A 55,901-nucleotide genomic window follows, 5' to 3' on the forward strand; every position below is an offset into this window, starting at 1 on the left:
CGACCGTGACCGTCACAGACCTTTCCGATGGCGGCGTCCCTCCGAAGGCCGGCGTGCCCGGAGAGCTGATCGTCGGCACCGACGGCAACGACAGCCTGCCCGGCACGGCGCGCGACGACACCATCGGCGGGGGCGCCGGCAACGATACGCTCGATGCCGGCGGCGGTGACGACAGGCTCTCGGGCTCGCTCGGAAACGACAGCATCCTCGCCGGCGACGGATCCGACGGGATCGGCGGCGGCCCGGGGGCCGACACGATTTCCGGCGGCGGCGATGCGGACACGATCGGCGCGGGTGCCGGGAACGACATCGCCGACGGCGGCGGCGGTGACGACATCGTCAACGGCGGCCCCGGCATGGACCGGCTGCTGGGCGGAGACGGAGACGACACGTCGGGCGCCAGCTTCGGAGACGACACGGTGTTCGGCGGCACAGGCGACGACAGCCTCGGCGGCGGGCCGGGGCGGGACCTCCTGTCGGGAGAGGACGGCGGCGACGCGATCGGCGGCGGCGAGGGCGACGACAGGATCTTTGGCGACGCTGGCGACGACTTTCTCGCGGGCGGCGGGCGCCACGACACGATCGACGGCGGCGCGGGAAACGACACGGTGAACGGCAGCGCCGGCTTCGACGTGATGGCCGGCGGCACAGGTGCGGACGTCTTCGCCTTCAACGATTTCGCCTCGGGCGACGTCGACCGGATCACCGATTTCGAGGACGGCCTGGACCGGCTGCGCCTTGTCGGTGTCGACAATGCACCGGGCAGCGGACTGGCCGGCAAGCTCGAGGCCCTGAATCCGACCGACGCCCGTGTGGACGGCGCCGACTCGGTCCTGCTCGTCTACGAGGGACACCGGATCGAGGTCGTCGGGCTGAGCGTGGCGACGCTCGACATCGGCGACGTCATCTTCATCTGAGGCCCGGCGATCCGGCGTGCGGCGTGCGGCGACCGCCTCTAACGCTGGGCGCACATGCGCATGAGCTCGCCCGCGCACCGGTGCCGCTGTGGCGCGCGCGCCGCCGTCGCCGACAGGCGAGTCGTGGGGACGTTCCCCCGCGCGGGCCGATATGGCATGACGCGTCGGGCGAGCGGACCAGGAGTGCAGACCGTGAAAATTCTCGTGATCCATCAGAACTTTCCGGGGCAGTACAAACACCTGGCCCCCGCCCTCGTGGAGCGCGGTCACGACGTGGTCTCGCTCACCCCGAAAGTCGAGAAGCCGACGACGTGGAATGGCGTTCGGCTCGTGCCCTACACGATCAAGGGCAGATCGACCGAGGGCATCCATCCGTGGCTGCAGGATTTCGAAACGAAGATCCTGCGCGGCGCATCGTGCTTTGCCGCCGCCCGCGAGATGAAGGAGAAGGGTTACAATCCGGACGTCATCCTCGCCCACCACGGCTGGGGCGAGAGCCTGTTCCTGAAGGACGTGTGGCCGGACGCGCGGCTCGGCCTGTACTGCGAACTCTACCATCTCGCGACCGACGAATTCACCCGGTTCGATGCCGAGTTCGACCGCGGCAATCCCAGCCTGACCGGCATGCGCATCCGGCTCAAGAACCTCAACAACCGCCTGCACGAAGAGGTCATGGACGCCGGGATCAGCCCGACGCGGTTCCAGGCGTCGACATTCCCGGAGCGGTGGCAGGAGCGGATCACCATTGCCCATGACGGCGTGTTCACCGACGAGGTGAAGCCCGATCCGGCCGCCACGCTCGAGGTCGGCGACGGGCAGATCCTCACCCGCGACGACGAGGTCGTGACCTTCATCAACCGCAACCTCGAACCCTACCGCGGCTACCACGTCTTCATGCGGGCCCTGCCCGAGATCCTGCGCCGCCGGCCGAACGCCCAGATCGTGATGATCGGGGGCGACGAAACGAGCTACGGCGCCAAGCCTCCCGCCGGAAAGACGTGGAAGCAGATCTTCATCGACGAGGTGCGGGATCAGATTTCGGACGCGGACTGGGCGCGCGTGCATTTCCTCGGACGGGTGCCCTATTCGCGCTTCCTGGCGATGCTGCAGGTCAGCCGCGTGCACGTCTATCTGACGTATCCCTTCGTGCTGTCGTGGTCGCTGATCGAAGCGATGAGCGCCGAATGCGCGATCCTCGCCTCGGACACGCGTCCGGTGCGCGAGGTGCTGACCGAAGACGAGACCGGACGGATGGTGGATTTCTTCGATCGCGAGGCGCTGGTCGACGGCCTGTGCGCGCTGCTCGACGATCCCGAGGCCCGCGCCCGGCTGGGTCGCGCCGCGCGCGCCCATGTGGTCGAGACCTACGACCTGCGGACCGTCTGCCTGCCCAGGCACGTCGACTGGGTCGAGCGCCTGGCAACGCTCGACCCACGTCCGATCATCGATTGACGCCGATCAGAACCGGTCGTCGGCAGCGCGCAGCTGCCGTGCGCGCGACAGGATCGCGTCCTCTACCGCGCGGACGGTCGCGGGCGACACCGGACCGCCGCGCGTGGCGAGCGCGACGTTGAGCGATCGCGCATCGAGCGCCGGGTCGCTGACGTAGATCGTCGCGCGATAGGCCTGCCCGCCGCCGGGCGGCACGCCGTAGCCGGTGGTGATCACCCCGGTGAACGGATCGACGGATTCGACCGGCAGGAAGCTGAGCGTCTCGAGAGAGGCGTTCCAGATGTAGCGGTTGACCGCACCGACCGTGCCGGGCTCGCCGCGCGGGCGGAAGAAGTCCCAGATGGTCGATCGTGGCGGGCCCTGCTCGCCGTAGATCTCCTGATCCGCGATGTCCTGTGCAGGCCGGGTTTCGACCGGCTGCCGCGGCGTGTCGCCCCTGAACGCGCCACACCCGGCCAGAAGGCCAAGGGCCGCGATGGGCACCAGAACCCGATACATGCGCATGATGGTCATCGTCCCCGCTCCCGGCCGTTTGCCGCGGCCCGTCCTTGCCGTTTCGCTTGTCCTTACAAGGCGCGGCGGCGTCCGACAAGTCGGCTCCGCCGCTGGGTCGACGAGCGCTTTGCCAGCCGGTCCAGACCTTTGTGGCAATTGTGCACCATCAAAAAGGTTGTTCCGCAACGCTCCGGGCTCCGCCTTGCGTGGCGCGGGGTCACCGGCGCATAGACAGTCCCATCAAGGCCGGGCATCCGGATTGGTACGTGCCTTAAGACACATGAGGGAACACATGAAAAAGATTCTTCTTGCATCCACGGCGCTGGTTGCAACGGCAGGCGTCGCATCGGCCCAGGACTTCGGCGTGGCTCTGTCCGGCCAGGCGGAGATGGGTATCTTCGACAACGGCAACGATGACTCGCAGTTCTTCACGGACCTCGACGTCACCTTCACCATGACCGGCGAGTCCGACAACGGCATCTCGTTCGGTGCAACGATCGACCTCGACGAGGCGACCGACCAGCCCGACTTCGAGAGCCCCTCGGTGCAGGGCGGCGAGAACATGTTCATCTCGTTCGGCGGCGCAACCCTGACCATGGGTGACACCGACGGCGCAATGGACGCAGCGATGCCGGAAATGGCGCTCGCAGGCGGCTCGCTCGCAGACGACGAAACCGGCCACGGCGGCTACGACGACCAGGACGGCCACGTTCTGCTCGGCACCGACTCCGGCCTGTCCTTCGACGGCACCGGCGACGGCCAGATCGCGCGCTTCGACTACGCGTTCAACGCCTTCACCTTCTCGTTCTCGGCTGAGCAGCTGGCGAACGGCGACGACGATGTCACCCTCCTCGGCGAAGACATCGGCAACTCCGTCTACGGCCTCGGCGTGTCCTACGCCGGCGACTTCGGCGGCGTCTCCGTCGAAGCCGGTCTCGGCTACCAGACCATCGAAGACCTCGGCGACACGTACGGCATCGCGGCCACCGCGGGCCTCGCCAGCGGCATCTCCTTCGGTGCAACCTACTCGCAGACCTCGCTCGAGGATGACCTCGCAGACGCGGCCGGCCTGACGGACGACTCGATCGACCACTACGGCGTCGGCATCGGCTACGAGATCAACGCCTTCGAAGTTGGCGTGAACTACGGCAAGTACGAGTCGGACGACTACGAAGTGTCCGGCTACGGCCTCGCAGCCATCTACGACTTCGGCGGCGGCCTCTCGATGCGTGCCGGCTACGGCAACACCGAGACCGACGACGATCTCTTCGACGACGACGGTTTCGACACCTACTCGATCGGTATCCGCATGAGCTTCTGATCTCTCACGAGATCGGAGTTACGGAAAGAGCGGGCCTTGCGCCCGCTCTTTTCTTTTGTGCGGGCGCTGCCTAGACCGGGATCCGGAAAGGAGCCCGCGCATGACCCGCACGGCCGAGAGCCCCGCCGCCCGCTACAAGGCCGCCCTCGCCGAGATCGAGGCGGGCCGCTTCGACAGCGCGCGCGCCGCGCTCACGCGGCTGGGGATGGAACAGCCCCGCGCGCCAGAGATCCCGCTGCAGCTTTCCCTGATCGCCGGGTATCGCGGCGACCTCGCGACGCGGCTGCGCCAGATCGACCGCGCCCTTGCGCTGAAACCCGACGACCCTGCGCTGCTCGATGCGGCGCTTGCGGCGTTCGGCGTCGCCGGTGACGAGGCCCGCGTCATGGCGCTTCTTGACCGACGTGTCGCCGTCGCGAAAACTCCGCTTCATGCCCAGACCGACAAGGCGATCTGGCTTCAGCATGCTGGCCGCTTCGCCGACGCGGAGGAGCTTCTGCGCGGCCTGATCGCGCGCCATCCCGACGAGGGCGTGCTCTATCGCACGCTTTTCGCGACGCTGACCGTCCCGGCGGACGATCCACTGATGCCGGGGCTCGAGAGGCTCCTGACGAAACCGAAGATCCCCGATGCCGCGCGCCTGCACGGCCATTTCGCCATGGCCAAGGCGCGCGAGGACCAGGGCGCATGGGAGGAGGTGTTTCCGCATCTCGACGCCGCCAACCGGCTTCAGCGTATCGCGGCGCCCTACGACCGCGCGGCGCACATGCGCGAGCAGACCGCGTTTCGCGCCGCGCAGGACGACGCGACATTCGCGCCGCCCGCGGCGACGACAGACGCGCCCAGCCCTGTTTTCGTGATCGGGCCCCCGCGGTCCGGCACGACGCTGGCCGAGCGCATCCTCGCCGGCCACGCAGGCGTGACTGCCGGTGGCGAACTCGCCCGCGCGCTCAGGCTTGTCTGGACACGCACGGTGTCGGGCGATCGCGTCAAGCGCCTCTCGGCGATGTCCGGCGCGGAACTCGCGGCACTGGGGGCGCGCTATCGCGACTTCCTGCGGCTCGACACCGGCGCGGTGGACGGGGTCGTCACCGACAAGTCGATCCAGTCTCACATGGTGCTCGGCTACCTGGCGCGAGCGTTGCCCGACGCGCGGTTCGTCGCCATCCGCCGAGACCCGCGCGACACCGCGCTGTCGATCTACAAGAACCACTTCAGGACCGGCACGCATCGCTACGCCACCGACCTCGGCGATATCGCTCACGCGCTCAAATCCTATCGCGACAGCATCGCGTACTGGCGCGCGCGCCTGCCCGACCGCGTGACCGAAATCGCCTACGAGGATCTTGTCGGCGATCCGAACCCGACCGCGCGGCGCCTCGCCGCGGCTGCGGGCCTGGACTTCGCGCCGGAAAGCCTCGATCTGGCGGGTGGCGGCACTGTGCGCACCTTGTCGGTGGCGCAGGCGCGCCAGCCGATCCATGCCGGACGCCGCGCCGCCTGGCGGCGCTTCGAGACCGAGTTGCAACCCTTTTTCGACGCCTGGGGAGACGCGCCGTGGGACTGACCGATATCCGCACCCGCATCGAGGACGCCTGCACCCGCGCTGGCCGCAAACCCGCCGACGTGGCGCTGATCGCGATCTCCAAGGTTCAGCCGAACGAACGGGTGAAGGCGGTCCTCGACGAGGGCCATCGGCTTTTCGGTGAGAACACGGTGCAGGAGGCCGAGGGCAAGTGGCCGGACTTCCGCGCCCGCTACGACGGCGTAGAGGTGCATCTCGTCGGTCCGTTGCAGAGCAACAAGGCCCGCCGCGCGGTGGAGATTTTCGACGCGATCCATTCGGTCGACCGCCCGAAGATCGCGCGGACGATCGCCCGGCTTGCGCAGGAGATCGGGCACTGCCCCGACCTCTTCCTTCAGGTCAACACGGGCGAGGAACCGCAGAAGGCCGGCGTTCTCCCAGATGAAACCGACGCCTTCGTCGCCGAGTGCCGCGCGCTCGACCTTCCGGTGCGCGGCCTGATGTGCATCCCGCCGGTCGAGGAGACGCCGTCGCTCCACTTCGCCCTGCTCGCCAAGCTCGCCGCGCGCAACGACCTTTCGGGACTGTCGATGGGCATGTCCGGAGACTTCGAGGAGGCGATCGCGCAAGGCGCCACGCATGTGCGCGTCGGCTCCGCGATCTTCGGCGAACGGGTCTATTGACCTGAGCCGGCCGCGCCGCCCGCTTGCGGGTGACAACGCGCGCGGCCCCACCTATAAGCGCGGCGAAAATCCGTCACGGACACGAGGATCCAATGACCATCCAGGTATTCGGCCACAAATCTCCCGACACCGACTCCACCGGCAGCCCTCTCATCTGGGCTTGGTACCTGAACGAGGTGCGCGGCGAGGACGCCCGCGCCGTCCTCCTCGGCGAGCCGAACACCGAGGCCGCGTTCATGCTGGACCGCTGGGGCTTCGACAAGCCCGAGATCATCGGCGACGTGGACGAAGGGGCGCCGGTCGCCATCGTCGACACGAACAATCCCGCCGAACTCCCCGCGTCGATCAACAAGGCCGACATCCGGTCGATCATCGATCACCACAAGCTCGTCGGCGGGATCGAGACCAAGGGGCCGATCCAGATCCGGGTGGAGCCGCTCGCCTGCACTGCCACCATCCTCTACAAGATGATCGGCAAGGACATGGCCCGCGCGCCGAAGTCGATCAAGGGCGCCATGCTGACCTGCATCCTGTCGGACACGCTGGCCTTCCGCTCGCCCACGACGACCCAGGAGGACAAGGCGATCGCCCATGCCCTGGCCGAGGAACTGGGCGTGGATGTCGAGGGCTACGCCGAAGAGATGTTCGCGGCAAAGTCCGATGTCTCGGCCTTCTCCGACGCCGAGCTTCTGCGCATGGATTCCAAGGAGTACGAGGTCGACGGCACCAAGCTTCGCGTCTCCGTTCTGGAAACCACGGCACCCGATCAGATCCTGTCGCGCAAGGACGATCTGAAATCCTCGATGGTCGATGTCGCCAAGGAAGACGGCGCCGACGAGGTACTGCTCTTCGTCATCGACATCCTGAAGGAAGAGGCGACGCTCTTGGTGCCGAACGACCGCGTGAAGGGGATCGCAGAGGCAAGCTTCGACACGCAGGTGTCCGGCGACACTGTCGTCCTGCCTGGCGTGATGAGCCGCAAGAAGCAGATCATGCCGGTCCTGAAGGCCGGCTGATCCCGCCCTCGCGCACGGCCGCACCCGCATTCGGGGCGGCCTGCGCCACGGCCCGAGGAGCCCGCCCGATCGCCCGCATCGTCTTCGATCTCGACGGCACGCTGATCCACAGCGCGCCGGATATACGCGCAGCGGCCAACGCCATTCTCGCGGACGAGGGTGCGGCGCCGCTGTCGCTGGCGGAAACGGTGTCCTTCATCGGGTCCGGTGCGCCGGTCTTCGTCGCGCGCATGCGGGCCGCACGCGCCCTGCCCGAGGACGACCAGCAGCGGCTGCTGCGCGCCTTCCTCGACCGCTACGAGACGGCGCATGCGCTGACCGAACCCTATCCCGACGTGGTGCGGACGCTGACGGCGCTTCGCTCGGACGGGCACCGGCTCGGCATTTGCACGAACAAGCCCGAGCGCCCGGCGCGCCACGTGCTCGACCATCTGGGGCTCTCCGCGCTGTTCGAGACCGTGGTCGGAGGCGATACGCTGAGCGTGCGCAAACCGGATCCCGCGCCGCTACACGCCGCGGCGGAGGCGCTCGGGGCGGGGCCGCTGCTTTACGTCGGCGACAGCGAGACCGATGCGGAGACTGCCGCCGCGGCGGACGTACGCTTTCTCCTCTTTACCGAGGGATACCGGCGGAGCGCCGTCGAGACGATCGCGCACGCGGCGCGGTTCGACCGCTTTGGCGACCTGCCCGGCCTGATCGCCGGCGCGCTCGACGGGGCGGCGCTTGCTGCGCCTCGACCCCCGGCATAGGGTCCGCCGCGACGTCCCGTCCAATCACCGAAGGCCCTCTCCATGACCCAGATCGTCGACTCCCTCGCGGAGGTGTCCGACCGCTACAGCGCGCTTCTCGTCGATCTCTGGGGATGCGTGCACAACGGCATCACGGCTTATCCGGCCGCCGTCGCGGCGCTGCAGGACTACCGCAAGACCGGCGGTCGCGTTGTTCTGCTGACCAACGCGCCGCGCCCGCGCGCGGACGTGGAGCGGCAGATTGCGCGCATGGGCGTGCCCGAGGACGCCTGGGACACGATCGCCACGTCGGGCGACAGCGCGCGCGCGGCCATGTTCCGTGGCGCGGTCGGCCGCATGGTGTGGTTCGTGGGGGAGGATCACGATGCGGGCTTCTTCTCGCCGCTGAAGGTCGTGGATGATCCGCTCGACGTTCAGAAGGTACCGCTCGAGGAAGCCGAGGGCATCGTCTGCTGCGGCCCGTTCGACCCGCATGCCGAGCCCTCCGTGCTGCGCCCGGAGCTGCTTCTGGCCAAGCAGAAGGGGCTGAAGCTCCTCTGCGCCAACCCAGATATCGTGGTCGATCGCGGCGACCGGAGGGAATGGTGCGCCGGCGCGATCGCGCGCCTCTACACGGAGATGGGGGGCGAAAGCCTCTACTTCGGCAAGCCGCACCCGCCGATCTACGACCTCGCGCGGATGCGCCTGTCGGAACTGGGCGAGGTCCCCGCCACGTCGGACATCCTCGCGATCGGCGACGGAGCGCATACCGATATCGACGGCGCGATGGGCGAGGACATCGATTCGCTGTTCATCACGGGCGGGCTCGCTGCCGCGGAGACGCGGACCGACCGGCAACCCGACCGTGCGGCGCTCGAGGACTATCTCTCGCGCGAGCAGATCTCGCCCAGCTACGCCATCGGCTACTTGCGCTGAGCGTTGCTGCACAGCCCCGCGACCGCCCTCGCGACCAAGGCAGCGCTTGATCTTTGGCGCCTGTAGCGCAATAAAGTTGCGAGATTGCGCCCAGACGGCGCCAAATATTTCCGGGCGATCCATCGATGGGGGCTGACATGTTCGACAACCTGCCGCGTGGGACCATCTGCATCGAGGATATCGAGATGGGCATGACCCGCTCGATCGAAAAGGAGATCACCGACCGCGACATCGAGTTGTTCGCCGAGGTCTCGACCGACCGCAATCCGGTCCATCTCGACGAGGACTACGCGCGCGACACGATCTTCGAAGGGCGCATCGCGCACGGAATGCTGACTGCCGGGCTGATCTCTGCCGTGATCGGCGAACAGCTTCCGGGTCATGGGACCGTCTACATGGGCCAAACTCTGAAATTCCTCGCGCCGGTCCGCCCGGGCGACCGGGTTCATGCCGAGGTGAAGGTCGTCGACATCGACGTGGCCAAGCGACGGGTGACGCTCGACTGCCATTGCTCGGTCGACGGCAAGAAGGTTCTCATCGGCGAAGCCAAGGTTCTGGCGCCATCAAGAAAGTTCGACTGAACTTTTTGACCTCCAACGCGCCGCGCGGCGCGGTCAGAACAGCGGTGCGTATTTCCAGTTGTCGGCGTCGGGCGTGACCTCGTCGAGATCGTAGCCGGCCGAGCGCAGTCGTTCGGCCGCGTCCACGCCGGCTTCCGCCGCCTGGTCGACGAGCGCGCGGCCGGCTTCGACGTCCTGTGCGACGCCGTGCCCGCGGATCAGGTTGATGCCGTGGTTGAGGGCCCCGATCGGGTCGCCCGCTTCCGCCGCGCGCCGGTCCCACCGCGCGCTGGCATCGGGGTTGTACTCCCCGCCGAGCCCGTTGTTGTCGAGCTGGCTCATCCAGGTCATGGCGCCTGTGTAGCCGGCTTCGGCGCAGCGCTCGAACAGCGCGCGCGCGGCGCCGTGCTTGCCTGATTTCGTCAGCATGTAGCCCGAGGCGCAGGTGACCATGTCCGTGGCCCCGTTCTCGGAATTCTCCAGAACGCGGCCCCACGTCATCTCGTCGGGGTTGAGCGTGCCGTACTCGTCGGCCAGCGACGGACCGGCAGCGAGCGCGCAGCCCAGTATCGCCATGAAGCGGATGCGATGCATGATCGTGTCCTCACTGCCAGAACCATAGCACGGCGCGGCGGGCCGATCAGCCCGCCGGTTCGTTCAGTCGGTCGGACGGAACGCGGCACCCCACGGAAAGCGCCCGACCTTGATCGTCTTGATCGCCTCGCGCGCGGCCACGTCCACGACAGTCACGTCTCCCGAGACGCCGTTGGTGGTGAAGAGCCGCGAGCGATCCTCGTTGAACTCCATGTGCCAGACGCGGCGACCCACCAGCAGGTAGTCCTCGACCTCGTAGGTCTCCGCGTTGACGAAGGCGATGTGGTTCGACGGCCCGAGCGCGACCACCGCATGCGTGTCGTCCGCCGTCATCTCGAAGCCGACGGGCTGCACCCGGTCGGGATGGATGCGCGGAAGCTCGAACCCGATCTTCGCCTTCTCGGTCTGGGTCTCGACGTCGAAGACGGTGATCGTGCCGCCGATCTCGGAACTGACCCAGAGCTCGGTGCCGTCCTTGACGAACTCGGCATGACGCGGCCGCGAATCGACGAGCGTATTGGCGAAGAGCTCCTGTGTTTCGGTGTCGATCCAGTGCGCCATGTTCGTCGTTTCGGACGTGGTGATGGCGATCGTGCCATCAGGCGACACGGCCATGCCCTCGGGCTCGATGCCCACGTTGATCTGGGCCACGACCTCGCGCGTCTCGGTGTCGACGACCGTGGTGATCGCGTCGTCCTCGTTGGCGATGTAGAGATGCCGGTTGTCCGGAGCGAGCGCGAATTGTTCGGGATCTTCGCCCGACGGCAGGTCATGCAGGATCTCGCCCGAGTCGGGATCCATGACCTGGACCGCGTCGCTGTCCGAGGCGCAGATGTAGACGACCGAATGATCGCGCGCGAAGGTGATGCCGCGCGGGCGTTGCCCGGTCGAAATCGTGCGCGTGACCTCCAGCGTTTCGGTGTCGATCACGCTGATCGTGTCGTCCTTTTCGTTGGTCACCCAGATCTCGTCTGCCATCGCCGGCGCGGCAAGAATGGCGGTCGAGGCAAGAAGCGTGCGCAACATGGCAAAATCAATCCTCTGAAAGGCGGCGGACCGAGGCCGTGGCCGCGGCCGGCGAGGCGTGGGTCAGGAAGCGTCGAAGGCGGTGCAGCCGGCCTCGGGCGCGTCGAGGCCAAGCGAGTCGAGCGGGTTGAGCTGATGCAGGAAGCCCTCGAGCGGGGCCTGTGCCGCGAGCGCGCGCGCATGCACGAGAGGGATGGGCTGGCGCATCTGGCCGTTCCAGTCGCGGAAGGTCAGCGGGCTGCCCTTGAAGCCCGCGAGCTCGAAATCCGGACCGAGCAGAAAGGCGCGGAGCGTCGGGGCATCGGCGGCTTCGGTGCGGGTGACGGCCTCGCCGATGGACCGGATGGCGGCCCAGGCCCCGTAATCCGCCGGCCGCATGTCTCGGCCCGCCGCATCGGTGAAGCGCGATTGCAGCTGCGCCGCGCCCCATTGCTCGACCACCGGCGCCCACGTCGCGGGCACCAGCCCCTCCGACCCCGCGATCGGCCGCGGGATCCACGTGTTGTAGGGAATGTAGCGGGCGAAATCCCCGATCTCGTCCGCCACCAACAGGACGTCGTACTCGCCAAGGTCCTGAGTGAAGAGCGGCACTTCGGCAGCCGCGTTCCGGCGCATGTCGGCATCGAAGCGCCACTCGGCGCGCGAGCCGATCTCGAGGCCGAACTTCGTCGCCGAGGATTCCAGCGCCTCGGCAAAGGCCGCGTCCTCGGGCTGTGGGCCGGTCACGAGCGCGAGGTCGCGCCACCGCCGTTCGACCAGCATCTGCATGAGCGCGTCGGTGCGCATGGCGTAGGAGGCGGACGTGTGCAGGAGGTTGGCGCGGCACGCCGCGCCGCGGAGCGTCGTGTCCTCCTCGGTCGCGTTGAACAGGAGCGCGTCCTGTGCCTCCGGCAGGTCTGCGGCAGCGAGGATCGCGTCGCGCGGCGCATCGAGCACCAGCAGATCGGTCTGACCGAGGGCCTCGGCGGCCGCGGCGGCGAAGTCGCCATCCTCCGGCACCTCGGTCACGGTCATCCCCCACGTCTGGCCGAGAAATCCGCCGGTGGTACGGTTGTCCGCAAGCCCGACCTCGGCCCCCGCGCGCCCCAGATCCTCGGGCAGCGGATCGAGGTTCGACAGGGTCGGCGGCGTCGGCGTCACCTGCCGCAAGTAATGGATCTCGACGTTGACCTCGGCGGCGGTCGTAGCGACCGTGCCGCACCACATCACCGCCGCGACGCAAAGCGTGAACGACTTTCGCATGGTGTGTCCTCCCTTGCCGATCACGCTACGCAATCGCGCCGCGGCGCCTCTATCCGACCTAAGTCGTGCGGCGCCGCGCCGCTCGCGCCACGAAAGTCCAATTCCACGCAACCGGGGCCCCGGATTAGACCGATTGAAGAGGAGACACTCACCTTTTGCGTTCCACGGGAGGAGCCACCATGACCCATCCGCTGATCCGTCCCGCCGGGGCCGCGCTCGTGCTCGCCTGCGCGGCGAGCCTCGCGCTGGCGCACGGCGACGTCGCGCCTCAGCCCGTCGATACCGGCGCACTGCCCGAGATCGGCGAAGAATGGCTGACCGAAAACCCCTACCGCGCCGACGCCGTGGGCGAAGATGTCTGGGCCGAGGCCGTGCGCATCGGCGCGTCCGGCTACAACCAGAACTGCGCACGCTGCCACGGGCTGGAGGGCATCTCCGGCGGGCTCGCGCCCGACCTTCGCTTCCTCGAGGCGGAGGAATACGGCGACGAGTGGTATGTCGAGCGGTTCCGGCACGGCTATACCCAGAACGGTGTCACCAAGATGCCGGCGTTCGGCGAGCTTCTGGGGCAGGAAGCCGCATGGGCGATCCGGACATATGTCGAGACGCGGCCAGACGGCGCGACGATGGAGGCGCACAGCGCCGAGTTGAAGGAGATACGCGACTCGCTCGAAGCCGGGTCCGCCGACGCCGAGACCGCGCAGGCCCGCCTGTCCGAAATCGCTGCAGAAATCGAGACGATGTCGGGCGCCCCTGTCGCCGACAGCGTCGCCTTCCGTGCGGCCAATCAGCTCGCCAACGGCGCGGACCAGGCGCAGGCCGCCGAGACGCTGACGATCGGCCTGTCGGCCGCGAACTGAGCCCGCCGATGCGCTCTCTCCTCCGGTCCATTGGCCGGGCGGCGGGGATCCTCGTGATCCTCGCAGCGCCGGCGTTCGCGCAGGACCCCTGCGCCGACTACGTGCCGCAACCCAAGCCGCAGAACACCGCGCGCGACATCGTCGGGCAGGACATCGACACCATTCGCGAACGCGGCTTCATGACGTTTGCGGTGTACGAGGATTATCCGCCCTATTCGTGGGAGGACGGCGGCCAGCCCCGCGGAATCGACGTGGACCTCGCGCGCCTCATCGCCGAATACGTCGGCGTCGAGCCACGGTTCCGGTTCGTCGCCGCCGGCGAGAACCTCGATGCGGATCTGCGCAACCACGTCTGGAAAGGGCCGATTGTCGGCGGCGCGGTGTCGAACGTGATGATGCGCGTGCCCTACGACAGCGCATTTGCCTGCCGGGTCGAACAGGTCACCTTTACCGGGCTCTACCATCGCGAAAGCGTCGCCATCGCCTATTCGGAGAAAGACTATCCCGACGCGAAGCCGGTGCCGGCCTATTTCCGTTTCGATACGGTCGCGGTCGAGAACGACTCGATCTCGGATTTCTACCTGTCGAGCTTCGCCGGCGGGCAGACGGGGGCGGGCGTGCGCCGCTTCGCCGACATGGAAGAGGCGATGGACGCCCTAGCCGCGGGCGAGACGATGGCCGCGATGGGACCGCGGGCGCAGCTGGAATGGGGGCTCGAGGACGGGATCGGGGTGCACGCGCCCCCGCTTCCCGGCTTTGCCAAGGCGGAATGGAACCTCGGCGTCGCGGTCCACTTCGCCTACAAGCCGCTGTCCTACGAGGTCGACGATGCGATCCGCTACGCGATGGAGGACGGGCGCATCGCGGCGATCTTCGAGGGTTACGGGCTGACCTACGCACCGCCCGAATGGTGATGGTGCCGGGCCGCGTTTCGTGGGCCGTCGACCTACGGACACGTGGCCCGGCGCGTTACTCCGCCGCTTTCGATGCCTTGTCTGGCGACTCAGCGGCCTCCCGTTCGCGCTTTTCTGCCGCGCGGCGGCGCTTCGCGATGCGCTCGAGTTCAGGCACCTCGATCCCGCGCTTTTCCGCGCTCTTGCGCACGGCGGTCTGGATCGCCTTAGAGCGCCGCAACAGCCGGCGGAAACGCTCCTCGTCGAGCGCGAGAAGCGTCGATGGCGCGATTGCGCGCACCTCCGCGCGCCGCGCGCTCTTGGTCAGCATCGCGAGCTGCCCGAAAAGTTCGCCCCGCCCAAGACGCCAGCTCTGGTTGGAGGCGCGCAGCTCCACCGCGCCCGAAGCGATGAAGTAGACGGTATCGGGCACGGAGCCGCGCGTGACGATCACGTCACCCTCGTCGACGTAGCGGGTCACCAGCGCGCGCGACAGACGCTTGAGCGTCGGCTCGTCCAGTTCCGAAAACAGCGGGAACTGCTTGGCCAGTTCGGCCTTCTGCAACACGATGTCGAGCGCCGGGCGCCGGTCCTCGCGCGAGAACCGGCGATCGAGCCGGTGCAAGAGGTCGGTGTGAAGCTCGACACCGATCAGCCCCTCCTCGAACAGCAGATCGTATTCCCGCTTTTCCAGTCGCAGCGCCGTGCGCCGGATGAAGCGGCGCTCGAGTTCCTCCGCGTAGCCGGGGTATTGCAGCCGCAGGCCATCGAGTGCCTGTTCCACCGCCTCGCCCCGCTGTTCGAGGAGATCGTGCAGGATTTCGGCGACACGGCGGCCATGGATACGGCGGATGCGCGTGTCGATGAACGTATCGAGGTCGCGCAGCACAAGACCCTGAAGCAGGAGGATCTCGAACCGGTCGGCCGTCAGCCGCGCCAGTGGATACGAGATGCCGAGCCGGTTGTAGATCCGCACGGCGAGCTTGAACGACGGATCGATGCCGACCGCGCGCCGCGCCGCACGACGATACCCAAGCCGGCCCGATTGCCGCGCCTGCTCCAGCAGCCGGTCGACGTCCGACAGGATCCGTTCGGTCAGCCGTGGCGACACGGCGCGTTCGCGGAACCGGTCGAGGATCATGTCGCGCTCCGCCCCCGCAAGCGCGATGAGCCCGAGCGTCACGCGGTCGCGATCAAGGATCTCGGCCGAGTTCTCGGCCGCCTTCACCGCGCCTTCGAGCCGTTCGCCGAAGCTCTTGGCCTCCGACCGGACGATATCGCGCGACAGGCCGTAGTTTTCCGTCGCGCTCGAGACGTCCTCGCGCACGCTTTGCAGCGCTACGGCGACGACCTGCTTGGCGAGGGCTGCATCGAGCGGCGACAGCGCGTCGAGACGGAGCCGGGAGATCACCAGCCGCAGCGTCGAGCCCTGGATCACGAGGGTAAAGAGCGTGTAGCCCGTCGCCAGCACGCCGACCATGCGCTGAATATCGTCCGGCACCCGCGCGCTTTCGGTCACGGCCAGCGCCAGCGCCAGCGTCACCGCTCCGCGCAGACCACCCCACAGGATCGCCGTACGGTAGGGCCGCTCGACATACGGCGACAGGCGCAGCCGGGCGAGCGCCGGCAACAGCCCGAACAGGATCAGCGCGCGCGCGAGGAGCGCCGCCGCAGTGACGACCAGGATCAGCCCGACATCGGTCCAGTCGAGCCCTTCGAGCAGCCGCGGGATCAGCAGCGCAGCCAGAACGAAGATCAGCGCGCCGGACCAGTGGGCCAGCAGGTCCCACATCTCGCGCATGTTCTGCCACGTGCCCGGCGACAGCGCGCCGGGCGCGCTTACGTTCACGGTCAGTCCCGCGGCCACCACGGCGATGACACCGGACGCGCCGAGGATCTGCTCGGCCGCGATGTAGGCGAGGTAGGGCACAGCGACCGACAGCGACAGCTGCGCCAGCTCGAAGCGCCCGAAGGCCGCCATGGCCATCACCGCCGCCTGACCGAACAGGACGCCGACGCCCGCACCGCCAAGCAGGATCAGCGGGAACCGCGCCAGCGCCGGCCCCAGTTCCGGATCCGGCACGCCCTGCATCACGAAGCCCATAAGCAGGCCGAAGATCGCGATGGCCGCGGCATCGTTCATCAGGCTCTCGCCCTCGACGATGCGGGCAAGCCGCCGCGGCGCCGCGATGGAGCGGAAGATCGACACGACAGCGGACGGGTCCGTCGTCGAGACGATGGCCCCGACGAGAAGGCATGTCACGATGCTCAAGCCCGACACGGTCGACAGCGACCAGCCGACCACCACGGTCGAGAATACGACCGCGACGACCGCGAGCACCACGATCGGGACCCAGTCGTCCAGCATCCGCCGCAGGTTCATGCCCAGGGTCACCTGAAACAGCAGGGTCGGCAGGAATACGTAGAGGAAGACGTTGGACCGGACGGGAAAGTTGAGGATCGCCTCCGCCACCGGATTGAGCGCGTCGGTCAGATCGGTGCGCAGAAAGAAGCTCGCCGCGGCACCGATGACGATGCCGAGACCCGCCAGGATCACCGAGTAAGGCAGCCGCAACCGACCGGCGAGCGGCTCGGCCACCCCGATGAGCACGAACAGGGCCGCGATGACGGCGACGACGACAACAACATCCATGACGGTGAGTTAGTCTAGCGCGGTCCGCGCAAAAATGCAGGCCGCGCGGCACGCCGCAGTGCGCGTCATCCGCGCGAAAGACCGCGCAGGCGCAGCGCGTTGGTCACCACGAAGACAGATGACAGCGCCATCGCCCCGGCCGCCAGCATCGGCGACAGCAACAGACCGAAGGCCGGGTAGAGCACGCCCGCGGCGACCGGGATCAGCACCACGTTGTAGCCGAAGGCCCAGACCAGATTCTGCCGGATGTTGGCCATGGTCCGGTGCGACACCTCCCGCGCTGTCGCCACGCCGGTGACGTCGCCGGACACCAGGACGACGTCGCCCGCCTCGATCGCGATGTCGGTGCCCGTTCCGATGGCGAGCCCGACCTCGGCCGCGGCGAGGGCGGGTGCGTCGTTGATCCCGTCCCCGACGAACGCCACCGGCCCGTGCTCTCGCGCGATGTCGGCCAAGGCTTCAGTCTTGTCGGCCGGAAGAAGACCGCCGCGCGCCTCGTCGACGCCGAGCGCACGTGCGACGGCCTCGGCGACGCGGGGACGGTCTCCGCTCAGGAGCGCGACGCGGAGCCCAGCCCCGTGGAGCGCATCGATCGCCTCTTTTGCTGACGGTTTCACCGGGTCGGCCACGCCATAGAGCGCGGCGAGGCGCCCGCCACGCGCCACGAGAACCGGGGTTTCGGCGCGCGCCTCGACGGCCTCCAGCGCATCCGCCAACGGGGCGAGGTCGATCCCGCTCTCTTCCATCAGCCTTGGCGAGCCGACGAGCAGCTCATCGCCCCCGACACGGGCGCGCAGGCCGCGGCCGGTCACCGACTCGACTGCCGAAACGGCAGGGCGCGGCCCGTCGGATGCGGCCTCGAGCGCACGCGCGATCGGGTGTTCGGAACCGGCCTCGGCGGCCGCAACGGCGCGCAGTGTCTCGTCGGGATCGCCCCCCGACACCGCGTGGCGCGATACCAGAGTCGGCGCGCCTTCGGTCAGCGTGCCGGTCTTGTCGAAGACGATCGTGCGAACGCCCTCGAGCCGTTGCAGCGCGTCACCGCGCCGAAACAGCACCCCCAGTTCCGCCGCGCGGCCGGTGCCCGCGAGGATCGAGACCGGCACGGCGAGACCCATCGCGCAGGGGCAGGCGATGATGAGAACCGACACTCCGGCGACGAGCGCGTGGGTCACCCCCGGCCCAACCGCGAGCCAGACCGCCACGGTCACGAGCGCGATGACCAGAACCGCCGGCACGAAGACACGCACCACGCGGTCGGTCAGCGCCTCGACCGGCAGGCGCGCGGCCTGGGCCTCCTCGACCATGCGGGCGATCCGGGCCAGCGCGGTATCCGCGCCAACGGCCGTGGCCCGAAGCGCGAGGGCGCCGGTCCCGTTGATCGTGCCGCCGGTCACGCGGTCTCCCTCCCCGCGCGCGACCGGTGCGGGTTCGCCCGTCAGCATGCTTTCGTCGATCCGCGACCGTCCTTCGATCACCTCGCCGTCGACCGGCACGGTCTCGCCGGGGCGCAGCTCCACGATGTCGCCCACCGCAACGGTGTCGGCGGGCACCTCTTCGACCCCGCCGGGCCGGCGCACGCGCGCGACCGCGGGACGACGCGCCATGAGCGCGCGGATCGCGGCGCCGGCGCGGCCCTTGGCCCGTGCCTCGAGCCAGCGGCCGAGAAGGATCAGCGTCACGATGACGGCGGCCGCCTCGAAATACACCGCGCGGGCCGCCTCGGGCAGCACGGCCGGCGCGACGGTGACCAGGGTGGAATAGAGCCAAGCCGCCCCGGTACCGAGCGCGACGAGGCTGTTCATGTCCGGGCTACGGCGCCAAAGGAGCGGCAGCCCTGTCGTGAAGAACCGCCGCCCGGGCCCGGCAAGGACGAGCGTCGCCAGCACGAACTGGATCCAGCGCCATGCCGGACCGAGCGTCGTCATCGTCCACTCGTGCACTGCGGGGATAACATGGCCCCCCATCTCGAGCACGAAGACCGGCAGCGTCAGCGCGCACGCGATGAGCAGGTCACGGCGCAGCGACGCCGCTTCGTCCTGGCGCTCCTCCGTCGGCTGGCTGTCTGCGGGAGCGGCCTCGTAGCCCGCCGAGCGGACGGCGGCCACGAGGCGGCCGTCATCCTCGGCGCCGCGAAGCACGGTCACCGATGCCGTCTCGGCCGCGAGATTGACCGAAGCGTCGGTCACGAAGGGCAGCGCCCGCAGTGCATCCTCGACCCGTGCGACACAGGACGCGCAGTGCAGCCCCGACAGCCGCAGGCGCCGGGTCTCCGTCCGCGCAGGATACCCGGCCTCCGCGAGCTTCTGCGCGATCGCCGTGGCGTCGCCGCCCGCGACCTGCGCCGTCGCCGTGGCGAGGTTGACGCTCGCCGATTGCACGCCGGGCGCGGACTCGATCGCGCGGGTCGCGCGTCCGGCGCAGCCCGCGCAGGTCATGCCGTCGATTTCGACACGGAGCATGGGATGGGTCACAGACGCACCCTCCTTTCAAAAAGGCAGATGGTGCCGCACAGTGGCACGCGTCAAGTGGACACCACGCCGTACATCGTCGGCGCAGGCCGGCTCAGTGCGTGCGGCTGTGGCACATCAGCAGTCGCGCCCGGCACTCTGCGCACAGAAGTGGCAGCCCGGTACGCTCTGCGGCATGCAGGAACGGAAGGAGCGCATCCGGCCGCAGCACGAAGGACGCATGCGCGAGCGCCTCCTCTCGTCCGCCGCGCGCGGCGGAATCAACGATGCGGCACAGAGCGTCCTCGTCCGCAGTCAGTGTTACCGCCTCGGGCGGCGCGATGCGCGGCGCGGTCCACGCAGACCGCGCAAGATGCGCCGACAGCGCCTCGAAAGCCGACAGGCAGTCGCGGGCCCGCGCGGGGCCTAGCTCGGCCGCGAGCGTGGCCCAGACATGCGCCTGTGCCTCGGGGCCCAGCGGCCAGAGCCGCAGCATGTCGAGCGTGCGGGCCTCCGGTCCGGTCAGATCGTGGAGCGTCCGGAACGGACGGCTGGTGTCGGTCATGTCGGGCGTTCCCACTGGGGCTGCGTCATACCTGATAAAAAATATCGGGAAAGTCAATCCTAAGCGTCGTGGCGCTCGGCGCTGCGCCGTCCGCGCGGCTGACATCGGTGGCAAGCCGAAGTCCGACGCGCCATAAATCGCTTACACCCGCCGCGCGGCACAGCACGGTTCGCGAAGACGATGATGATGAGACGCGCCCGCGCCCGGCTACAGGTCCGCCGGCAGCGGCTCGGGCCGCATCGCGCGGTCGAGCCCTTCGCGCGTCAGATCCCAGTGCTGAAGCGCGATCGCGGCGGCGGCCACGCCGTCGCGCGCCTCGATCGCGGCCAAGAGATCGCCGTGTTGCGACCCGGCCCGCTTCAGCTGCTTGCGGTCTTTCTTGTCGGCGGGGGCGTAGAAACCGACGGTCAGCCGCGTGATCTCGATCATCAGGCGGGTGTGCCCGGGAGCGAGGAACGGATTGCCCGCCAGCGACGAGACGCCCTCGTGGAACCGGTGATCGGCGAGCGCGGCCGCGGCCGGATCCTCGGCGGCGAGCGCGGCCTCGAAAGACGCCTGCTCCTCGCGTAGCGCCTGAAGATCCTCGCGGCGGTGCTCTTCGGCGGCCTGCCGGGCCAGCGCCGCGACGAGAAGTGACGCGCTCCGCAGGAGGCTGCGATACCCGACGAGATCGAGCTGGGCGATGGTTGGGGCGCGGTTGGCGCCGAGTGTGACGTAGCCCGCCCCACCGAGGCGCTGGAAGATTTCGCGCAACGGCGTTCGCGACAGCCCGTATTCGGAACACAGACGCGCCTCCTCGAGCGATGTGCCGGGTCGGAGATCTCCCGTCAGGATGCGGGCCTTCAGATCTTCTTCGATCCGGGCTTTCTCGGAGCGTGCCATGGCCGCCCTATACCGCCCGCCACCGCAACTCCGCAATGCTTCCGCCCCGGCGGCTGCCGGATGCGGGCACGCCACCGGCGTGGCGCGGCCCGCGTGGTTCGGGATCAGGCCGCTTCGCGGGCGCCGGGCGCTTCCTTGGCGCCGGTCATGTAGGCGACGGCGTCGTTCATCGAGATCTCCTTCGGGTTCACGACACAGAGCCGCTTGCCGAGGCGATGGACGTGGATCCGGTCCGCGACCTCGAAGACGTGCGGCATGTTGTGGCTGATGAGGACGATCGGCATGCCGCGCGCCTTTACGTCCTGGATGAGGTCCAGCACCTTGCGGCTCTCCTTCACCCCGAGCGCGGCAGTGGGCTCGTCGAGGATGATGACCTTCGACCCGAACGCGGCGGCCCGCGCAACGGCCACGCCCTGGCGTTGCCCGCCCGACAGGGTTTCGACCGGCTGGTTGATGTTCTGGATCGTCATCAGGCCGAGGTCATTCAGCTTCTCGCGGGCGACCCTCTCCATCGCCGGCTTGTCGAGGCGGCGCAGGAAGCGGCCCATCGGCCCCTGCTGGCGGATCTCCCGGCCCATGAACATGTTGTCGACGATCGACAGCGCGGGCGACATCGCGAGGGTCTGGTACACCGTCTCGATTCCGTGGGCGCGGGCGTCGATCGGCGAGTGGAAGTTCACCTTCGATCCGTCGAGCTTGATCTCGCCATCATCGGGGATCACCGCCCCCGACAGCGCCTTGATGAGCGACGACTTGCCCGCGCCGTTGTCACCGATCACGGCGAGGATCTCGCCCGGGTAGAGGTCGAAGTCGCAGCGGTCCAGCGCGGTCACCTTGCCGTAGCGCTTGGTCAGGCCGCGGGCGGTCAGGATGGGGTCGGTCATGCGGTCACCTTTCTGATCCACTGGTCGACGGCGACGGCGCCGATGATGAGCGCGCCGATGAGAAGGTAGGTCCATTGGGCATTCGCGCCGGCCATGCGCAGGCCAAGCTCGAACGTGCCCACGATGAGCGCGCCGAAGAACGCGCCCCAGATCGACCCGCGGCCGCCGAAGAGCGAGATGCCCCCGATCACGACGGCGGTGATCGACTGGATGTTTCCGACCACGCCGGTCGAGGCGGAGGGCGACACCGACCCGAAGCGGCCGATCATCACCCAGCCGGCGATGGCGCAGATGAACCCCGCGAGCATGTAGACCGACATGATCGTGCGGTGGCGGTCGACGCCGGCAAGCTCGGCCGCCTCGGCGTCGTCGCCCACCGCATAGACGTGCCGGCCCCACGCGGTGGAGCGCAGCGCATAGGCCAGCACGATCACGAGGACGATCATCGTCACCACGCCCAGCGTCACGATCGCGCCGCCCATCTCGAAGCGCACGCCCATAAGGCCGAGAAGCGGCGCTTCGGCGCGGATGTCCTGGCTGCGGATCGTCTCGTTCTGCGAATAGAGGTAGTTCGCCGCGAGCACGATCTGCCACATGCCGAGCGTCACGATGAATGGCGGCAGTTTCACCCGGCTGACGAGCCAGCCGGAGGCCGCCCCGATCGCCGTGCCGACGGCGAGGCCGCAGGGAATCGCGATGGCCGGCGGGATGCCGTAGCGAAAGCTGAACTGTCCCATGATAACCGAACAGAAGACCGCGATCGCCCCGACGGACAGGTCGATCCCGGCGGTGAGGATGATGAGCGTCTGCGCCGCCGCGAGGATACCGACGATCTGGACCTGCTGGAGGATCAGCGTCAGCGTCCCGGGCGAGAAGAACCGCGACCCGAGCGTCAGCCCGAAGATCAGCAGCGCCACCACCAGCACGATCAGCGGCACGAGCGCCGGCGTGACGTGCAATGCGTGCTGCAGACGATGGATGAGGCCCTTGCGGTTGTCCTCGAACGCGGCGACTTCCTGGCTCGCGCCCGACAACGAGGACTCGTAGTCCTGCCCCTTCGAGGCGGTCTCTGACATGGATTCCTCCCTCCGGGCCCGGCCCGGTCAGACATGGTCGGCGGTTGGTGCGCCCTGTTCGGTCAGCCTAGCACGGATTGCGGGCCGGATCGCGGGTGCGGTGGCCGGGGCGCCTGTCGCCCCGGCCGAACGGGGCCTGTCAGCCCCAGCAGAGATCGAGGCCTTCCTCGACGGAGATGGACTCGACGCCCTCGGCCGGGTCGTCGGTCACGAGCGCCACGCCCGTGTCGACGAAGTCCTTGCCCTCGGTGTTCTCGGGCAGCGTGCCGTCCTCGGCGTAGGCGGCAATAGCCTCGATTCCCAGCGAGGCCATGCGCAGCGGGTATTGCTGCGAGGTGGCGCCGATGATGCCTTCCTGCACGTTCTGGACGCCGGGGCAGCCGCCGTCGACCGACACGATGAGCACGTCGGACGGGTTGCCCATCGCGCTCAGCGCCTCGTAGGCGCCGGCGGCGGCGGGCTCGTTGATCGTGTAGACGACGTTGATTCCCGGATCCTGCGCGAGGCAGTTCTCCATCGCGGTCCGGCCGCCTTCCTCGTTCCCGGCGGTCACCTCGTTGCAGATGATTCGCTCGTCTTCCTCGTCGCCCCAGCGGCTCTCGTCCATCGGATCGATGCCGAAGCCGGTCAGGAACCCCTGGTCGCGCAGCACGCCCACGGTGGGCTGGCTGATCGCGAGGTCGAGCATGGCGATCTTTGCGTTCTCGGCCTCGTCGCCCATCTTGGCGGCCGCCCACTGACCGATCAGCTCGCCGGCGCGGAAGTTGTCGGTGGCGAAGGTCGCGTCGGCGGCGTCGACCGGGTTCAGCGGCGTGTCGAGCGCGATCACCAGAATGCCGGCATCGCGGGCCTGGCGCACCGGATCGACGATCGCGGCCGTGTCGGACGCGGTGATCAGGATACCGTCGACGCCGTTGGCGATGCAGGTTTCGATCGCCTGCACCTGGCTTTCGTGGTCGCCGTCGACCTGGCCGGCATACGAGTTGAGCGTGACGCCAAGCTCCTCGGCCGCCTGGGCCGCGCCTTCGCGCATCTTGACGAAGAACGGGTTGGTGTCGGTCTTTGTCACGATACAGGCCGAGATGTCGCCGTCCTGCGCGGCGGCGCCTTGCGCGCTAAAGAACGAGGCGAGCGCGGCGGCGCCGAGAAGGCCGGCCTTGCGGGTCATTGTCATGTCGTGTCTCCTCCCAGAACGTGGTTCGCCCGGCAAAGCACCCTCCGCGCTGCCGGTACGACCGAAGCGACGGTGCGCCCGCCGCGTCGTGCAAATCAACAAAAACGCGAGTCGGGGCGGCCTGTCAATAAATAAATCACTGTTATTTATTATTGACGCCACCGCCTGGCTCCGCAAGACTTCGACACTCTATCGCAACACGCCGAACACAGGAGACGCCTTTGCCCGCGGACCGCGACAGCACCGCCGATGACATGCCGATGGTCTCGGCGCGCGGCTCGAACCAGTCGGGCATGCGGGCGCACAACGAGCGCGTCGTGCTGAGCCTCGTGCGCCGCCACGGCGCCCTGCCCAAGGCCGATATCGCACGCGCCACGGGTCTCTCGGCGCAGACCGTATCGGTCATCATGCGCGGGCTCGAAGCGGACGGACTGCTGGTCAAGGGCACGCCCGTGCGTGGCAAGGTCGGCCAGCCGTCGGTTCCGATGTCGCTCGCGCCAGATGGTGCCTACTTCTTCGGGCTCAAGATCGGCCGCCGCAGCCTCGAGCTCATGCTGCTCGACTTCCGCGGGACAATCGTCGGGCGTCAGCGCGCCACGCATCGCTATCCCACGCCCGACGCCACCATCACCTTTGTCGAGGAGGGCGTCACGGCCCTGACCGGGTTGCTGCCGCCGCACGCGACCGACCGTGTCTCGGGCCTCGGCATCGCCATGCCATTCCGGATCTGGGACTGGGCCCGCAGCATCGGCGCCGCGCCGGACGCGCTCGACGACTGGCGCCACCGCGACATCCGGTCCGAGCTCGCGGAGCGGACGGGTCTGCCCGTTTTCCTGCAGAACGACGCGACCTCGGCCTGCGGCGCGGAACTCGTGTTCGGCCAGGCGCCCTCGGGCGGTGAGTTCCTGTATTTCTACGTCGGCACGTTCATCGGCGGCGGCGTCGTGCTGAACGGCAACGTCTTCTCCGGCGTCACCGGCAATGCCGGCGCGCTCGGGTCGATGCCGGTGCCGACGGCGGACGGACGGCGCCAGCTTATCGACGTGGCGTCGCTTTCCTGCCTCGAGACGCTGATCGAGAAGGACGGCGGCGACGCGTCCGACCTGTGGGAGGACTGGCGCGACTGGACCGTGGCCGACCCTCTGCTCGCGGCCTGGGTGGACGGCGCCGCGGCGGGCATCGCCCATGCGATCGCGGCCGCGTCCTCGATCATCGATTTTCCGAGCGTGATGATCGACGGCTGGATGCCGGTCGCCCTGCGTGCCCGGCTCGTCGAGGAAACGCGCGCGGCGCTGGCGCGGATCAATCTCGCAGGGTTGAACCCGCCGGCGATCGTCGAGGGCACGGTCGGCGCGGACGCCCGCACGCTCGGCGCAGCGAGCCTGCCGCTGTCGGAGCGCTACCTCGTCGATACCACTGCACTCCTGAACTACGGCTGAGGTCCCGGGGCCAGTTGGCTTCGCGTTGAGCGCGGACAAGAAAAAGCCCGGGCGACAATGCCGCCCGGGCAGGATCAAGTGCCGACTGGAAGGAGGAGGTCAGCCCTTGGAAAACTCCGGATACGCCTCCATGCCCAGCTCCGACATGTCGAGACCGTTGATCTCGTCCTCTTCGGAGACACGGATGCCCATCGTCGCCTTGAGGATCAGCCAGACCACGGCCGAGACCACGAAGACGAAGATGCCGATCGAAACGAAGCCGATGATCTGCGTCACGAACGAGGTGCCCGAGGTGTAGAACGGCACCGCGAGCGTGCCCCAGAAGCCGGCGAGCAGGTGCACCGGGATGGCGCCCACGACGTCGTCGATCTTCATCTTGTCGAGCATCGGAACCGTGAAGACCACGATCACGCCGCCGATCGCACCGATCCAGAGTGCCCCGAAGAGCGTCGGGTCGAGCGGACCCGCGGTGATCGAGACGAGGCCGGCCAGAGCACCGTTCAGCGTCATGGTGAGGTCCGGCTTCTTGTACATCACCTGCGACAGGATCAGCGCAGCCACCGCACCCGCTGCCGCGGCCATGTTGGTGTTGGCGAAGATCCGGCTGACGTCGGTCACGTCACCGACGGTACCCATCGCCAGCTGCGAACCGCCGTTGAAGCCGAACCAGCCGAGCCACAGGATGAACGTGCCGAGCGTGGCGAGCGCGAGGTTCGAGCCCGGGATCGGCACGACGCGGCCGTCCTTGGCGAATTTGCCGATGCGCGGGCCGAGGATGATCGCGCCAGCGAGGGCCGCGAAGCCGCCTGCCGCGTGCACGAGGGTCGAGCCAGCGAAGTCGGAGAAGCCCATTTCGGCCAGCCAACCGCCGCCCCACTGCCAGGACGCTTCGATCGGGTAGATGAAGCCGGTGAGGACGACCACGAAGATCAGGAACGGCCACAGCTTGATGCGCTCGGCAAGCGTGCCCGAAACGATCGACGCGGTTGTGGCGCAGAACATCAGCTGGAAGAAGAAGTCCGAGCCGACCGATGCGTAGTCGAGCGAGGCATCCGCCGCCGCGAGCCCGACCGGCTCCAGCGAAGTGGTCGAGAAGAAGGGCCCGAGATACCCCTCCATCAGCCATTCACCCGGATACATCAGGTTGAAGCCGACGAGCCAGTACATGATCGCGGCAATGGAAAAGAGCGAGATGTTCTTGGTCAGCTGCATCGTGACGTTCTTCGAACGCACGAGGCCGGCTTCGAGCATGGCGAAGCCGGCGGCCATCCAGAACACCAGGAAGCCGCCGATCAGGAACAGCAGCGTGGTCATGATGTAGGGGCCGATCTCGTCAAAGCCCGCAGCCGCGGCGGCTTCGGTCGCCTCCCCGGCGGCCTCCGCGCCCTCGGCGGCTTCCTGTGCGAATCCCATCGCCGGAAGCAAGATCAGCGCCACCGCCGGCGCCAGAAGATGCTGAAGTTTCATGTGTTCCGTTTCCCTTGGATCGTCTTGTCGGACCGTCGTTCCCCTCCGCGCGCGCGGTCCGGGTCAGATCGCGTCCGCGTTGGTTTCGCCGGTCCGGACCCGCACCGCCTGCGCGACGTCGAGCACGAAGATCTTGCCGTCGCCGATCTTGCCGGTCTGGGCGGTCTTGGTGATGGTCTCGACGACCTGGTCGGCCATGGTTTCGGCCACCACGATCTCGAGCTTGATCTTCGGCACGAAGTTCACCGCGTATTCGGCGCCGCGGTAGATCTCGGTATGGCCGGACTGCGAGCCGAAGCCCTTGATCTCGGTCACCATCATGCCGCGCACGCCGATCGAGGTCAGCGCTTCGCGGACCTCCTCGAGCTTGAACGGCTTGATCGTCGCAATGATGAGTTTCACCCCAAGTCCCTTTCGGTTGGTCAAGTCCCGCAGGGCGGACCTGCGAATTCGCCGTTGCAGAAAGCGCGGTGAACGGGGGCGAGGGAAACCCGGACGCCTGTTTCCGCGCCGCCTGACGGCATCAGAATGCACAATTTTTGCACATGTGGACAATTTCGCCTACGATTTAGGCAATCTTGAAACGGGGTTTTGAGGGATGCGGAGGTCCACATTCCGGCTCGGAGCCTCTATCTTGGCGTCAGGCAACGAGAGCGCCGGGCAGGCAGGACAATATGAGCACCAGAAAGAACGGACGCGACCGGCTGGTCGCAGACCGTCGATACGGCAAACCCGCGGCGAAAACGCCGACGGGCGGCAAACGCAAGGCTTCGACCACAAGATCGCGTCGCACCGCCCGCAAGCGGCCCCCGCGCCGTGGCCTGTCCGGGCTCGTGTCGCGGATCCTCGGCTTTTTCGGCCGGCTGATCTGGCTCGTGACGTCGCGGGTCGCGATCGTCGTGCTGCTCGTGCTCGGGCTGATGGTCGGCTACACCTACACAACGTTGCCGCCGCTGGACGAACTGCTCGACGGGCGGGCGCAGGGGTCGGTGACGATGCTCGACCGCGAGAATCGCGTCTTTGCCTGGCGCGGCGACCAATTCGGCGGGGCGGTGCGCGCCGACCAGGTCAGCCGGCACCTCAAGCATGCGGTGATCGCCACCGAGGATCGGCGTTTCTACTGGCATCCGGGGATCAGCCCGCGCGGCATCGCGAGCGCGGTGCGCATCAACCTGCGCGAGGGGCGCGGCCCGCTGCAGGGCCACGGCGGCTCCACGATCACGCAGCAGACGGCAAAGCTTCTCTGCCTTGGCAACCGCTACGACCCCAACGAGTGGGAGAGCGAGTCCGCCTACATCGCCGACTGCCGCGAGACATCGCTGGTGCGCAAGGCACGCGAGGCGATCTACGCGCTCGCGATGGAGGCGAAGTACTCCAAGGACGACATCCTCTCGATCTACCTCAACCGCGCCTACATGGGCGGCGGTGCATACGGCGCCGAGGCCGCCTCGCAGCGCTACTTCTCCAAGCCGGCCGCGGCGCTCGAGCCGCAGGAAGCCGCCATGCTTGCCGGGCTCCTGACCGCGCCGACGACGCTGGCGCCGACCAACGACCTCGAGCGCTCGCAAAACCGCGCGGCGCTCGTGCTGAACCTGATGGAGGATCAGGGATACCTGACTTCTGCAGAGGCCGATCGCGCCCGTGCGAATCCCGCGACGCTGTCGCAGGAGGCCGAGCAGCGCCGCGGCGGCTATTTCGCCGACTGGATCATGGATACGCTGCCGCCCTTCGTGAACGTCGAGTCGCGCCAGGACGTGGACATTCGCACGACGCTCGACCCGCGGATCCAGAATGCGGCGGAGGGCGCGATCGACACGATCTTCAACGAGAAGGTGCGCGACGGCTCCGAGGCACAGGCGGCGATCGTCGTGATGTCCGCCGACGGTGCGGTCCGCGCGATGGTAGGCGGCCGCAAGACCGGGGTATCGGGCGTCTTCAACCGCGCGAGCCAGGCGGTGCGGCAGACCGGATCGGCGTTCAAGCCTTTCGTCTACGCAACCGCTCTGGAACTCGGCCGGTCGCCTTACGACACCGTCGTGGACGAACCGTTCTGCATGAACGTGCCGGGGTCGGGCCAGTGGTGCCCCAAGAACTACACCCGCAATTTCGCCGGGCCGGTGACGCTGACAGAAGCTTTGAAGCGCTCCCTCAACATTCCGGCGGTCAAGGTGTCCGAAGCGTCCGGTCGCGACCTCGTGGCGCGCGTGGCCACGGATTTCGGCATCAAGTCGGACGTGGTCGACACGCCGTCGGTGGCGCTCGGCGTGTCCGAGGCGACGCTGCTCGAGATGACTGGCGCCTATGCCGGCATTCTGAACGGCGGCTCCTCGGTTACGCCGTACGGGATCGAATCCCTGACCATCAAAGGTGATGACGAACCGCTCGTCGGGCGCCGGGGCGGCATGGGCGAACGGGTCATCCGCGAAGAGGCCGCGCGGCAGCTCGTCTTCATGCTCGAAAAGGTCGTGTCCGAAGGCACCGGAACGCGCGCCCGCCTGCCCGATCGGCAGGCCGCGGGCAAGACCGGCACCTCGAACGAGCAGCGCGATGCGTGGTTCGTGGGCTTTACCGCCGATTACGTTGCCGGCGTCTGGATGGGCTACGACGACAACACGCCGCTGACCGGCGTAACTGGCGGCGGGCTTCCGGCCGAGATCTGGCACGAGGCGATGGTGCGCATCCACGAAGGCGTCGAGCCGAAACCGCTGCCGATGAGCGCGCCCGAACCGCCGGCACAGGTCGCGGCCCCGCAACCGCAGCCCCAGCAGCAACCGCAACCTCAGCGCCAGCAGCGGCCACAACAATCGGACGACCCCGTCGGAGACTTCGTCGGACGCGTCCTGCGCGACATCTTCGGCAACTGACCGCCGACACGTGACGGCGCGGCGCGGCGATACGCCGCCGGCCAAGCGTGAACGCGCGCGTTCACGGAACGGCAAATCGTTTGTTGTAGGACCGCAACATGCATTAAGGAGCGTGAGGGCGCAGACCGCCCGACCTGCCAGACGGGAGACCGGGAATGCCGCAGCCGGACAACGAAAAGGGACTGGACGAGCTGCGCGCGGCCCGGCGCGAAAGCCGGCCCTATTTCTGGTTCGTCGGGATCTTCAGCTTCTTCGTGAACCTGCTGATGCTGACCGGCCCGCTCTACATGCTGCAGGTCTACGATCGCGTGCTCGGCTCGCGCTCCGTCGCGACGCTCGTCGCACTGTCGGTGCTCGTGGTGTTCCTCTACGGCATGATGGGGCTTCTGGACTACACCAGGGGTCGCGTGATGGGCCGGGTCGCGGCACGGTTCCAGTCGAAGCTCGACACCCGTGTCTTCGACGCGGTGGTGCGGCGCTCCGCCACGCAACCCGACGAACTGGCGGCGACCGGTCTGCGCGACCTCGAATCGATCCAGCGCCTGATGTCATCGCCGGTGCTGATGGCGTTCTTCGACATTCCGTGGACGCCGGTTTTCCTGTTCGGAATCGCGCTGTTTCACCCCTGGCTCGGGGCGCTCGCCGTCACCGGCGGCGCGGTACTGATCGCAATCACGGTCGTGAACCAGTTCGTCACCCGCAACCCGACGCTGAAATCCAACGTCGCGACCATGCAGGCCGAACGGATCTCGGACCAGCTTCGACAGGAATCCGAGATGGTGCAGGCGCTCGGGATGCGCCGCGCCGCCTTCCTGCGCTGGAACGACGCGCGGGCCAAGTCGCTGCAGGGGCAGATCGGCTCGTCCGACCTTACCAGTTCGTTCACGACGCTGACGCGGACCCTGCGCCTCCTGCTGCAATCCGCGATGCTCGGCCTCGGCGCCTACCTCGTGCTGCAGGGCGAACTGACGCCCGGCGCGATGATCGCCGGGTCGATCCTGATGGGCCGCGCGCTTGCGCCGATCGAGCTCGCTATCGGCCAATGGGCGCTGGTGCAGCGCGCGCGCAAGGGCTGGAAGAACCTCGCACAGCTCCTGTCCGAGGTGCCACCGGAGTCACAGCGCCACGACCTGCCGCGCCCCCGCGCCAAGATCGAGGTCCAGCAACTGACGGTCGTGCCACCCGGAGAAAGCCAGGCGTCGCTGCGCATCGTCAACTTCACGCTCGAGCCCGGCCACGCGCTTGGCGTGATCGGGCCCTCGGGAGCCGGCAAATCGACGCTCGCGCGCGCCCTGACCGGGGTGTGGCGCCCGGCTGGCGGCAAGATCCGGCTCGACGGTGCGACTCTCGATCAGTACGGGCCGGACGTCCTTGGCCAGCACATCGGCTACCTGCCGCAACGGGTCACGCTGTTCGACGGGACGATCGCCGAGAACATTGCGCGGCTGTCCACCGCGCCCGACGACGCCGCCGTCGTCGAGGCCGCCAAGAAGGCCGCGGCACACGAGATGATCCTGAAGCTACCCGAAGGCTACAACACCCGGGTCACCGCTGCCGGCGGCCGGTTGTCGGGCGGCCAGATGCAGCGCATCGGTCTCGCCCGCGCCATGTACGGAGATCCGGTGATCCTCGTTCTCGACGAGCCCAATTCCAACCTCGACAACGAGGGCAGCCAGGCGGTCAATCAGGCGATCCGCCGGATGAAGGAAGAGGGCAAATCGGTTCTCATCATGGCGCATCGCCCCGCCGCGATCGTCGAATGCGACATGCTCCTGATGCTCGAGGGCGGCGCCCGCGCGGCCTTCGGTCCGAAGGACGAAGTGCTGCGTTCGATGGTGAAGAACCACGACGAAATCCAGAAGACGGCCGCGATGCCGGGAGGCGTGCGATGAGCGACAAGACCCAGTTTTCGCTGCGGGGCCCGATGATCCTCGGGCTTGCCGTGCTGTGCCTGCTCGTCGGGGGCTTCGGCACTTGGGCGGCGACCACGAACATTTCCGGCGCCATCATCGCCGGCGGCCAGATCGAGGTCGACCAGAACCGACAGGTCGTCCAGCATCCGGACGGCGGGGTGGTGTCCGACATCCTCGTCGACGAAGGCGACACGGTCGAGGCCGGCGACGTCCTGATCCGGCTCGATCCGACGCTGCTGCTGTCCGAGCTGACGATCATCGAGGACCAGTATTTCGAACTGATGGCCCGCCGCGCCCGGCTGCAGGCAGAGCGCGACGAGAACGACAGCATCACCTTTCCCGACGAGGTGCTAGAGATTGCCGAAAACGATCCGGAGATCGCCGACGCCGTCGAGGGGCAACGCAATCTCTTTAACGCGCGAAACGAAAGCATCGCCCGAGAGGTCGAGCAGCTCGAGAAACGCGCACAGCAGACCAGCGACCAGATCCTCGGGATCGAGGCGCAGCAGGAAGCCCTCGGCCGCCAGCTCGAGCTGATCGAGAGCGAGCTTTCGGATCAGCAATCGCTGCTCGACCGCGGCCTCGCGCAGGCCAGCCGGGTTCTGTCACTCCAGCGCGAACAGGCAAACCTGTCCGGCCGCGTGGGCGAATTGCGCGCCTCCAAGGCACAGGCCGAGGGCCGCGTCACCGAGATCGAGATCGAGCAGATCAAGCTGCGGAACCAGCGCCGCGAGCAGGCGATCACCGAACTGCGTGACCTGCAATACCGCGAACGCGAACTGGCCGAGGAGCGCCGCGCGCTGCGCGAGCGTCTGTCGCGGCTCGACATCACAGCGCCGGTCGGCGGCGTCGTCTACGGGCTGCAGGTGTTCACCCCCCGCTCGGTGATCCGGTCCGCCGACCCGGTCATGTATATCGTGCCGCAGGATCGCCCCCTTATCATCACCGCGCAGGTGCCGCCGATCCATATCGACCAGCTCTTCGCCGGGCAGGACGTGACTCTGCGCTTTTCGGCGCTCGATCAGCGGCAGACGCCCGAACTCTTCGGCAACGTGACGCAGGTGTCCGCCGACGCATTCACCAACGAAGATAGCGGCCAGAGCTACTACCGCGCCGAGATCATGCTGTCGGAAGGCCAGATCGACCGCTTGCCCGAGGGCGTGACGCTGATCCCCGGGATGCCGGTCGAGGCGTTCGTGCGCACCGCCGACCGCACGCCGCTCGCCTATCTCGTGAAACCCTTCACCGACTACTTCGCCAAGGCGTTCCGCGAGAGCTGAGGCTGACGCGCGGGGCAAGTGTCCGGGCGATCGGTCGCAGCAAAAAAAGCCGAAGCTCGGCCGCGAAAAGGGCTCGCGACCCGGCGTGCCCTTGCCTACCGTCGCGGTGAGACATCGAACCGGAAGGCCAGAGCATGACCCACGCCATCGAAACGCGACTCGTCGAAAAGGGCTACCACCTGCCCGAGGCGCCCGCACCCGCGGCGAACTACGTGCCCTACGTCAAGGTTGGACAGACGCTTTACGTGTCCGGCCAGATCAGCCAGCGCCCGGACGGCCTCGTGACTGGCAAGCTCGGCGACAGCATGTCGGTCGAGGAAGGCGCGGAGGCCGCGCGGCTGTGCGCGCTGTCCCTGCTGGCGCAGGTCAAGGCCGCCTGCGACGGCGATCTCGCGCGGCTCAAGCGCGTCGTGAAACTCACCGGCTTCGTCAATTCGACGCCAGACTTCATCGACCAGCCCAAGGTGATCAATGGCGCGTCCGACCTTCTGGGCGAGGTCGTGGGCACCGGCGGCGCGCATGCCCGATCGGCGGTGTCGGCCGCGTCGTTGCCGATGGGCGTCGCCGTCGAGATCGAGGGCATCTTCGAACTCGAATGACCGGCGCGCCCGCCTTGCCAGCGGTCTTTCTGGACCGCCCGCTCGCGCATCGCGCGCTGCACGACGCGTCCGCTGACCGTCCCGAGAACAGCCGCGCGGCCATTCGCGCGGCTGTGGAGGCCGGCTACGGGATCGAGATTGACCTGCAGCTTGCCGCCTGCGGCACCGCGATGGTCTTTCACGATTACGACTTGCGCCGCCTGACCGGCGTTCCGGGCCCGATCCGACAGCGCAGCGCGGCCGAACTCGCCGATCTGCGGCTGGGTGGCACCGCGGAGGGCATTCCGACCCTCGCCGAAGTGCTCGACCTCGTGGCCGGCCGGGTGCCGCTCCTGGTCGAGATCAAGGACCAGGACGGGCAGATGGGCCCGCGCATCGGCCTTCTCGAACAGGATGCGGCGCATGCGCTCGGCGGGTACGACGGTCCGGTCGCGGTCATGTCGTTCAATCCCAACAGCGTCATCGCGCTGGCCGATCTGGCGCCGGATATCCCGCGCGGGCTGACGACCTCTGCCTTCGCGCCCGAGGCGTGGCCGGCGCTGCGCGAAGAGGTCCGCGCGGCCCTGCGCCCGATCCCGCACATCATGGCCGCCGGCGCGTCCTTCGTGAGCCACGAGGCCGCCGACCTCGAGGCTCCGCGCATCGCGGAACTCAAGGCCGCGGGCCTGCCGATCCTGTGCTGGACCGTGCGGTCGCCCGAAGACGAGGCAGCGGCGCGGCGCGTGGCCGACAATATCACGTTCGAGGGATACGCCGCTTGAAGCCCTGCCCCGCGGGCACAGATCATGCCGCGGAAGGGAGCGCCCGATGACCTGTGAGACCCCGAACCGCACGCTGTCCGTCACCGCCCATCACAGCCTCGACGCCATCGGGCAGGACACCTGGGATGCCTGCGCCTGCCCTGAAACGGCCGATGGCGGGCGTCCGCACGATCCGTTCACCACTTTCCGGTTCCTCAAGGCGCTCGAGGCCAGCGGCTCGGTCGGCACCGGCACCGGATGGGATCCGCATTATCTGACGGCCGAACTCGACGGCGAGGTGATCGCCTGCGCTCCCCTCTACGCCAAGGCGCACAGCCAGGGGGAATACATCTTCGATCACTCCTGGGCCCATGCGTTCGAGCGCGCGGGCGGCCGCTACTATCCGAAACTGCAGATCGCGGTGCCATTCACTCCGGCCACCGGGCGGCGGTTCCTGACAAAGCCGGGCTTTGAAGCCGAGGGGCGCGCGGCGCTGATCCAGGGCGCGGTCCAGCTGGCCGCCAACAATCAGATCTCTTCGATGCACGTCACCTTCTGCACGGAGGAGGAGGCCGAGGCAGGCGAGGAAATCGGGCTGATGCGCCGGGTGACGCAGCAGTTTCACTGGCTCAACCGCGGCTACCCGGATTTCGACGCTTTCCTCGCCGAATTGTCTTCGCGCAAGCGCAAAACGATCCGCAAGGAACGACGCACCGCGAACGATTTCGGCGGCGAGATCGAGACACTGACCGGCGACGGCCTCCGCCCCGAGCATTGGGACGCGTTCTGGGTCTTCTACCAGGACACTGGCGCGCGGAAGTGGGGCGCGCCCTACCTCACGCGCAAGTTCTTCGACATCGCGCAGGAGACGCTGCGCGACGACATCGCGCTTGTGCTGGCCCGCCGCGACGGGCGCTACGTCGCCGGCGCGCTCAACTTCATCGGTCGGGACGCGCTGTTCGGGCGCTACTGGGGCTGCACCGAGCATCATTCCTGCCTGCATTTCGAGGCCTGCTACTATCGCGCGATCGACTTCGCGATCGATCACGGGCTCGGCCGGGTCGAGGCCGGCGCGCAGGGCGAGCACAAGCTCGCCCGCGGCTATCTGCCGAGCGAATGCCACTCGCTCCACTGGGTCGGAGACGAGGGTTTCGCCGACGCCGTGTCGCGCTACCTCGAAGCCGAGCGGCGGGCCATCGACGAGGATATCGAGATCCTCACCTCCTACGGCCCGTTCCGCAAAGCGAATGTAGAGGAGCAGGAATGAGCGAGAAACTGAGCGACACCGCCCGAGACACCATGCTGGCGCCGCTCTTCGAGAGCGGCTGGACGCTGACCGAGGGGCGGGACGCGATCACCAAGACGTTCAAGTTCGACGACTTCGCGGATGCCTTCGGCTGGATGACCCGGGCCGCGATCTGGGCCGACAAGTGGGACCACCACCCGGAATGGTCGAACACCTACAACACGGTCGAGGTCACACTGACCAGCCACGACGTCGGCGGGCTGTCCTCGCGCGACGCGAAGCTCGCGCGGAAGATGGACGCGCTCTGACAGCCGCGTGACGCGGTGCTGCGCGCGCCCCGCCACGCTGTCGCGGAGCCAGGCGCGCCATCCGCGCATCAGGTCCCGGACACGCCGACCCGGACGTCGGGTCGGCGCCAAAGACCCGGGACTCAGATGGCTTCTGCCATTGCCTCGCCCGCCGAAACGTCGCACTGGCCCGGGCTTTCCTCGACATGGAGCACCTTCACGACGCCGCTTTCGACCAGCATGGCGTAGCGGCGCGAGCGGTTGATGAGGCCGGCGGGCGGCGCGGTGAAATCCATCCCGATCGCCTGGGTGAAGGCGGATTCGGCGTCCGAGAGCATGGTGATGCCCGCCGCTGTTGCGCCTGTCGCCTCTCCCCACGCGGCCATCACGAACGGATCGTTGACCGACACGCAGATGATCTCGTCCACGCCTTTTTCCTCCAGCGTGTCCTTCGTACGAATAAAGCTCGGCACGTGTGCGGAGTGGCAGGTCGGCGTATAGGCCCCCGGCACGGCGAAGATCACGACGCGGCGGCCGTCCAGCTTCTGACCCAGTTCCACCGGCTCCGGCCCGTCGTCGCCCAGCTTGACCAGCGTCGCGCCCGGCAGCGTGTCTCCTTCGGTGATCGGCATACCCGTCCCTTCCTGTGATTGGTGTTCCCGTGCCCGGGCAAATAGGCTAGCCCGCCGAAAGGCAATGCAGGAGAGGATCATGGAGCGGATCGTCGTCGTCGGAGCGGGCCAGGCCGGGGCATCTCTGGTGGCACGGTTGCGGGCCAAAGGGTTCGACGGCAGCCTGACGCTCGTGGGCGAAGAGCCGGTGCCGCCCTATCAGCGTCCGCCCCTGTCGAAGGCCTATCTCATGGGCGAAATGCCGGCCGAGCGGCTCTACCTTCGGCCCGAGAGCTTCTACGCCGAGCAAGGCATCGAGTTGCGGACCGGCGCGGCGGTGGAGGCGATCGACCGTGCGGCCCGAACGGTGCGGGTCGGCGCCGAGGCTTTGCCATACGACGCGCTGGCGCTGACCACGGGGTCGGTGCCGCGCCGTCTGCCCGCCGCAATCGGCGGAGACCTCGACGGTGTCGCCACCGTGCGCAACCTTGCCGATATCGACGCGATGGCGCACCGGTTCGGCACCGGTGCGCGCGTTCTCGTCGTTGGTGGCGGCTATATCGGGCTGGAGGCGGCGGCCGTCGCCGCGAAACGCGGGCTCGACGTCACACTGGTCGAGGCCGCGCCGCGGATCCTGTCGCGCGTGGCCGCGCCCGAGACCTCCGACTACTTCCGCGCGCTGCACGCCGCGCACGGCGTGCGCATCGTGGAGGGAACGGGCCTCGTGCGGCTGGTCGGGACCGGCCACGTGACAGGCGCAGAGCTGTCGGACGGCACCGAGATCGCCATCGACTTCGCCGTGGTCGGCGTCGGGATCGCGCCCGCCACAGCCCTCGCGGAAGCGGCGGGCCTCGCGATCGACAACGGGATCGCGACGGACGCACTCGGCCGCACCTCCGACCCGGCGATCTGGGCCGCCGGCGACTGCGCGTCGTTTCCGCATGACGGCGGCCGGATGCGCCTGGAAAGCGTGGGCAACGCCATCGACCAGGCCGAGGCGGTCGCCGACAACATCCTCGGGGCCGAAACGCCTTATGTGCCGAAACCGTGGTTCTGGTCGGACCAGTACGACGTGAAGCTGCAGATCGCAGGGCTGGGCACCGGGGCGGACCGCGTGGTCGTCAGGCCCGGAGAAAACGGCGCGACGTCGCACTGGTATTTTCGCGGGGACGACCTCATCGCCGTCGACGCTATGAACGATCCGCGGGCCTACATGGTCGGAAAACGGATGATCGAGGCCGGACGCTCTCCCGACCCCGCCACGGTCGGCGACCCCGCGACCGACCTCAAGGCGCTTTTGCGCGCATGAGGATCGTGGCCGGGCGCCTCAGGGGCCGGACGCTCGCCAGCGTCGGGCGGGGGGATCCGGGCGCGCATCTGCGCCCGACCACCGACCGCGTGCGTGAGGCTCTGTTCAACATGCTGGCCGGTGGCCGCTTCGGCGATCCGTTCGCCGATGCGCGGGTGCTCGACCTGTTCGCCGGTACCGGCGCGCTCGGGATCGAGGCGCTGTCGCGCGGCGCGGCGCACGCCACCTTCGTCGACGACGGGCGCGCGGCGCAGCGGCTCTTGCGGGAGAATCTTCGCGCCCTCGACCTTGAGACGTCCTCCAGGATCATAGGGCGCGACGCGACCCGCCTGCCGCCCGCAGAGGCCGCGGCGACCCTCGTGTTCCTCGATCCGCCCTATGGCAAGGATCTGGGCGCCCGCGCCCTCACAGCCGCGCGGGCCGGCGGCTGGCTGGCCCCGGGGACGCTCGTGGTCTGGGAAGAGGCCGCGCCGCAACCGGCGCCCGAGGGGTTCGAGGCGCTGGAGAGTCGCCGCTACGGCGACACGCACGTGACGCTGCTGACGGCCTGCTAGGCCCGGCCGGCGAGCACTGCCGCGCGGTGCGACCAGAGGATGTGGCACAGCACCCAGAGCGCCGCGACACCCCCGCCGATGCCAAGCGCGCCGAGACCGAAGCGCGCCAGAACCGCCCCGCCGACGGCCGACCCGATCGCCGCTCCGACGTAGATTGCCGCGGCATTGAGCGCGAGCACGACGCTCGCCTCGCCCGGGGCGATGGCCAGAAGGCGCACCTGCTGCGCCGCCATGAAGGACCAGCCCACCAGCGCCCACACCAACGCCAGCACGAAGACCGCTGCTTGCGGGTAGGGCAGACCCGAAAACACGGGCATGACGACGATCTGGCAGAGCGTCAGCACCACGAGTGTGCGGATCGCGCCAAGCCGGTCGGCCATCCAGCCGCCCATCAGGTTTCCCGCCACGGCGCCGCCGCCATAGATCACCAGAAGCGCGGTGATGCCGTCCCGGCCCCACCCCATCGTGTCGGTCAAAAGCGGCGTGAGGTAGGTGTAAAGGATGAAGACCGCCGCGAGGAACGACGCGGTAAAGAGCACCGCGCCCATCGCCAGACCGTCGCGCAGCACGAGCCCGAGATCGCGCAGCGTGACCGGATCGAGCCGCAGTCCTTTCGGAACCCGCGTCCAGACCAGCGCGATGCCGGCCAGCGCGAGCGCGAGGATCATCCAGAACGCGCCGCGCCAGCCGAAGGAATAGGCGATCCAGCCCCCGGCCGGCACGCCCGCGACCTGCGCCAGCGTCAGGCCGAACACCACGGCAGCCAGCGCGCGGCCTCGCATGGCAGGTGGCGTCAGAGCCGCCGCGACCGCCGCCGAGACCGGCGTGAACATGCCCGCACCGGCGGCCATGATCCCGCGCCCGGCCATCAGCATCCAAAGCGACGGCGCCATCGCAGACACAAACGTTCCAATTGCAAAAACCAGAAGCCCGAAGGCCAGCACCCGGCGGCGCCCGATCCGTCCGGTGGCCGACACGAGAAGCGGCGAGAGCACGGCGTAGGCGATCGCGTAGACCGTCATAAGCCAGCCGGCCTCGGCCCGCGACACGCCAAAACCTTGCGCCACCGGCTCCAGAAGGCCGATGACCACGAACGCGCCCATGCCGATCACGAAGTTGCAGGCCGACAGCGTCCAGATCACGGACTGCGGCGCGCCCTCCTCGGCGGGCGCCGCCGCGGCGTCAACCATAAGTCGGGTGGAAGCGCCCCGCGGGCGAGAGCGTGAAGATCTCCACCCCGTCGCCCGTCACGCCGACGGAGTGCTCGAACTGCGCCGACAGGGACTTGTCGCGGGTCACCGCGGTCCAGTCGTCGGCAAGAACCTTGGTCTCGGGGCGGCCGAGGTTTACCATCGGCTCGATCGTGAAGAACATGCCCTCTTCGAGCACCGGACCGGTGCCTGCTCGCCCGTAGTGCAGCACGTTCGGCGGCGCGTGGAACACCCGGCCGAGCCCGTGGCCGCAGAAATCCCGCACGACCGACATGCGCTGACCTTCCACGTAGCTCTGGATCGCATTGCCGATGTCACCGAAGGTATTGCCCGGCTTCACCGCCTCGATGCCGATCATCAGGCTGTCATGCGTGACCTGGATCAGCCGTTCGGCGCGGCGGGGCAGCTTGCCGGCCACGTACATGCGGCTGGTGTCGCCATACCATCCATCGACGATCACGGTGATGTCGATGTTGAGGATGTCGCCGTCCTTCAGCTTCTTGTCGCCGGGGATGCCGTGGCAGACCACATGGTTCACGCTGATGCAGGTGGCGTGCTGGTAGCCCTTGTAGCCGATTGTCGCGGAGGTCGCGCCTTCGTCGGTGATCCGGCCGCGAATGTAGTCGTCGATCGCGCCGGTCGTTTGCCCCGGCCAGACACGCTCAGCCACCTCGTCGAGCAGCTGGGCCGCGAGGGCGCCGGCCCTGTGCATGCCGGCGAAGTCATCCCGATCGTAAATGCGGATCCCGTCCCGGGTCAGGCGGCCGCGCGCATCTTCGTCCAATTCCAGAATCCCTTTTGTTCCGTAGTTGTAGTGCGTCGGCGCGCCGATTTCCAGACCGATGCCGCAGTGCAGCTTGACAAGTTCATGTGCTCGTGAACGGCAACGACTCGGCCAGGGCGGCCCCGGCGGGCGAGAGATCGCACCCGAGAGCGACCGCTTCGACTCCCGCCGCGCGGGCACGCTCGAAGGCGCGCACATAGCCGGGATCGAGGTCCGCGGCCAACGTCACCGCCGCGGCGTCGGTGCGCTGCACGAGGTAAAGCATCACGGCGCGGTGACCCGACCGCGCCATCTCTGACAATTCGTCAAGGTGCTTCGCGCCCCGGGCGGTGACGCTGTCGGGAAACTCGGCGATACCGGCCCGGCGCGACAGAGTCACCGACTTGACCTCGACATAGGCGTCTGGACGTCCGGCGCCGCGCAGCAGGAAATCGATCCGGCTCCCGGTGCCGTAGCGCTGCTCGGGCCGCACGTCGTCATACCCCTCGAAGCCCGGTACGGCGCGTTCGATGAAGGCCGCGCGCAACATCCTGTTGGGCAGGCCCGTGTCGACGCCGGTGAAGGCGCCGGTTTGGTGTTCCACGAGCTTCCACGCATAGCGCAGCTTCTTTCGCGGGTCGTCGTTGTGCTCGACCCAGATCCGCGTGCCCGGCTCGGCCAGGCCGAGCATCGAGCCCGGATTGGCGACATGCGCGACATGCTCGCTTCCGTCGTCCAGCCGGATGTCCGCGAGAAAGCGCTTGTAGCGACGCAGAAGCGTGGCCGGACGGAGAGGCGTTTGAAACAGCATGGCGGGGGTCTATACCTCAGCGGCGTGCCGAGCCCAAGGAGATGCCGATGCCGAACCCGACCGCCGCAATGCTCGTGATCGGCGACGAGATCCTGTCGGGCCGAACGCGCGACGCGAACCTGCACCACCTCGCGCAGCAATTCACCGCGGCCGGGATCGACCTCAAGGAAGCGCGCATCGTCAGCGACGACCACGATGCGATCGTCTCGGCGCTCGATGCGTTGCGCGCGGCGCATGACGTGGTCGTCACGTCGGGCGGGATCGGCCCCACGCACGACGACATCACGGCCGATGCCGTCGCCGCGGCCTTCGGCGTGCACATCGGCGTTCGCGAGGACGCGCGCGCGCTCATGGCGGCATTCTACGCCGAGACGGGCCGCGAGATGAACGAGGCCCGGCTGCGCATGGCGCGGATCCCCGACGACGCCGAATTGATCGAGAACGAGGTGTCGGCGGCGCCGGGGTTCCGCATCGGCAACGTGTACGTGATGGCCGGTGTGCCGTCGGTCTTCAATGCCATGCTCGCACGGGTGCTGCCGACGCTGAACGCGGGCACGCCGCTGATCAGCCGGTCGGTCCGCATCGACCGCGCGGAGGGCGACATCGCCGGCCCCCTGCGCGAGCTTGCACGCGAATACAACGACCTGGCCTTCGGCTCCTACCCGTTCCGTGACGGCGACAGTTTCGGCGCGAATGTCGTGGTTCGCGGCACCGATGCCGGCCGCATCGATGCCGCGGCCGACCGCCTCGCGGCGCTCTTCGGATGACCGACGCGGCCGCGCTCGAGCTGGCGTCCGAGGCAACCTGGCCGCCGGTCCGGCGCGTCGAGGTGCCGGGCTTCGATCTGCGCGAAGGCGCCGGCGGCGGCAAGCGCGTGTCGGCGGCCACTGCGCGGCCCGGGTGGAGCGCCACCCAGATCGATGACGCGGCCGCGGCCATGCGGGCCCGCGGCGACGCCCCGCTTTTTCGCGTGCGCGCCGACGACATCGCACTGGACACGGAGCTCGCCGCGCGCGGCTATGGCATGGTCGATCCCACCGTTCTCTTCGTTGCGCCGACGGCCGACCTCGCCGGGATCGACGTGCCGCGCGTTACCGCCTTCTGCCTGTGGGAACCGCTGGCGATCCAGCGCGAGATGTGGGCCGCGGGCGGCATCGGCGCGGAGCGGCGCGCGGTCATGGCGCGCGCGGTGTCGCCCAAGACCTCGATCCTCGGGCGCATCCGCGACAAGCCTGGCGGCACGGCCTTTTGCGCGGTGTCGGACGGGATCGCCTTCGTGCACGCGCTCGAGATCGTCGCGTCGCAGCGGCGCCAAGGGCTCGCACGATGGATGATGATCGCCGCCGCCCAGTGGGCTGCCCAGGAGGGCGCCGTCCGGATCGCGGCGCTGTGCACGGAAGCCAACACGGCCGCGGCCGCGCTCTACGCGCACCTTGGGTTCGCGCGGCAGGCCGGCTATCACTACCGGAGTGCAACGTAAGGAGCGTGCCATGAGCGGGGACCGCCCCACCGCCCTCGACCTGCCGCCCGTCGATCCGCTTCCGCCCGAGACGCAGAAATACTTCGACATCTGCGTCGAGAAACTGGGCATGGTGCCGAACGTGCTGCGCGCCCACGCCTTCTCGATCGAGAAACTCAACGCCTTCACGGGGCTCTACAACGAGCTGATGCTGGCGGAGTCGGGGCTCACGAAGCTGGAGCGCGAGATGATCGCGGTCGTGGTTTCGAGCTGGAATCGCTGCTTTTACTGTCTCGTCGCGCATGGCGCGGCGGTCCGCCAACTGTCGGGCGATCCGGTCCTCGGCGAGCGGTTGGTGATGAACTGGCGCAGCGCCGACCTGGAGCCGCGCATCCATGCCATGCTCGCCTTCGCCGAGAAAATGACGCGCGCGTCGGCCGAGATCGTGGAGGCCGACAGGGAGGCATTGCGCGCGCAGGGCTTCAACGATCACGACATCTGGGACATCGCGAATGTCGCGGGCTTCTTCAACATGACCAACCGCGTGGCCAGCGCGACCGCCATGGTCCCGAATGACGATTACCACGCGCAGGCTCGCTAGCGCCGCGCTCCTGGCCTGCTGCCTCGTATCCCCGGCCGGGCCGGCCGCCGCGGTGGAGCTTCCCCTGCCCGCGGGCGCGCAGTTGACGATGGAGCAGAGCGATCCGGCGGCAACGTATCGCCTGCCGACGGCGCGCTGGGAGGATGGCACCCTTCCGGTCGAGCGGCTGGACGGCCGGGTGACCCGGCGCGCCTGGCGCGTCGGCGGACGGGCGCTGACGACGCTGCAGGTCCTCGCCCCGATCCGCGATGCGCTGGAGGAGGCGGGTTGGCAGGTCCTGCTCGATTGCGAAACCGAGGGCTGCGGCGGCTTCGACTTCCGTTTCTCGACCGAGGTTCTGCCCGCGCCCGAGATGTATGTCGACCTGACCGATTACCGCTTCCTGTCGGCGCGCGCGCCGGACGGGGATGCCGCGATCGGTCTGTTCGTCAGCGGCGACACCTCGGCCACCTGGCTGCAGGCAATCCGCGTGGTGGTCGATGATGCCGAGACAGATACCGAAAGCGCGCCGGCGCCGGTGCTCTCGGCCTCCGGCCCGCCGACCGCCACTGCCCCTGCTCCGACGCGGACGTCGGGCGACGTGATCGCGCGGCTCGAGGCCCGGGGTCACGCCGTGCTGGGCGACGTCGATTTTGCCAGCGGAGCCTCTGGCCTCGGCGATGGCGCGGTCGCGTCGCTCGACGCCATCGCCGGGTATCTCGAGGCCAATCCCGACCGCCGCGTGCTCTTCGTCGGGCACACCGATGCCACCGGATCCTTGGCCGCCAACGAGGCGCTTTCGCGCCGCCGCGCCGAGGCTGCCGCGGGCTACCTGCGGGACCGGCACGGCCTGCCGGCGGCGCGCGCCGCCGCCGAGGGGGCGGGATATCTCGCGCCCGTCGACTCCAACCTCACCGAGGCCGGGCGGCGCCGGAACCGGCGTGTGGAAGCCGTCCTGCTCCCGTCCGAGTGACCCCTTCCGTCGCCGCGCGAAAGGGCGTATCCACGCGGATCGAACGTTCGGCGGGAGCTGACCATGAAAGACGAGAACTTTCTCAAGGAAAACAATGCCCGGCACCTCTGGCACCCGATGGGCCACCCGGGCGAGGCACAGGCGAATCCCCCGAAGGTCATCACTTCGGCCGAAGGCGTGCGCATTACCGACATCGACGGGCACCAGACGATCGACGCTGTCGGCGGCCTTTGGTGCGTCAATCTCGGCTATTCCAACGCGACGGTAAAGGACGCCATCACCGATCAGCTGGCCCGCCTGCCCTACTACTCGGCGTTCGCGGGCACGTCGAACCCGACGGCCATCGAAGCCAGCCAGATGGTGCGTGAGTTCTTTGCCGAGGACGGCATGGCGCGCGTGTTCTTCACCTCCGGCGGGTCCGACAGCGTGGACGTGGCACTTCGCCTCGCCCGCCAGTACCACCGCCTGCGCGGAGAGCCGACACGGACCAAGTTCCTGTCGCTCAAGAAGGGCTATCACGGCACGCATTTCGGCGGTGCCAGCGTCAACGGCAATCCGCGCTTCCGCCATGCCTACGAACCGCTCTTGCCGGGCTGTGTGCACCTGCCGGCGCCCTACCCGTACCGCAATCCGTTCGACGAGACCGATCCCGCCGCCCTCGCGCAGCGCATCGCTGCCGTTGCAGAGGACGAGATCGCGTTCCAGGGCGCCGACACGATCGCCGCGTTCATCATGGAGCCGATCCTCGGTGCGGGCGGCGTGATCGTTCCGGATCCAAGCTTCATGCGGCTGATGCGCGACATCTGCGACCGGCACGGTATCCTGCTGATCTCCGACGAGGTCATCACCGGCTTCGGCCGCACCGGCGACTGGTCCGGCGCGCGCCATTGGGGCGTGCAGCCCGACATGATGACCCTCGCAAAGGGGATCACCTCGGGGTACTTCCCGGTCGGCGGGACCATGGTGAACGACAAGGTCGCCGAGGCCTTCGAAGGCGCCGATGCGGACGGGTCGATCTTCAGCGGCTACACCTACTCGGCGCATCCGGTCGGCGCGGCCGCTGTCGTGGCGACGCTCGAGGAAACTCTGCGGCAGGATCTCCGGACGAACGCGGCGGCGCGCGGAACGCAGCTCTACGAAGGGTGCCTGCGGCTGAAGGACAAGCACGACATCGTCGGCGACGTGCGCGGCGGCCACGGGCTGATGACGGCACTCGAGCTCGTGTCCGACCGTGACGCAAAGACCGCGGTGGACGCCGAGACGGTCAAACGGGTGCACCAGGCCGCCTACGAGGCCGGCGCGATGGTGCGGATGGGGCCGCCCAACCTGCTGATGTCGCCGCCGCTCACGATCTCGGAGGCCGAGATCGACGCGGTCCTGTCCGCACTCGATACGGGTCTCTCCGCAGCCTGACCACGGACGTGGCGGCCCCGGTCCCGTGCGCCGGCGAAGACATCCAACGAAGAACGCCGGACCGCTCGCGCGGCCCGGCGTTTTCTTTTGCGCGCCTGCACGAACCGTCACGGTGCGGCGGCAGACCCGAGGGGCAGGCATGGCGCCCGCCCCTCGCAACCGGTGTCACGAGAACTTCTTGATCTCGCCCGAGCGCAGCCGGCGAACGTAGTCGTCGAGCTCTCCACGCACGATCGGCATCAGGAAATAGAGCGCGATCACGTTGACCACCGCCATCGAGAACAGCATCGCGTCCGAGAAATCGATCACCGGACCGAGGCTCGCCGCCGCGCCGATGATGATGAAGAGGCAGAAGATCGTCTTGAAGATCAGCTCTTTCACCTTTCCCTCGCCGAAGATGTAGGTCCACGCCTTCAGGCCGTAATAAGACCACGACAGCATCGTCGAGAACGCGAACAGCACCACCGCGATCGCGAGAAGCGCGGGGAACCACGGCAGCACGCGCGCGTAGGCGGCGGACGTGAGCTCGACCCCCTGCACCTCGCCCTCGGTCGAGATGCGACCCGCCTCGGCGTTCCAGACGTAGAGCCCGGTTTCGGGATCGACGTTCAGCACCCCGGTGATGACAATGACGAGCGCGGTCATGGTGCAGATCACGACGGTGTCGATGAACGGCTCGAGCAGGGCGACGTAGCCCTCGGTCACCGGCTCCTTCGTCCGGACCGCCGAGTGCGCGATCGCGGCCGAGCCGATACCGGCCTCGTTGGAGAAGGCCGCACGCCGGAAGCCCTGAATCAGCGCGCCGGTAAAGCCGCCGGCCACCCCGAGCCCGGTGAACGCCCCCTGGAAGATCTGCCCGAAGGCCCAGAGGATCTCGTCGTAGTTCACGATCAGGATGATGATCGACACGATGACGTAGAACACGCCCATGAACGGCACGATCTTCTCGGTCACGCGGGCGATCGACTTCAGGCCGCCGGCGATCACTGCGAAAGTGACCACCGCGAGCGCCACCCCGGTGATCCATCCCGGGTAATCGCCGAGAACGCCGGCGAGCTGCGCATGCGCCTGGTTGGCCTGGAACATGTTGCCGCCGCCGAGGGCGCCGAGGATGGTGAAGATGCAGAACAGCACCGCCATGATCGGCCCGGCGGGCAGGCCGCGCTCCTTGAAGCCCTTGGTCATGTAGTACATCGGGCCGCCCGACACGGTCCCGTCCGGGTACTCGTTGCGATACTTCACGCCGAGCGTGCACTCCGTGAACTTCGTCGCCATGCCGAACAGGCCGGCGATGATCATCCAGAAGGTCGCACCCGGCCCGCCAATGCCCACGGCCACCGCGACGCCCGCGATGTTGCCGAGGCCCACCGTCCCCGACAGCGCGGTCGCCAGCGCCTGAAAGTGGCTGACCTCGCCCGCGTCGTTCGGGTCGGAGTAGTCCCCTTTCACCAGCCGGATCGAGTGCAGGAAGCCCTTGACCTGTATAAAGCCGAAATAGCCCGTGAAGATGAGCGCCGCGACCACTAGCCAGAGCGCGATCCAGGAGAAGTTCGTGCCGGGCAGATCGGCGAAGATGAGTGCGACGTACCAGCTCGTGTAGTCGGCGAAGATCTGGTTGATGGTGGCGTCGAGTCCGCCGCCGCCGTCTTGCGCCGACGCCGGGACGGCGCAGAGCAGGAATGCGGCCAACACCGCGAGGAATCGGGTGGTCATCGTGGAATCCTTTCGTGGAGGCCGCATCAGGGCACGATCGTGCAGGGCAACGTGGTGATCTGAACGAGCGACCCGGCGGTCGAGCCGAACATGCGCGCCGCGAGGCCGCCATTGCCGTCACGGCCAACGATGATCTGCGTCGCGCCCGCGTCCTTGGCGATCGAGAGCAGCATCTCGGCCGAATGGCCGTAGCGTATGACTGTCTCGATCTCGAGCCCGGTTGCGTCGAGCTTTTCGCGAACCGGCGAGATCACGTGCTTCTCGGCGCGCTGCAGCTCTTCCTTGCGGCGCACGTGCCGCTCCTCGACCTCTTCCTTCGTGAGAAAGGAATAGGGCGACCATTCGAGCACATGCGCGATCACGAGACCCGCGCCCTGGGCCTTGGCATTCGACACGGCGAAATCGAGCGCGCGTCGTCCCGCCGGCGAGCCGTCGTAGCCCACCACGAACTTTTCCGGCATAGTACCTCCCGATCCCTCTTTTTTGTTTCGATCGGGCCAGACTACTCGACGCGTGTGATTTCGCGAAACTCAATCGACGGGAGGTGTTGGATGCTCGGATCGCCGCTCAAGGATGAGGCGGATCGGGACGAAGAGGGACCCGCCCCGTTTCGGTCAGAAGCGCGACCTCGGCTCCATGCAGAATGGCGGCACAGAGGGGCCGGCCGAACCCGGCCCCGCCGTCGAGGTTGACCCGGTTGCCGCGATGAACCGGCCCTTCGGCGGCGGTGTGACCATGCACGACGAGCCGCCCGTGGTCGCGCGGATCCGACAGGAACGGCTCGCGGATCCAGACGAGATCGTCGGGATCCTGCGCCTCGAACGGAACTCCCGGCATGATCCCCGCATGCACGAAGATCTGCGCCGCGGTCTCGTGGCTGGGCGCGAGACCGGCGAGCCACTCCTGATGCGCGGGATCGACCTGCTCGCGCGCGATCGCACGCACTGCTGCGATGTCGGCGGATCGCGGGTCGATCCCGTAGGAGGCGAGCGTGGCGTCGCCGCCGAGGTTCGGTCCGAGCCAGTGCGCGGCCTCGGCATCGCTCATCCCGCGCGGATCGAGAAAATCGCGGAAGAACAGGTCGTGATTGCCGAGCAGAGAGATCCAGTCGCGGCCGCTTTCCTGTCCGGCACGCACCGTTTCGATCACGCGTCGGCTGTCCGGCCCACGATCCACGAGATCGCCGAGGAACACGACCGTCGCCCCGGCATCGGGATCGGCGTCGATCAGGCGTAGGACGCGGTCGAGTTCGTCCGCCTGTCCGTGAATGTCTCCGACTGCGAAGATCGGGTCCATCAGGCCCCCTGTCCGGTCAGTGAGTGGCACGCTCCGAAAGTGTCGCCTCCACGCCGCGCGCCAGATGCAAGAGCCGCGCCTCTTCGCCCGGACCGCCCATGAGCGATAGCCCGCAGCTTGGCGCGCCGGTCGGCAGCGTCACGGCGCACAGGCCCATCAGGTTGGCGACGCGGGTATTGCGCAGCGCCAGCAGGTTCTCCGTTACGTAGTACGGACCGTCTCCCATCAACCGTTCGATATCGGGAGGCATCGACGGCACGGTCGGACACAGCACCGCGTCGTATCCGCCCATGCGCGCCGCCCACTGGCGCCGCGCGGCTTCGAGCCGGCGCCATGCCGCGACATAGGCCGAGCCGGACACGTCCGCGCCGGCCTCGAACCGGGCGCGGATCGGCGCGAACATCTGCGTGCCGTTCGTTGCGATCTGCTCGCCCCAGATGCCGCAGGCCTCCGTCGTGTAGAGCGCCCCGGATTCGGCCATCGGCCCCTCGAGTTCCGGAGCGGCGACCTCTTCGACCTGTGCGCCGGCCGCGCGCAGCCTGTCGAGCGACTCGTGGTACGCGGAAGCCGGCTCGGCCCGCAGATCGTCGAGCACGCAGGTCGTGAGCGCGGCGAACCTGCGATCGGCGAGGCCAGGCATCGCACCGAGATCGGGCGGGAGGCGCCCCTCCAGCGCCGCGAGCACGAGAGCGCAATCCTCGACCGTGCGGCACAGCGGACCGACGGTGTCGAAGCGCTCGGCGAGCGGAACGAGGCCATCGCAGGACACACGGCCCGCCGTGGTCTTGAGCCCGGCCAGATCGTTCCACGCCGACGGCACGCGAACCGATCCGCCGGTGTCCGAACCGATGGCCGCCGCAGCCAATCCGAAGGCCACCGACGCCGCGGCACCGGACGACGAGCCGCCCGCGACCCTGTCGGGGTCGTGCACGTTGGGGGAGGTCGCGGTCTTGGGATTGAGGCCAAGGCCCGAAAACGCGAGCTCGGACATGTGGGTCTTGCCCAGACAGACCAGCCCCATCGCGGTGGCGGTGCGCAGGACCGCGGCGTCGCGGTCGGGCACGCGCCCGGCCAGCAGGCGCGACCCCGCCTCCGTCGCCACGCCGGCGCTGTCGAACAGGTCCTTCCAGCTGACGGGGACGCCGTCGAGCGGCGACAGGCGGGTGCCGGCGCGGGCCCGGCGGGCTGCGGCCCGGGCCTCGGCGCGGCCGCGCTCGGGCGTCGTGCGCGCGTAGATCCGGCCGGCGTGTGGATGCGCCTCGATCGCGCCGAGAAACGTTTCGTGCAGCTCGACCGGGTCGATCCGCCCGGCCCCGATCCCGCGGCCGAGATCCGCCGCGCTCAGCCATCGCCACTCGTCCATCGCCGGCCCTTTCGTGCTGCCGCTCACAAGGCGTAGCGGCGCGACGTCCCATGGACAATGCCGGCGGCACGGTCATATTCGCGGCCATGACCTTCGATACCGACATCGCCATTGTCGGCGGCGGCCTGAACGGCCTCGCTCTCGCGCTCGCGGTCGCGCGCGCGCCCCTCTCGGTCACGGTTATCGATGCCGGATCGCGCGCGGATCAGGCGGCGCCGGGTTTCGACGGGCGATCCTATGCGATGGCGAACGCGACGATCCGGCTGCTCGCCGCGCTGGAGGTGTGGGAACGGCTCGCGCCCGAGGCGCAGCCGATCCACGAGATCAAGGTCAGCGACGGGCGCGTCGCAGATGGCGCGGCGCTGCTCGGTCTGCATTTCTCCTCGGCCGAGATCGAGGAAGGCCCGATGGGCCACATGGTCGAGGACCGGCATCTGCGCCCCGCCCTGCTCGATGCCGTTGACGCCACGCACCGGATCACCCACCTGACCGGCGAAACCGTCACCGGACAGCGCACAGATGCGCACGGCGCCACCCTGACGCTCGCCTCCGGACAGGACATCCGCGCGCGGCTCGCCGTGGCGGCGGACGGCCGCCAGAGTAGGACCGCGGCCCGGGCCGGCATCGGGCGGACCGGCTGGAGCTACGGACAGACCGCGCTGGTCTGCGCCATCGCGCACGAACACCCGCATGGCGGTGTCGCACACCAGCTCTTCCTGCCGGCGGGGCCGCTGGCGATCCTGCCGCTCGCCGGGAATCGGTCGTCGATCGTCTGGACCGAACGCACCGGGCTGGCCGAGGAGATCGGCGCGTTGCCCGAGGCCGATTACCTGACGGTGCTGCGCCCGCGCTTCGGCGATTTCCTCGGGCGGCTCGAGCTGGCCGGGGCGCGCTACACCTATCCGCTGTCGCTGAGCCTCGCGAACGGCTTCGTCGCAGAGCGTCTCGCGCTTGTCGGGGATGCCGCGCACGGCGTGCATCCGATCGCGGGACAGGGCCTGAACGCCGGCCTCCGCGATGTCGCGGCGCTGGCGCAGGTGGTTCACGAGGCACGGCGCCGAGGCGAGGATATCGGCGCGGCGCCGGTCCTCGACCGCTATGCCCGGTGGCGGCGGTTCGACACCGCGGCACTCGCGACCGCGACAGACGTATTCAACCGTCTCTTCTCGACCGATGCACCGGGGCTGCGTGCGCTACGCGACATCGGCATGCAGGCGGTACAGTCGGTGCCGACACTGCGCCGCGCCTTTATCCGCGAGGCCGCCGGCCTGACCGGCGATCTTCCCGACCTGATGCGATGACCTGAAGCGCCGGCGGGCGGCGGACGTCAGGTCCGCGCCTTCTCGAACGCGGTCCACGCTGTCTCGAATGCCGTGAAGTCGAAGCCGGGCGCGCGCGCCGCGTCGAGCACGATCGCCTCCGTCGCGCGCATCTTCTCGATCGCGGCGCCGAGCGTCGGGATCACCGCATCGGGGATCACGACCGCCCCGTGCCGATCCGCGTGGACCCACTCGCCCGGCTCCACGGCGAGGCCGAACACCGTCACCGGCACGTCGATCGCGCGGACGTGCACGAAGGCGTGGCTCGGCCCGATGGACCCGGCGAGAACGGGAAACCCATCGGCCATGTCGCCGAGGTCGCGCATCACGCCATTGGTCAGAACGCCGCCCAGCCCGAAGCCCTTGTGCACGCAGGTGTTGATCTCGCCCCAGAAGGCGCCGACCGCCTCTGCACCGTCGAGATCCTCGATCACTGCCAGCGCCGGCCCGTCCGCCTCGGCCATGTAGCGATAATACGCCATGCGGCGCGTCCGCACCTCGTCGGCCGGTTCGGCCGGCGGCGTCGCGGCGGCGATCTGCGCCGTGCGGGCCCGGCCGACGATGGCGCCTGCCTCCGGCGCGCTCGACAGCAGCGTGCCGCGGGTGAAGCGGTCGAAGCCGCGCCGGCCTTCGGCCACCTCGATGGCGTTGCAGACGGTCGGCGTGTCGACCGAGCGCAGAAGCTCCAGAAGTTCGGGTGTCATGTGTCCTCCAGCCAGCGCATCATTGCGCGCGTCGTGACGTCCGGCGCCTCGAGCGTCGGCAGGTGCCCGGCACCCTCGACGATCTCGAGCCTGGATCCGGGCATCAGGTCGTTCATCCATTCATGCCGCGACACCGGGCACAGCCGGTCGTGCCGACCGCACAGAATCAGCGTGGGCATGTCGAGCGCGGCCAACGTTTCCTGACGGTCGGGCCGGTCGCGCAGCGCGATCGACTGACGACAGAAGACGTCCGGCCCGAGATCCAGCGCCATGTCCATGCACAGCGCGAGGATCGCCGCACGGCGCGGGCTTTCGGTGACATAGCGGGGCTTCAGCTCGTCGCGCATCACGTCGGCGAGGTGTCCGGCGCGCACCTTGGCCATCTGGCGGCCGCGCAGCGTGCGCACCTCCTGCGCTTCGGCGCAGGGGTTGGTGTCGAGGAGCGCCAGACCGGCAATCCGATCCGGCGCCAGATGGGCGATCTCCATCGCGACGATCCCGCCCATCGACAGTCCGGCGAGCGCGAAGCGCGGCGGTGCGTGCGCCAGCACGGCCGCGGCAAGCTCGGCCGTGCTTTCGTGACCTGAAATCGGCGCATGGTGCACGGCCCGGTGGCCCGACACGGCGGAGATCTGTGGCGCGAACAGGCGCGCGTCGCACATCATGCCGGGCAGGAGGACGAGCGGCGTCATGGCACCCGCCGGGCGCCCTCGGCAAGGGTCGCGAGCTTGGCCCAGGCAATCTCGGGGTCGACGGCGCCGAAGCCCGCGAACGTGCCGAACCCGCAATCGGACCCGGCGATCACCCGGTCGGACCCGACCAGATCGACGAACCGCGACAGGCGCTCGGCCACGAGGTCGGGATGCTCGACGAAGTTGGTCGTCGTGTCGACGCAGCCGGGCACGAGCACCTTGTCGTCGGGAATGTCGGCACGCCGATCGCGGAAGACCTGCCATTCGTGACCGTGCCGCGGGTTCGACGTCTCGAACAGAACGTAGCGGGCCGGCACCGACATGAGCATGTCGAAGACCTTGTCCATGCCGATGTCGCAGACATGCGGCCCCTCGTAGTTGCCCCAGCAGATGTGCAGGCGCACCCGGTCCTGCGGCACGTCCGCCAGCGCCGCGCGCAGTGCCTCGATATGCCCGGCCGCGATCTTGAGGAACGCCTCGTCGGACAGGTCGGCAAACAGCATGTGCCGCGACAGCGCGAGGTCGGGGCAATCGAGCTGCAGATCGAGGCCGGCGGCGACGATCGTCTCGTATTCCGTCTTCATCGCGTCGGAAAGTGCCGCAAGGTAGGCGTCGCGCGTCGGGTAGTGGTCGTTCTGCAGAAAGAGCGCGATCACCCCCGGCGACGCGGCATTCATGAACCCGCGGTCCGCGCCATGGGCGTCCATCGCCGCGCGCAGGTTGGCGATGTCGGAGTCCAGCTCGCCCTGCCCTTTTGAGCGCACCTCGCCGACGCACATCGGCCGGGCGTATTTCGGCGTGCCGCCGGACTTCGCGATCCGGTCGAGGAAGGTTGGGTAGAGCTTCAGGTCGGCCGGCGCGTTGCGCGGGCTGTCGCCCCCGAAGCCGGTATAGCGGTCCTTGACGTAGGTGGCGTAGCTGATCTTGGACATCTCGCCGTCGGACACGATGCCGATGCCCGCTTCGACCTGCCGTCGCACGGCGTCGGACACGGCATCGGTCATGCACGCGGCGAACGCCTCGGGGTCGTAGTCCTCGCCGCGCTCGCGCGCGAAGAGGAAGTCCACGACCTCCTGGCTGCGTGGCAGGCTGCCGACGTGGGTGGCATCTACGGGCATCGCGTCTCCTTTCCGCGGCGCCCGGTCGCTGTTCGCCCGGTCAGGCCGCCGTGAGGTCTTGCGGCAGGTACAGACGATCGAGCGTCAGGGCCGCGTGGTCGAAGGCAGCGGGATCGTGAAACGCCCCCGGAAAGGCGATGCACGTGATCCCGGCGGCGGCCGCGGCCGCCATGCCGTCTGGGTTGTCCTCCACCGCCAGCGCCTGCCGGTCGGAGAGGGAAAGCCGGGACAACGCCTCGGCGTAAACCGCTGGATCCGGTTTCGGCGCGAGCCCAGAGCTCTTGTCGAGAACAAGGTCGAAATCGTCGCGCGACAGGCCCGTCGCATCCAGTACCGCCTCCACGTTGTCGGGCGAGGTCGCCGTCACGAACGCGAGCGTCCAGCCGCGCGCACGCGCATCGGCCATCGCATCCGCGACGCCCGCGCGCAAAGGCACGCCCGCGTCCAGCTTCGACTGGAAAAGCGCGCTCTTGCGAGCGTGCAGCGCCTCGGCGTCCACGTCGGCACCTTTCTCCATGGCATAGGACTCGATCCGAGCCTTGCCCCCGGCATCCTTCAGCATCTCGCGATAGGCGGACTCGCTCCACTGCCAGTCGAGCCCGGCCTCCGCGAACGCCTCGTTGAAGGATTGCAGTTGCAGGTGCGACGTCTCGGCGAGCACGCCGATCGATCCGAGGAATAGGCCGGGCATGGACAGGTGTCTCCATTGTCGGGTGGAACCACATGGACAATGCCCCTCCGCTCACGCCGGTTCCGACCGGCCGCCTGTCCAGGTCGGGCCTGCCGGATCGTCCGTGCCGACCACGTGGTAGAGCGCCGCCTCCCCGGTCATCGACGGCATCGCGCTGTGATCGAGGTTTTCCGGCACGCTCATCGTGTCGCCGGGGGCGAGGATCGTCGATCCGCCGTCCCAGTCGATGCGCCAGTGGCCGAAGACCGGCATCAGAACAGAGGGCCTGTCGTGGCGATGCATCTTCTCCGTCGCCGAGGCGCGGGTGATCAGGTCGACCTCGAATCCCGGCTTGTCCGGCAGGCGACCGGACGCGCCGATCACCTTGGTCGGCCGCGGCGTCGCCATCGCAGCGATGTCGAGATAGCGTGCAACGTGACGCGGGATCACCTCGGCCGCGGACGGTTCGGGAAAGGCGTCGAGTTCGGCGTCGCTCAGCACCGGCATCGGTTTCACACCATCTGGCAGAGCTTGCCCTTTCTTGGTGTCGTAGAGCTTGCCGTTGTCGCCGAGGACGAGGCCGTGATCCTTCGCGTCCTCGATGACCTGCGGCGCCCAGACGACTCCGCCACCGGCATCGTCGCCGCCCAGGATCGCCATGATCATCCCGTAGTCGGTGCCGATGTTCTCGAACCCGCGGAAGATGCCGGTGGGGATGTTGAATATGTCGCCTTCCTCGAGGATCACGTGACCGGCATCCCCGTGACGCCCCCAGAAGAAGCGCCAGCGCCCCTTCAGCAAAAAAAAGACCTCGGCGGTGCGATGGGAATGCAGCGAGTTCCGGCAATAGGGCGGCTGGCCAGCCGCGCCGATGTTGAAGCCGTGCGGAATCTGGATGTGAACGTGCTGGTCCGCGGCCTCGGACACGCCGCCGCCGATGATCGTGAAGTTCTCCTTCTGGTTCGATCCGGGCGTGTGCGCGTCGATGAACGCGGTGCGGCACGGCACGAGCTCGCCGTAGCGGACGATGCGCGGGGCCATGTCTTCGGGGGTCATGTCGATCTCCTCATCGGGGCGATCCTTCGGCATCCCCGGCCTCTCCGGTTGCCAGCAGGATCTGCTTCCAGATCGCGGTTTCGTCGTAGAGCGTGAATTCGCGGCGCAGGCCCCACGGCCCGAACTCGGCATGGGAAATGCCCATCACGTGCACTTCTGCCCCGGTCGGTCGCCCGAAGGCGCCCCAGCCGTCGTGCCGGCCGGTCAGCGACCAGCGCACCGCCGCGCGCGGCGGCATCATCGGATCGTCGCGCCCGATGCGATGGTGGATCTCGAACCGGGCAGAGGGAAACGCCGCTCGGAGCGAAATCCAGAAGCGATCGACCGCGCCCGTGCCGTGGTCCTCTTCACCGCCGGGATAGTGCGACTGCACCGCGCGATCGTATTCCGCCGGGATCGCGGCGAGGTCTGCGTTCATGATCCGCGTCAGCAGATCGCCGTAGCGCGCGCCCCACTCGTTGTCGTTTCCGGACCCCTTGTAAGGGCCTGCGACATCGGTTTGCGGGGTGCACGGGCGCA

At 68.5% G+C, this 55,901-nt stretch carries 54 protein-coding genes (2 of these 54 running past the window's edge); 27 read left to right on the forward strand and 27 right to left on the reverse strand.

The features are described 5' to 3' along the window. Together ROJ8625_RS03040 and ROJ8625_RS03045 are read left to right on the forward strand one after the other, a co-directional pair. On the forward strand, positions 1-917 hold the 3' portion of the coding sequence (locus ROJ8625_RS03040) for a calcium-binding protein (protein WP_085790355.1). It extends 604 nt beyond the left edge of the window; only the last 917 of its 1,521 coding nucleotides appear in the window; the start codon falls outside the window, past its left edge; its stop codon occupies positions 915-917. A 192-nt stretch (positions 918-1,109) separates the two neighbouring features. Beyond that, on the forward strand, positions 1,110-2,369 hold the full coding sequence (locus ROJ8625_RS03045) for a glycosyltransferase (protein ID WP_085790773.1): 1,260 nt from the start codon (positions 1,110-1,112) through the stop codon (positions 2,367-2,369). Positions 2,370-2,375: 6 nt separating this feature from the next. Here the strand turns inward: ROJ8625_RS03045 and ROJ8625_RS03050 are convergent, their stop codons facing one another. Further along, a complete protein-coding gene (locus tag ROJ8625_RS03050) occupies positions 2,376-2,882 on the reverse strand; it encodes a DUF3576 domain-containing protein (protein WP_143535023.1) in 507 nt (168 codons plus the stop codon). Between the two features lie 274 nt (positions 2,883-3,156). On the opposite strand from ROJ8625_RS03050, the gene ROJ8625_RS03055 reads away from it, so the two are divergent. From ROJ8625_RS03055 to ROJ8625_RS03085, 7 genes are all read left to right on the forward strand, one after another. Next, complete coding sequence (locus ROJ8625_RS03055; protein WP_085790356.1) at positions 3,157-4,185, forward strand: porin; 1,029 nt, start codon at positions 3,157-3,159, stop codon at positions 4,183-4,185. A gap of 100 nt (positions 4,186-4,285) precedes the next feature. Then, positions 4,286-5,752, forward strand: a complete 1,467-nt coding sequence (locus tag ROJ8625_RS03060; RefSeq protein ID WP_085790357.1) for a tetratricopeptide repeat-containing sulfotransferase family protein — start codon at positions 4,286-4,288, stop codon at positions 5,750-5,752. Then, positions 5,743-6,393: a YggS family pyridoxal phosphate-dependent enzyme gene (locus ROJ8625_RS03065; protein ID WP_085790358.1), complete on the forward strand. Its 651-nt coding sequence runs from the start codon at positions 5,743-5,745 to the stop codon at positions 6,391-6,393. Before ROJ8625_RS03060 ends, ROJ8625_RS03065 begins: the two co-directional genes overlap by 10 nt. Before the next feature lie 92 nt (positions 6,394-6,485). Continuing rightward, complete coding sequence (locus ROJ8625_RS03070) at positions 6,486-7,409, forward strand: manganese-dependent inorganic pyrophosphatase (protein ID WP_085790359.1); 924 nt, start codon at positions 6,486-6,488, stop codon at positions 7,407-7,409. Between the two features lie 77 nt (positions 7,410-7,486). Next, positions 7,487-8,158, forward strand: coding sequence for a phosphoglycolate phosphatase (gene gph, locus ROJ8625_RS03075; protein WP_306372286.1), 672 nt, complete (start codon positions 7,487-7,489; stop codon positions 8,156-8,158). A 42-nt stretch (positions 8,159-8,200) separates the two neighbouring features. Then, a complete protein-coding gene (locus ROJ8625_RS03080) occupies positions 8,201-9,073 on the forward strand; it encodes a TIGR01459 family HAD-type hydrolase (RefSeq protein WP_085790360.1) in 873 nt (290 codons plus the stop codon). Between the two features lie 137 nt (positions 9,074-9,210). Continuing rightward, on the forward strand, positions 9,211-9,654 hold the full coding sequence (locus ROJ8625_RS03085; RefSeq protein ID WP_085790361.1) for a MaoC family dehydratase: 444 nt from the start codon (positions 9,211-9,213) through the stop codon (positions 9,652-9,654). A 33-nt stretch (positions 9,655-9,687) separates the two neighbouring features. On the opposite strand, the gene ROJ8625_RS03090 is transcribed toward ROJ8625_RS03085, so the two are convergent. The 3 genes from ROJ8625_RS03090 to ROJ8625_RS03100 form a co-directional block, all read right to left on the reverse strand. Beyond that, positions 9,688-10,227, reverse strand: coding sequence for a tetratricopeptide repeat protein (locus ROJ8625_RS03090; RefSeq protein ID WP_085790362.1), 540 nt, complete (start codon positions 10,225-10,227; stop codon positions 9,688-9,690). A gap of 63 nt (positions 10,228-10,290) precedes the next feature. Next, complete coding sequence (locus ROJ8625_RS03095) at positions 10,291-11,253, reverse strand: YVTN family beta-propeller repeat protein (protein ID WP_085790363.1); 963 nt, start codon at positions 11,251-11,253, stop codon at positions 10,291-10,293. Between the two features lie 63 nt (positions 11,254-11,316). Next, positions 11,317-12,495: a lanthanide ABC transporter ABC transporter substrate-binding protein PedA1 gene (locus ROJ8625_RS03100; protein ID WP_085790364.1), complete on the reverse strand. Its 1,179-nt coding sequence runs from the start codon at positions 12,493-12,495 to the stop codon at positions 11,317-11,319. A gap of 179 nt (positions 12,496-12,674) precedes the next feature. Between ROJ8625_RS03100 and pedF the strand changes: the two genes are divergently transcribed. Both pedF and ROJ8625_RS03110 read left to right on the forward strand, forming a co-directional pair. Continuing rightward, on the forward strand, positions 12,675-13,355 hold the full coding sequence (gene pedF / locus ROJ8625_RS03105; protein ID WP_085790365.1) for a cytochrome c-550 PedF: 681 nt from the start codon (positions 12,675-12,677) through the stop codon (positions 13,353-13,355). Positions 13,356-13,363: 8 nt separating this feature from the next. Then, positions 13,364-14,269, forward strand: a complete 906-nt coding sequence (locus tag ROJ8625_RS03110) for a substrate-binding periplasmic protein (protein ID WP_085790366.1) — start codon at positions 13,364-13,366, stop codon at positions 14,267-14,269. A 55-nt stretch (positions 14,270-14,324) separates the two neighbouring features. Here ROJ8625_RS03110 and ROJ8625_RS03115 read toward each other — a convergent pair whose 3' ends face one another. The 7 genes from ROJ8625_RS03115 to ROJ8625_RS03145 form a co-directional block, all read right to left on the reverse strand. Further along, the gene (locus ROJ8625_RS03115) at positions 14,325-16,901 is read right to left on the reverse strand and encodes a cation:proton antiporter domain-containing protein (RefSeq protein ID WP_085790367.1); all 2,577 of its coding nucleotides are present in this window, start codon (positions 16,899-16,901) and stop codon (positions 14,325-14,327) included. 65 nt (positions 16,902-16,966) lie between these two features. Beyond that, positions 16,967-19,375: a heavy metal translocating P-type ATPase gene (locus tag ROJ8625_RS03120; RefSeq protein WP_085790368.1), complete on the reverse strand. Its 2,409-nt coding sequence runs from the start codon at positions 19,373-19,375 to the stop codon at positions 16,967-16,969. Positions 19,376-19,466: 91 nt separating this feature from the next. Then, positions 19,467-19,916 carry a hypothetical protein gene (locus tag ROJ8625_RS03125; RefSeq protein WP_085790369.1) on the reverse strand — a complete coding sequence of 150 codons (450 nt, stop codon included), beginning with the start codon at positions 19,914-19,916 and terminating at the stop codon, positions 19,467-19,469. 207 nt (positions 19,917-20,123) lie between these two features. Beyond that, positions 20,124-20,798 (reverse strand): GntR family transcriptional regulator, encoded by a 675-nt coding sequence (locus ROJ8625_RS03130; protein WP_085790370.1) that lies wholly within the window; start codon positions 20,796-20,798, stop codon positions 20,124-20,126. A 104-nt stretch (positions 20,799-20,902) separates the two neighbouring features. Then, a complete protein-coding gene (locus tag ROJ8625_RS03135) occupies positions 20,903-21,682 on the reverse strand; it encodes an ATP-binding cassette domain-containing protein (protein WP_085790371.1) in 780 nt (259 codons plus the stop codon). Beyond that, positions 21,679-22,758: an ABC transporter permease gene (locus ROJ8625_RS03140; RefSeq protein WP_085790372.1), complete on the reverse strand. Its 1,080-nt coding sequence runs from the start codon at positions 22,756-22,758 to the stop codon at positions 21,679-21,681. Before ROJ8625_RS03140 ends, ROJ8625_RS03135 begins: the two co-directional genes overlap by 4 nt. Positions 22,759-22,897: 139 nt before the next feature. Beyond that, entirely contained in the window at positions 22,898-23,932 is a 1,035-nt protein-coding gene (locus ROJ8625_RS03145) for a sugar ABC transporter substrate-binding protein (protein WP_085790373.1), read from the reverse strand. A 254-nt stretch (positions 23,933-24,186) separates the two neighbouring features. Here ROJ8625_RS03145 and ROJ8625_RS03150 point away from each other — a divergent pair, with 254 nt between their 5' ends. Then, positions 24,187-25,371: an ROK family transcriptional regulator gene (locus ROJ8625_RS03150; RefSeq protein ID WP_085790776.1), complete on the forward strand. Its 1,185-nt coding sequence runs from the start codon at positions 24,187-24,189 to the stop codon at positions 25,369-25,371. A gap of 99 nt (positions 25,372-25,470) precedes the next feature. On the opposite strand, the gene ROJ8625_RS03155 is transcribed toward ROJ8625_RS03150, so the two are convergent. Together ROJ8625_RS03155 and ROJ8625_RS03160 are read right to left on the reverse strand one after the other, a co-directional pair. Further along, a complete protein-coding gene (locus tag ROJ8625_RS03155) occupies positions 25,471-26,838 on the reverse strand; it encodes an ammonium transporter AmtB (protein WP_143535024.1) in 1,368 nt (455 codons plus the stop codon). A gap of 63 nt (positions 26,839-26,901) precedes the next feature. Then, positions 26,902-27,240, reverse strand: a complete 339-nt coding sequence (locus tag ROJ8625_RS03160; RefSeq protein WP_085790374.1) for a P-II family nitrogen regulator — start codon at positions 27,238-27,240, stop codon at positions 26,902-26,904. Positions 27,241-27,512: 272 nt separating this feature from the next. Between ROJ8625_RS03160 and ROJ8625_RS03165 the strand changes: the two genes are divergently transcribed. From ROJ8625_RS03165 to ROJ8625_RS03195, 7 genes are all read left to right on the forward strand, one after another. Continuing rightward, positions 27,513-29,702 (forward strand): transglycosylase domain-containing protein, encoded by a 2,190-nt coding sequence (locus ROJ8625_RS03165; protein ID WP_085790375.1) that lies wholly within the window; start codon positions 27,513-27,515, stop codon positions 29,700-29,702. 155 nt (positions 29,703-29,857) lie between these two features. After that, entirely contained in the window at positions 29,858-31,594 is a 1,737-nt protein-coding gene (locus ROJ8625_RS03170) for a type I secretion system permease/ATPase (RefSeq protein ID WP_085790376.1), read from the forward strand. After that, on the forward strand, positions 31,591-32,895 hold the full coding sequence (locus tag ROJ8625_RS03175; RefSeq protein ID WP_085790377.1) for an HlyD family type I secretion periplasmic adaptor subunit: 1,305 nt from the start codon (positions 31,591-31,593) through the stop codon (positions 32,893-32,895). The genes ROJ8625_RS03170 and ROJ8625_RS03175 overlap by 4 nt, the downstream gene beginning before the upstream one ends. 134 nt (positions 32,896-33,029) lie before the next feature. After that, positions 33,030-33,494 (forward strand): RidA family protein, encoded by a 465-nt coding sequence (locus tag ROJ8625_RS03180; protein WP_085790378.1) that lies wholly within the window; start codon positions 33,030-33,032, stop codon positions 33,492-33,494. Next, positions 33,491-34,255, forward strand: a complete 765-nt coding sequence (locus tag ROJ8625_RS03185; RefSeq protein WP_085790379.1) for a glycerophosphodiester phosphodiesterase family protein — start codon at positions 33,491-33,493, stop codon at positions 34,253-34,255. Before ROJ8625_RS03180 ends, ROJ8625_RS03185 begins: the two co-directional genes overlap by 4 nt. Positions 34,256-34,301: 46 nt before the next feature. Then, a complete protein-coding gene (locus ROJ8625_RS03190; RefSeq protein WP_085790380.1) occupies positions 34,302-35,501 on the forward strand; it encodes a GNAT family N-acetyltransferase in 1,200 nt (399 codons plus the stop codon). After that, complete coding sequence (locus ROJ8625_RS03195; RefSeq protein ID WP_085790381.1) at positions 35,498-35,788, forward strand: 4a-hydroxytetrahydrobiopterin dehydratase; 291 nt, start codon at positions 35,498-35,500, stop codon at positions 35,786-35,788. Before ROJ8625_RS03190 ends, ROJ8625_RS03195 begins: the two co-directional genes overlap by 4 nt. A 122-nt stretch (positions 35,789-35,910) precedes the next feature. Here ROJ8625_RS03195 and ROJ8625_RS03200 read toward each other — a convergent pair whose 3' ends face one another. Continuing rightward, entirely contained in the window at positions 35,911-36,399 is a 489-nt protein-coding gene (locus tag ROJ8625_RS03200) for a peroxiredoxin (protein WP_085790382.1), read from the reverse strand. Positions 36,400-36,478: 79 nt separating this feature from the next. Here ROJ8625_RS03200 and ROJ8625_RS03205 point away from each other — a divergent pair, with 79 nt between their 5' ends. Next, complete coding sequence (locus tag ROJ8625_RS03205; protein ID WP_085790383.1) at positions 36,479-37,687, forward strand: NAD(P)/FAD-dependent oxidoreductase; 1,209 nt, start codon at positions 36,479-36,481, stop codon at positions 37,685-37,687. Then, a complete protein-coding gene (gene rsmD, locus ROJ8625_RS03210; protein ID WP_085790384.1) occupies positions 37,684-38,241 on the forward strand; it encodes a 16S rRNA (guanine(966)-N(2))-methyltransferase RsmD in 558 nt (185 codons plus the stop codon). Before ROJ8625_RS03205 ends, rsmD begins: the two co-directional genes overlap by 4 nt. On the opposite strand, the gene ROJ8625_RS03215 is transcribed toward rsmD, so the two are convergent. The 3 genes from ROJ8625_RS03215 to sfsA all read right to left on the reverse strand — a co-directional run bounded on the left by ROJ8625_RS03215 (position 38,238) and on the right by sfsA (position 41,026). Beyond that, the gene (locus tag ROJ8625_RS03215) at positions 38,238-39,431 is read right to left on the reverse strand and encodes an MFS transporter (protein WP_085790385.1); all 1,194 of its coding nucleotides are present in this window, start codon (positions 39,429-39,431) and stop codon (positions 38,238-38,240) included. The two genes, rsmD and ROJ8625_RS03215, sit on opposite strands and share 4 nt — an antisense overlap. Next, a complete protein-coding gene (map, locus tag ROJ8625_RS03220; protein WP_085790386.1) occupies positions 39,424-40,236 on the reverse strand; it encodes a type I methionyl aminopeptidase in 813 nt (270 codons plus the stop codon). The genes ROJ8625_RS03215 and map overlap by 8 nt, the downstream gene beginning before the upstream one ends. Positions 40,237-40,318: 82 nt before the next feature. Next, on the reverse strand, positions 40,319-41,026 hold the full coding sequence (sfsA, locus tag ROJ8625_RS03225) for a DNA/RNA nuclease SfsA (RefSeq protein WP_085790387.1): 708 nt from the start codon (positions 41,024-41,026) through the stop codon (positions 40,319-40,321). A gap of 47 nt (positions 41,027-41,073) precedes the next feature. Here sfsA and ROJ8625_RS03230 point away from each other — a divergent pair, with 47 nt between their 5' ends. The 5 genes from ROJ8625_RS03230 to ROJ8625_RS03250 all read left to right on the forward strand — a co-directional run bounded on the left by ROJ8625_RS03230 (position 41,074) and on the right by ROJ8625_RS03250 (position 45,451). Then, on the forward strand, positions 41,074-41,793 hold the full coding sequence (locus tag ROJ8625_RS03230; protein ID WP_085790388.1) for a competence/damage-inducible protein A: 720 nt from the start codon (positions 41,074-41,076) through the stop codon (positions 41,791-41,793). Next, positions 41,790-42,506 (forward strand): GNAT family N-acetyltransferase, encoded by a 717-nt coding sequence (locus ROJ8625_RS03235; RefSeq protein WP_085790389.1) that lies wholly within the window; start codon positions 41,790-41,792, stop codon positions 42,504-42,506. The genes ROJ8625_RS03230 and ROJ8625_RS03235 overlap by 4 nt, the downstream gene beginning before the upstream one ends. A 10-nt stretch (positions 42,507-42,516) precedes the next feature. Beyond that, positions 42,517-43,086 (forward strand): peroxidase-related enzyme, encoded by a 570-nt coding sequence (locus ROJ8625_RS03240; protein WP_085790390.1) that lies wholly within the window; start codon positions 42,517-42,519, stop codon positions 43,084-43,086. Next, the gene (locus tag ROJ8625_RS03245) at positions 43,058-44,038 is read left to right on the forward strand and encodes an OmpA family protein (protein WP_085790391.1); all 981 of its coding nucleotides are present in this window, start codon (positions 43,058-43,060) and stop codon (positions 44,036-44,038) included. The genes ROJ8625_RS03240 and ROJ8625_RS03245 overlap by 29 nt, the downstream gene beginning before the upstream one ends. 63 nt (positions 44,039-44,101) lie before the next feature. Then, complete coding sequence (locus ROJ8625_RS03250) at positions 44,102-45,451, forward strand: aminotransferase class III-fold pyridoxal phosphate-dependent enzyme (protein WP_085790392.1); 1,350 nt, start codon at positions 44,102-44,104, stop codon at positions 45,449-45,451. A gap of 165 nt (positions 45,452-45,616) precedes the next feature. On the opposite strand, the gene ROJ8625_RS03255 is transcribed toward ROJ8625_RS03250, so the two are convergent. From ROJ8625_RS03255 to ROJ8625_RS03270, 4 genes are all read right to left on the reverse strand, one after another. Beyond that, positions 45,617-47,164, reverse strand: a complete 1,548-nt coding sequence (locus tag ROJ8625_RS03255) for an alanine/glycine:cation symporter family protein (protein WP_085790393.1) — start codon at positions 47,162-47,164, stop codon at positions 45,617-45,619. 26 nt (positions 47,165-47,190) lie between these two features. After that, a complete protein-coding gene (locus ROJ8625_RS03260; RefSeq protein ID WP_085790394.1) occupies positions 47,191-47,625 on the reverse strand; it encodes a universal stress protein in 435 nt (144 codons plus the stop codon). Positions 47,626-47,731: 106 nt separating this feature from the next. Continuing rightward, a complete protein-coding gene (locus tag ROJ8625_RS03265) occupies positions 47,732-48,460 on the reverse strand; it encodes a metallophosphoesterase family protein (protein ID WP_085790395.1) in 729 nt (242 codons plus the stop codon). A 16-nt stretch (positions 48,461-48,476) separates the two neighbouring features. Next, positions 48,477-49,823, reverse strand: coding sequence for an amidase (locus ROJ8625_RS03270; RefSeq protein WP_085790396.1), 1,347 nt, complete (start codon positions 49,821-49,823; stop codon positions 48,477-48,479). Between the two features lie 50 nt (positions 49,824-49,873). Here ROJ8625_RS03270 and ROJ8625_RS03275 point away from each other — a divergent pair, with 50 nt between their 5' ends. Then, positions 49,874-51,124, forward strand: a complete 1,251-nt coding sequence (locus tag ROJ8625_RS03275; RefSeq protein WP_200813266.1) for an FAD-dependent oxidoreductase — start codon at positions 49,874-49,876, stop codon at positions 51,122-51,124. 26 nt (positions 51,125-51,150) lie between these two features. On the opposite strand, the gene ROJ8625_RS03280 is transcribed toward ROJ8625_RS03275, so the two are convergent. The 6 genes in view from ROJ8625_RS03280 to ROJ8625_RS03305 are tightly spaced (at most 51 nt apart) and all read right to left on the reverse strand, a layout consistent with a single transcriptional unit that may run on beyond the window. Continuing rightward, positions 51,151-51,846, reverse strand: coding sequence for an RraA family protein (locus ROJ8625_RS03280; protein WP_085790397.1), 696 nt, complete (start codon positions 51,844-51,846; stop codon positions 51,151-51,153). Beyond that, positions 51,843-52,538, reverse strand: coding sequence for an alpha/beta fold hydrolase (locus tag ROJ8625_RS03285; RefSeq protein ID WP_085790398.1), 696 nt, complete (start codon positions 52,536-52,538; stop codon positions 51,843-51,845). Before ROJ8625_RS03285 ends, ROJ8625_RS03280 begins: the two co-directional genes overlap by 4 nt. Further along, positions 52,535-53,656, reverse strand: a complete 1,122-nt coding sequence (locus ROJ8625_RS03290; RefSeq protein WP_085790399.1) for a cobalamin-independent methionine synthase II family protein — start codon at positions 53,654-53,656, stop codon at positions 52,535-52,537. The genes ROJ8625_RS03285 and ROJ8625_RS03290 overlap by 4 nt, the downstream gene beginning before the upstream one ends. Before the next feature lie 40 nt (positions 53,657-53,696). Continuing rightward, on the reverse strand, positions 53,697-54,347 hold the full coding sequence (locus ROJ8625_RS03295; RefSeq protein WP_085790400.1) for an HAD family hydrolase: 651 nt from the start codon (positions 54,345-54,347) through the stop codon (positions 53,697-53,699). Positions 54,348-54,398: 51 nt separating this feature from the next. Further along, entirely contained in the window at positions 54,399-55,382 is a 984-nt protein-coding gene (locus ROJ8625_RS03300; RefSeq protein ID WP_085790779.1) for a cupin domain-containing protein, read from the reverse strand. A 10-nt stretch (positions 55,383-55,392) separates the two neighbouring features. Further along, a protein-coding gene (locus ROJ8625_RS03305) for a nuclear transport factor 2 family protein (RefSeq protein ID WP_085790780.1) crosses the window boundary here: on the reverse strand, positions 55,393-55,901 show its 3' portion. It continues 490 nt past the right edge of the window; only the last 509 of its 999 coding nucleotides appear in the window; its start codon lies off the right edge, out of view; it ends in the stop codon at positions 55,393-55,395.

Source organism: Roseivivax jejudonensis, assembly GCF_900172265.1.
Lineage (GTDB): Bacteria > Pseudomonadota > Alphaproteobacteria > Rhodobacterales > Rhodobacteraceae > Roseivivax > Roseivivax jejudonensis.

Bases quoted from the DNA above. Each gene is read 5' to 3' on its own strand.
- ROJ8625_RS03050 (WP_143535023.1), bottom strand. From the start codon at position 2,882: ATGACCATCATGCGCATGTATCGGGTTCTGGTGCCCATCGCGGCCCTT.
- ROJ8625_RS03055 (WP_085790356.1), top strand. From the start codon at position 3,157: ATGAAAAAGATTCTTCTTGCATCCACGGCGCTGGTTGCAACGGCAGGC.
- ROJ8625_RS03060 (WP_085790357.1), top strand. From the start codon at position 4,286: ATGACCCGCACGGCCGAGAGCCCCGCCGCCCGCTACAAGGCCGCCCTC.
- ROJ8625_RS03070 (WP_085790359.1), top strand. From the start codon at position 6,486: ATGACCATCCAGGTATTCGGCCACAAATCTCCCGACACCGACTCCACC.
- ROJ8625_RS03080 (WP_085790360.1), top strand. From the start codon at position 8,201: ATGACCCAGATCGTCGACTCCCTCGCGGAGGTGTCCGACCGCTACAGC.
- ROJ8625_RS03085 (WP_085790361.1), top strand. From the start codon at position 9,211: ATGTTCGACAACCTGCCGCGTGGGACCATCTGCATCGAGGATATCGAG.
- ROJ8625_RS03090 (WP_085790362.1), bottom strand. From the start codon at position 10,227: ATGCATCGCATCCGCTTCATGGCGATACTGGGCTGCGCGCTCGCTGCC.
- ROJ8625_RS03095 (WP_085790363.1), bottom strand. From the start codon at position 11,253: ATGTTGCGCACGCTTCTTGCCTCGACCGCCATTCTTGCCGCGCCGGCG.
- ROJ8625_RS03100 (WP_085790364.1), bottom strand. From the start codon at position 12,495: ATGCGAAAGTCGTTCACGCTTTGCGTCGCGGCGGTGATGTGGTGCGGC.
- pedF (WP_085790365.1), top strand. From the start codon at position 12,675: ATGACCCATCCGCTGATCCGTCCCGCCGGGGCCGCGCTCGTGCTCGCC.
- ROJ8625_RS03110 (WP_085790366.1), top strand. From the start codon at position 13,364: ATGCGCTCTCTCCTCCGGTCCATTGGCCGGGCGGCGGGGATCCTCGTG.
- ROJ8625_RS03115 (WP_085790367.1), bottom strand. From the start codon at position 16,901: ATGGATGTTGTTGTCGTCGTCGCCGTCATCGCGGCCCTGTTCGTGCTC.
- ROJ8625_RS03125 (WP_085790369.1), bottom strand. From the start codon at position 19,916: ATGACCGACACCAGCCGTCCGTTCCGGACGCTCCACGATCTGACCGGA.
- ROJ8625_RS03130 (WP_085790370.1), bottom strand. From the start codon at position 20,798: ATGGCACGCTCCGAGAAAGCCCGGATCGAAGAAGATCTGAAGGCCCGC.
- ROJ8625_RS03135 (WP_085790371.1), bottom strand. From the start codon at position 21,682: ATGACCGACCCCATCCTGACCGCCCGCGGCCTGACCAAGCGCTACGGC.
- ROJ8625_RS03140 (WP_085790372.1), bottom strand. From the start codon at position 22,758: ATGTCAGAGACCGCCTCGAAGGGGCAGGACTACGAGTCCTCGTTGTCG.
- ROJ8625_RS03145 (WP_085790373.1), bottom strand. From the start codon at position 23,932: ATGACAATGACCCGCAAGGCCGGCCTTCTCGGCGCCGCCGCGCTCGCC.
- ROJ8625_RS03150 (WP_085790776.1), top strand. From the start codon at position 24,187: ATGCCGATGGTCTCGGCGCGCGGCTCGAACCAGTCGGGCATGCGGGCG.
- ROJ8625_RS03155 (WP_143535024.1), bottom strand. From the start codon at position 26,838: ATGAAACTTCAGCATCTTCTGGCGCCGGCGGTGGCGCTGATCTTGCTT.
- ROJ8625_RS03165 (WP_085790375.1), top strand. From the start codon at position 27,513: ATGAGCACCAGAAAGAACGGACGCGACCGGCTGGTCGCAGACCGTCGA.
- ROJ8625_RS03170 (WP_085790376.1), top strand. From the start codon at position 29,858: ATGCCGCAGCCGGACAACGAAAAGGGACTGGACGAGCTGCGCGCGGCC.
- ROJ8625_RS03175 (WP_085790377.1), top strand. From the start codon at position 31,591: ATGAGCGACAAGACCCAGTTTTCGCTGCGGGGCCCGATGATCCTCGGG.
- ROJ8625_RS03180 (WP_085790378.1), top strand. From the start codon at position 33,030: ATGACCCACGCCATCGAAACGCGACTCGTCGAAAAGGGCTACCACCTG.
- ROJ8625_RS03185 (WP_085790379.1), top strand. From the start codon at position 33,491: ATGACCGGCGCGCCCGCCTTGCCAGCGGTCTTTCTGGACCGCCCGCTC.
- ROJ8625_RS03190 (WP_085790380.1), top strand. From the start codon at position 34,302: ATGACCTGTGAGACCCCGAACCGCACGCTGTCCGTCACCGCCCATCAC.
- ROJ8625_RS03195 (WP_085790381.1), top strand. From the start codon at position 35,498: ATGAGCGAGAAACTGAGCGACACCGCCCGAGACACCATGCTGGCGCCG.
- ROJ8625_RS03200 (WP_085790382.1), bottom strand. From the start codon at position 36,399: ATGCCGATCACCGAAGGAGACACGCTGCCGGGCGCGACGCTGGTCAAG.
- ROJ8625_RS03205 (WP_085790383.1), top strand. From the start codon at position 36,479: ATGGAGCGGATCGTCGTCGTCGGAGCGGGCCAGGCCGGGGCATCTCTG.
- rsmD (WP_085790384.1), top strand. From the start codon at position 37,684: ATGAGGATCGTGGCCGGGCGCCTCAGGGGCCGGACGCTCGCCAGCGTC.
- ROJ8625_RS03215 (WP_085790385.1), bottom strand. From the start codon at position 39,431: ATGGTTGACGCCGCGGCGGCGCCCGCCGAGGAGGGCGCGCCGCAGTCC.
- sfsA (WP_085790387.1), bottom strand. From the start codon at position 41,026: ATGCTGTTTCAAACGCCTCTCCGTCCGGCCACGCTTCTGCGTCGCTAC.
- ROJ8625_RS03230 (WP_085790388.1), top strand. From the start codon at position 41,074: ATGCCGAACCCGACCGCCGCAATGCTCGTGATCGGCGACGAGATCCTG.
- ROJ8625_RS03235 (WP_085790389.1), top strand. From the start codon at position 41,790: ATGACCGACGCGGCCGCGCTCGAGCTGGCGTCCGAGGCAACCTGGCCG.
- ROJ8625_RS03240 (WP_085790390.1), top strand. From the start codon at position 42,517: ATGAGCGGGGACCGCCCCACCGCCCTCGACCTGCCGCCCGTCGATCCG.
- ROJ8625_RS03245 (WP_085790391.1), top strand. From the start codon at position 43,058: ATGACGATTACCACGCGCAGGCTCGCTAGCGCCGCGCTCCTGGCCTGC.
- ROJ8625_RS03250 (WP_085790392.1), top strand. From the start codon at position 44,102: ATGAAAGACGAGAACTTTCTCAAGGAAAACAATGCCCGGCACCTCTGG.
- ROJ8625_RS03255 (WP_085790393.1), bottom strand. From the start codon at position 47,164: ATGACCACCCGATTCCTCGCGGTGTTGGCCGCATTCCTGCTCTGCGCC.
- ROJ8625_RS03260 (WP_085790394.1), bottom strand. From the start codon at position 47,625: ATGCCGGAAAAGTTCGTGGTGGGCTACGACGGCTCGCCGGCGGGACGA.
- ROJ8625_RS03265 (WP_085790395.1), bottom strand. From the start codon at position 48,460: ATGGACCCGATCTTCGCAGTCGGAGACATTCACGGACAGGCGGACGAA.
- ROJ8625_RS03270 (WP_085790396.1), bottom strand. From the start codon at position 49,823: ATGGACGAGTGGCGATGGCTGAGCGCGGCGGATCTCGGCCGCGGGATC.
- ROJ8625_RS03275 (WP_200813266.1), top strand. From the start codon at position 49,874: ATGGACAATGCCGGCGGCACGGTCATATTCGCGGCCATGACCTTCGAT.
- ROJ8625_RS03280 (WP_085790397.1), bottom strand. From the start codon at position 51,846: ATGACACCCGAACTTCTGGAGCTTCTGCGCTCGGTCGACACGCCGACC.
- ROJ8625_RS03285 (WP_085790398.1), bottom strand. From the start codon at position 52,538: ATGACGCCGCTCGTCCTCCTGCCCGGCATGATGTGCGACGCGCGCCTG.
- ROJ8625_RS03290 (WP_085790399.1), bottom strand. From the start codon at position 53,656: ATGCCCGTAGATGCCACCCACGTCGGCAGCCTGCCACGCAGCCAGGAG.
- ROJ8625_RS03295 (WP_085790400.1), bottom strand. From the start codon at position 54,347: ATGCCCGGCCTATTCCTCGGATCGATCGGCGTGCTCGCCGAGACGTCG.
- ROJ8625_RS03300 (WP_085790779.1), bottom strand. From the start codon at position 55,382: ATGACCCCCGAAGACATGGCCCCGCGCATCGTCCGCTACGGCGAGCTC.